The sequence below is a fragment of the Microbacterium esteraromaticum genome (assembly GCF_900163815.1).
GTDB classification, from domain to species: domain Bacteria; phylum Actinomycetota; class Actinomycetes; order Actinomycetales; family Microbacteriaceae; genus Microbacterium; species Microbacterium esteraromaticum_B.
Genome location: NZ_FUKO01000019.1, coordinates 1 through 57,671 on the forward strand (window position 1 = coordinate 1; position 57,671 = coordinate 57,671).

The 57,671-nt window shown below is 67.2% G+C and carries 46 protein-coding genes (1 of these 46 running past the window's edge); 26 read left to right on the top strand and 20 right to left on the bottom strand.

Translation table 11 applies throughout. The annotated features are described in order from the left end of the window. The first annotated feature begins 121 nt into the window (after window positions 1–121). The 4 genes from FM104_RS05495 to FM104_RS05510 all read left to right on the top strand — a co-directional run bounded on the left by FM104_RS05495 (window position 122) and on the right by FM104_RS05510 (window position 5,222). Window positions 122–1,357, top strand: coding sequence for a hypothetical protein (locus FM104_RS05495; protein WP_087130460.1), 1,236 nt, complete (start codon window positions 122–124; stop codon window positions 1,355–1,357). 92 nt (window positions 1,358–1,449) lie between these two features. Continuing rightward, window positions 1,450–1,674 carry a hypothetical protein gene (locus tag FM104_RS05500; RefSeq protein ID WP_087130461.1) on the top strand — a complete coding sequence of 75 codons (225 nt, stop codon included), beginning with the start codon at window positions 1,450–1,452 and terminating at the stop codon, window positions 1,672–1,674. A gap of 39 nt (window positions 1,675–1,713) precedes the next feature. Continuing rightward, complete coding sequence (locus FM104_RS05505) at window positions 1,714–3,591, top strand: dynamin family protein (RefSeq protein WP_087130462.1); 1,878 nt, start codon at window positions 1,714–1,716, stop codon at window positions 3,589–3,591. Beyond that, complete coding sequence (locus FM104_RS05510; protein ID WP_087131095.1) at window positions 3,591–5,222, top strand: dynamin family protein; 1,632 nt, start codon at window positions 3,591–3,593, stop codon at window positions 5,220–5,222. Before FM104_RS05505 ends, FM104_RS05510 begins: the two co-directional genes overlap by 1 nt. A gap of 457 nt (window positions 5,223–5,679) precedes the next feature. Here the strand turns inward: FM104_RS05510 and FM104_RS05520 are convergent, their stop codons facing one another. The 3 genes from FM104_RS05520 to FM104_RS05530 form a co-directional block, all read right to left on the bottom strand. Continuing rightward, window positions 5,680–6,501: an IniB N-terminal domain-containing protein gene (locus tag FM104_RS05520; RefSeq protein ID WP_087130464.1), complete on the bottom strand. Its 822-nt coding sequence runs from the start codon at window positions 6,499–6,501 to the stop codon at window positions 5,680–5,682. A 132-nt stretch (window positions 6,502–6,633) separates the two neighbouring features. After that, window positions 6,634–9,162 carry a LuxR C-terminal-related transcriptional regulator gene (locus FM104_RS05525; RefSeq protein ID WP_087130465.1) on the bottom strand — a complete coding sequence of 843 codons (2,529 nt, stop codon included), beginning with the start codon at window positions 9,160–9,162 and terminating at the stop codon, window positions 6,634–6,636. A 22-nt stretch (window positions 9,163–9,184) separates the two neighbouring features. Continuing rightward, complete coding sequence (locus FM104_RS05530) at window positions 9,185–11,089, bottom strand: Hsp70 family protein (RefSeq protein ID WP_087130466.1); 1,905 nt, start codon at window positions 11,087–11,089, stop codon at window positions 9,185–9,187. Between the two features lie 104 nt (window positions 11,090–11,193). On the opposite strand from FM104_RS05530, the gene rarD reads away from it, so the two are divergent. Continuing rightward, entirely contained in the window at window positions 11,194–12,141 is a 948-nt protein-coding gene (gene rarD, locus FM104_RS05535; protein ID WP_087130467.1) for an EamA family transporter RarD, read from the top strand. A gap of 119 nt (window positions 12,142–12,260) precedes the next feature. Beyond that, complete coding sequence (locus FM104_RS05540; RefSeq protein WP_087130468.1) at window positions 12,261–13,526, top strand: ABC transporter substrate-binding protein; 1,266 nt, start codon at window positions 12,261–12,263, stop codon at window positions 13,524–13,526. Between the two features lie 96 nt (window positions 13,527–13,622). Here the strand turns inward: FM104_RS05540 and FM104_RS05545 are convergent, their stop codons facing one another. From FM104_RS05545 to FM104_RS05560, 4 genes are read right to left on the bottom strand one after another with little or no spacing between them, the layout of a single operon-like run. Further along, window positions 13,623–14,393, bottom strand: coding sequence for an ABC transporter ATP-binding protein (locus FM104_RS05545; protein ID WP_087130469.1), 771 nt, complete (start codon window positions 14,391–14,393; stop codon window positions 13,623–13,625). After that, complete coding sequence (locus FM104_RS05550) at window positions 14,390–15,364, bottom strand: ABC transporter ATP-binding protein (protein WP_373407839.1); 975 nt, start codon at window positions 15,362–15,364, stop codon at window positions 14,390–14,392. Before FM104_RS05550 ends, FM104_RS05545 begins: the two co-directional genes overlap by 4 nt. After that, window positions 15,354–16,331 carry a branched-chain amino acid ABC transporter permease gene (locus FM104_RS05555; RefSeq protein ID WP_087130470.1) on the bottom strand — a complete coding sequence of 326 codons (978 nt, stop codon included), beginning with the start codon at window positions 16,329–16,331 and terminating at the stop codon, window positions 15,354–15,356. Before FM104_RS05555 ends, FM104_RS05550 begins: the two co-directional genes overlap by 11 nt. Before the next feature lie 3 nt (window positions 16,332–16,334). Next, window positions 16,335–17,642, bottom strand: coding sequence for a branched-chain amino acid ABC transporter permease (locus FM104_RS05560; protein WP_256971534.1), 1,308 nt, complete (start codon window positions 17,640–17,642; stop codon window positions 16,335–16,337). A 254-nt stretch (window positions 17,643–17,896) separates the two neighbouring features. Here FM104_RS05560 and guaB point away from each other — a divergent pair, with 254 nt between their 5' ends. Continuing rightward, complete coding sequence (guaB, locus tag FM104_RS05565) at window positions 17,897–19,399, top strand: IMP dehydrogenase (RefSeq protein WP_087130472.1); 1,503 nt, start codon at window positions 17,897–17,899, stop codon at window positions 19,397–19,399. Between the two features lie 77 nt (window positions 19,400–19,476). On the opposite strand, the gene FM104_RS05570 is transcribed toward guaB, so the two are convergent. Then, window positions 19,477–19,872, bottom strand: coding sequence for a DUF4190 domain-containing protein (locus FM104_RS05570; protein ID WP_087130473.1), 396 nt, complete (start codon window positions 19,870–19,872; stop codon window positions 19,477–19,479). Window positions 19,873–20,146: 274 nt separating this feature from the next. Here FM104_RS05570 and FM104_RS05575 point away from each other — a divergent pair, with 274 nt between their 5' ends. The 3 genes from FM104_RS05575 to FM104_RS05585 are packed head-to-tail and all read left to right on the top strand — an operon-like array spanning window position 20,147 to window position 23,536. Further along, entirely contained in the window at window positions 20,147–20,713 is a 567-nt protein-coding gene (locus FM104_RS05575) for an OsmC family protein (RefSeq protein WP_087131100.1), read from the top strand. Between the two features lie 22 nt (window positions 20,714–20,735). Next, window positions 20,736–22,088, top strand: coding sequence for an MFS transporter (locus FM104_RS05580; RefSeq protein WP_087130474.1), 1,353 nt, complete (start codon window positions 20,736–20,738; stop codon window positions 22,086–22,088). Beyond that, window positions 22,085–23,536, top strand: a complete 1,452-nt coding sequence (locus tag FM104_RS05585) for a pyridoxal phosphate-dependent decarboxylase family protein (RefSeq protein ID WP_087130475.1) — start codon at window positions 22,085–22,087, stop codon at window positions 23,534–23,536. Before FM104_RS05580 ends, FM104_RS05585 begins: the two co-directional genes overlap by 4 nt. Before the next feature lie 133 nt (window positions 23,537–23,669). Here the strand turns inward: FM104_RS05585 and FM104_RS05590 are convergent, their stop codons facing one another. Beyond that, the gene (locus tag FM104_RS05590; RefSeq protein WP_087130476.1) at window positions 23,670–24,509 is read right to left on the bottom strand and encodes an endonuclease domain-containing protein; all 840 of its coding nucleotides are present in this window, start codon (window positions 24,507–24,509) and stop codon (window positions 23,670–23,672) included. A gap of 252 nt (window positions 24,510–24,761) precedes the next feature. Between FM104_RS05590 and FM104_RS05595 the strand changes: the two genes are divergently transcribed. From FM104_RS05595 to guaA, 5 genes are all read left to right on the top strand, one after another. Further along, the gene (locus FM104_RS05595) at window positions 24,762–25,880 is read left to right on the top strand and encodes a GuaB3 family IMP dehydrogenase-related protein (RefSeq protein ID WP_087130477.1); all 1,119 of its coding nucleotides are present in this window, start codon (window positions 24,762–24,764) and stop codon (window positions 25,878–25,880) included. Continuing rightward, complete coding sequence (locus tag FM104_RS05600) at window positions 25,877–26,692, top strand: SURF1 family cytochrome oxidase biogenesis protein (RefSeq protein ID WP_087130478.1); 816 nt, start codon at window positions 25,877–25,879, stop codon at window positions 26,690–26,692. Before FM104_RS05595 ends, FM104_RS05600 begins: the two co-directional genes overlap by 4 nt. 240 nt (window positions 26,693–26,932) lie before the next feature. Further along, window positions 26,933–31,555, top strand: a complete 4,623-nt coding sequence (locus tag FM104_RS05605; RefSeq protein ID WP_256971535.1) for an ExeM/NucH family extracellular endonuclease — start codon at window positions 26,933–26,935, stop codon at window positions 31,553–31,555. Between the two features lie 122 nt (window positions 31,556–31,677). Next, the gene (locus FM104_RS05610) at window positions 31,678–32,187 is read left to right on the top strand and encodes a DUF3817 domain-containing protein (protein ID WP_087130479.1); all 510 of its coding nucleotides are present in this window, start codon (window positions 31,678–31,680) and stop codon (window positions 32,185–32,187) included. Then, window positions 32,184–33,770, top strand: a complete 1,587-nt coding sequence (gene guaA, locus FM104_RS05615) for a glutamine-hydrolyzing GMP synthase (protein ID WP_087130480.1) — start codon at window positions 32,184–32,186, stop codon at window positions 33,768–33,770. The genes FM104_RS05610 and guaA overlap by 4 nt, the downstream gene beginning before the upstream one ends. Window positions 33,771–33,830: 60 nt before the next feature. Here guaA and FM104_RS05620 read toward each other — a convergent pair whose 3' ends face one another. The 3 genes from FM104_RS05620 to FM104_RS05630 all read right to left on the bottom strand — a co-directional run bounded on the left by FM104_RS05620 (window position 33,831) and on the right by FM104_RS05630 (window position 37,316). Next, window positions 33,831–35,783, bottom strand: coding sequence for a TPM domain-containing protein (locus FM104_RS05620; RefSeq protein WP_179206686.1), 1,953 nt, complete (start codon window positions 35,781–35,783; stop codon window positions 33,831–33,833). Between the two features lie 168 nt (window positions 35,784–35,951). After that, window positions 35,952–36,224 carry a GlsB/YeaQ/YmgE family stress response membrane protein gene (locus FM104_RS05625; RefSeq protein ID WP_087130482.1) on the bottom strand — a complete coding sequence of 91 codons (273 nt, stop codon included), beginning with the start codon at window positions 36,222–36,224 and terminating at the stop codon, window positions 35,952–35,954. Window positions 36,225–36,410: 186 nt separating this feature from the next. Beyond that, window positions 36,411–37,316, bottom strand: a complete 906-nt coding sequence (locus FM104_RS05630) for a Bax inhibitor-1/YccA family protein (RefSeq protein WP_087130483.1) — start codon at window positions 37,314–37,316, stop codon at window positions 36,411–36,413. An 87-nt stretch (window positions 37,317–37,403) separates the two neighbouring features. Here FM104_RS05630 and FM104_RS05635 point away from each other — a divergent pair, with 87 nt between their 5' ends. Next, window positions 37,404–38,390, top strand: coding sequence for a glycerophosphodiester phosphodiesterase family protein (locus tag FM104_RS05635; protein ID WP_087131105.1), 987 nt, complete (start codon window positions 37,404–37,406; stop codon window positions 38,388–38,390). Between the two features lie 7 nt (window positions 38,391–38,397). Here FM104_RS05635 and FM104_RS05640 read toward each other — a convergent pair whose 3' ends face one another. Further along, entirely contained in the window at window positions 38,398–38,790 is a 393-nt protein-coding gene (locus FM104_RS05640) for a YccF domain-containing protein (RefSeq protein WP_087130484.1), read from the bottom strand. A 28-nt stretch (window positions 38,791–38,818) separates the two neighbouring features. Beyond that, window positions 38,819–39,220 carry a pyridoxamine 5'-phosphate oxidase family protein gene (locus tag FM104_RS05645; RefSeq protein ID WP_087130485.1) on the bottom strand — a complete coding sequence of 134 codons (402 nt, stop codon included), beginning with the start codon at window positions 39,218–39,220 and terminating at the stop codon, window positions 38,819–38,821. A gap of 107 nt (window positions 39,221–39,327) precedes the next feature. Here FM104_RS05645 and FM104_RS05650 point away from each other — a divergent pair, with 107 nt between their 5' ends. Continuing rightward, entirely contained in the window at window positions 39,328–41,799 is a 2,472-nt protein-coding gene (locus FM104_RS05650) for an ATP-dependent helicase (protein ID WP_087130486.1), read from the top strand. A 12-nt stretch (window positions 41,800–41,811) separates the two neighbouring features. On the opposite strand, the gene glsA is transcribed toward FM104_RS05650, so the two are convergent. After that, entirely contained in the window at window positions 41,812–43,206 is a 1,395-nt protein-coding gene (gene glsA / locus FM104_RS05655; RefSeq protein WP_179206688.1) for a glutaminase A, read from the bottom strand. A 40-nt stretch (window positions 43,207–43,246) separates the two neighbouring features. Between glsA and FM104_RS05660 the strand changes: the two genes are divergently transcribed. The 3 genes from FM104_RS05660 to ligD all read left to right on the top strand — a co-directional run bounded on the left by FM104_RS05660 (window position 43,247) and on the right by ligD (window position 46,568). Then, window positions 43,247–44,377: an SseB family protein gene (locus FM104_RS05660; protein WP_179206689.1), complete on the top strand. Its 1,131-nt coding sequence runs from the start codon at window positions 43,247–43,249 to the stop codon at window positions 44,375–44,377. Between the two features lie 95 nt (window positions 44,378–44,472). Then, window positions 44,473–45,486, top strand: coding sequence for a biliverdin-producing heme oxygenase (locus FM104_RS05670; protein ID WP_087130488.1), 1,014 nt, complete (start codon window positions 44,473–44,475; stop codon window positions 45,484–45,486). A 44-nt stretch (window positions 45,487–45,530) separates the two neighbouring features. Continuing rightward, window positions 45,531–46,568 (top strand): non-homologous end-joining DNA ligase, encoded by a 1,038-nt coding sequence (gene ligD, locus FM104_RS05675; RefSeq protein ID WP_087130489.1) that lies wholly within the window; start codon window positions 45,531–45,533, stop codon window positions 46,566–46,568. A gap of 49 nt (window positions 46,569–46,617) precedes the next feature. Here ligD and FM104_RS05680 read toward each other — a convergent pair whose 3' ends face one another. Together FM104_RS05680 and FM104_RS05685 are read right to left on the bottom strand one after the other, a co-directional pair. Further along, entirely contained in the window at window positions 46,618–47,652 is a 1,035-nt protein-coding gene (locus FM104_RS05680; RefSeq protein WP_087130490.1) for an ATP-dependent DNA ligase, read from the bottom strand. A 198-nt stretch (window positions 47,653–47,850) separates the two neighbouring features. Then, window positions 47,851–49,299: a phytoene desaturase family protein gene (locus FM104_RS05685; RefSeq protein WP_087130491.1), complete on the bottom strand. Its 1,449-nt coding sequence runs from the start codon at window positions 49,297–49,299 to the stop codon at window positions 47,851–47,853. A 106-nt stretch (window positions 49,300–49,405) separates the two neighbouring features. On the opposite strand from FM104_RS05685, the gene FM104_RS05690 reads away from it, so the two are divergent. Continuing rightward, window positions 49,406–49,903 carry a hypothetical protein gene (locus FM104_RS05690; protein WP_143738261.1) on the top strand — a complete coding sequence of 166 codons (498 nt, stop codon included), beginning with the start codon at window positions 49,406–49,408 and terminating at the stop codon, window positions 49,901–49,903. A 98-nt stretch (window positions 49,904–50,001) separates the two neighbouring features. On the opposite strand, the gene FM104_RS05695 is transcribed toward FM104_RS05690, so the two are convergent. Beyond that, window positions 50,002–50,661: a TetR/AcrR family transcriptional regulator gene (locus FM104_RS05695; RefSeq protein WP_087130493.1), complete on the bottom strand. Its 660-nt coding sequence runs from the start codon at window positions 50,659–50,661 to the stop codon at window positions 50,002–50,004. A gap of 129 nt (window positions 50,662–50,790) precedes the next feature. Between FM104_RS05695 and sucC the strand changes: the two genes are divergently transcribed. Together sucC and sucD are read left to right on the top strand one after the other, a co-directional pair. Next, window positions 50,791–51,957, top strand: a complete 1,167-nt coding sequence (sucC, locus tag FM104_RS05700) for an ADP-forming succinate--CoA ligase subunit beta (protein ID WP_087130494.1) — start codon at window positions 50,791–50,793, stop codon at window positions 51,955–51,957. 23 nt (window positions 51,958–51,980) lie between these two features. Continuing rightward, window positions 51,981–52,883, top strand: a complete 903-nt coding sequence (gene sucD, locus FM104_RS05705; RefSeq protein ID WP_087130495.1) for a succinate--CoA ligase subunit alpha — start codon at window positions 51,981–51,983, stop codon at window positions 52,881–52,883. 72 nt (window positions 52,884–52,955) lie between these two features. Here the strand turns inward: sucD and FM104_RS05710 are convergent, their stop codons facing one another. Both FM104_RS05710 and FM104_RS05715 read right to left on the bottom strand, forming a co-directional pair. Next, on the bottom strand, window positions 52,956–53,702 hold the full coding sequence (locus tag FM104_RS05710) for an SDR family NAD(P)-dependent oxidoreductase (RefSeq protein ID WP_087130496.1): 747 nt from the start codon (window positions 53,700–53,702) through the stop codon (window positions 52,956–52,958). Between the two features lie 164 nt (window positions 53,703–53,866). After that, window positions 53,867–55,345 carry an NCS2 family permease gene (locus tag FM104_RS05715; RefSeq protein ID WP_087130497.1) on the bottom strand — a complete coding sequence of 493 codons (1,479 nt, stop codon included), beginning with the start codon at window positions 55,343–55,345 and terminating at the stop codon, window positions 53,867–53,869. 92 nt (window positions 55,346–55,437) lie between these two features. Here FM104_RS05715 and FM104_RS05720 point away from each other — a divergent pair, with 92 nt between their 5' ends. The 3 genes in view from FM104_RS05720 to purH are tightly spaced (at most 41 nt apart) and all read left to right on the top strand, a layout consistent with a single transcriptional unit that may run on beyond the window. Further along, on the top strand, window positions 55,438–56,706 hold the full coding sequence (locus FM104_RS05720; RefSeq protein WP_179206690.1) for a cell division protein PerM: 1,269 nt from the start codon (window positions 55,438–55,440) through the stop codon (window positions 56,704–56,706). A 4-nt stretch (window positions 56,707–56,710) separates the two neighbouring features. Continuing rightward, window positions 56,711–57,292: a phosphoribosylglycinamide formyltransferase gene (gene purN, locus FM104_RS05725; protein ID WP_087130498.1), complete on the top strand. Its 582-nt coding sequence runs from the start codon at window positions 56,711–56,713 to the stop codon at window positions 57,290–57,292. A 41-nt stretch (window positions 57,293–57,333) separates the two neighbouring features. Then, on the top strand, window positions 57,334–57,671 hold the start of the coding sequence (purH, locus tag FM104_RS05730) for a bifunctional phosphoribosylaminoimidazolecarboxamide formyltransferase/IMP cyclohydrolase (RefSeq protein WP_087130499.1). 1,270 nt of this gene lie beyond the right edge of the window; 338 of the gene's 1,608 nt are visible here — the first part of the coding sequence; its start codon is at window positions 57,334–57,336; its stop codon lies beyond the right edge, outside the window.

Sequence of the window (57,671 nt, forward strand, 5' to 3'; positions counted from 1 at the left end):
CCCCTGGATCCCCCGACGAGCCCCGACAACCCTCGGGATCACCCCCGATGCCGCACGGGCACCCGCCCTTCACACTCGTAACAAGCGCCAAATGGCACTCTCACGATGAAGGGGATCGATCATGGCTTTGGACGACAACGTCAACGTTCTCGGCGCTCAGTGGAATCTGGGCTTGGCGAACGTTGGCAATACGGATAACAGCGCACACCTCGACGACAACACCGTCGTTGCTGACAACACGGTCGTGGCAGACAACAACCTCGCCAACGACTCGTTCAACGACGAGTCGGACAACTCCGACAACTCGGACAACTCGGACAACTCCGACAATTCGGACAACTCCGATAACTCGGACAACTCGGACAACTCCGACAACTGGTCCAACAACGACACCGACACCGACGACTCGTTCAACCACGACGACTCGATCAATGACTCGTTCCAGGTGAACGACTCGTTCCAGGACAACTCCGTGCACGACTCGGGCAACCAGACGCTGTACGACCACTCCATCAACACCGGCATCCGCCAGTACGACTCGGGCATCAATGAGCTCAACATCGGCCTCGGCGGCGGCGGCGGTGGCGGCGGCAGCATGTCGAGCCTGCACGGCATGGGCGGCAGCGGCAGCTTCGACCTCGACATCGACGCCCGCACGACGGTCAACGACCAGTCCGTTCAGCAGAACATCTCGACCTCGTCGGGCAGCGGCGGCGCAGCCATCGCAGTCGGCGGCGACTCGGATGGCGGCTGGGGCGGTCCTGCGTTCTCGGGTGCCGGCGGCGGAGACTCCGGTAACGGCGGCGCCGGCGGCAGCGGCAGCGGCGGGGACGGCGGCAACGGCAGCGGGACACTCGGCTCCGGCAACGGAGGGGACGCTGGGGATGGCACCGGAGGTGCCGGTGGCGGCACTGGCGCCGGCGGCGGCGCGGGCTCGCTCGCTGGCTCTGGCGGCGCTGACGGTGGCATGGGCGGGAACGCAGGTGCCATGGGCGGCGGCGCGAGCGGCGGCAACGTCGGCCAGTACTTCGGTCAGAGCAGCGTCATCAGCTCCGGCGACCACTCGGTCGCAGGCGGCGGCGACGTCGACATTCGCAACATCGACACCCACGTGTCGATGGGCGACATCTCGATCGGAAACACCTGGAACACCGATTCCTTCAACGAGGACTTCTCCGACAACTGGTCGGTCAACGACTCGTTCCAGGACAACTCGATGACGGATAACTCCGACACCTGGTCGGTCAACGATTCCTTCCAGGATCACTCGGCCACCACGGACGTCGACGTCGACGTCGATGTCGACAATTCCAACGTCGGCAGCCCGTTCGGCGACGCCAACGAGTTCGACTTCTGAGTCCACTGAGAAGTCGCACGACCTGCCCGGTCGTCCACTCTGGTGGACGGCCGGGCACACCACCTGACACACCCGAAATCGGAGCGTGAGCGATGTCTGCAGAGCACGGGGCCGCACCCTTCCACGACGGCGCATCCGATGCCGCCTGGGGCGATGCCGGGCTCTTCGATCCCTTTTCGGCCGACTCCTTCGGCCAGGAGATCGCGAACGTCGACGCATCCGATTGGAATGTGGATGCTGATCTGCTGTGGGGCGATGACGCCCCAGGTGATTTCGATGCCGGCGATGTTCCACCGGCGCCGGACTTCTTCGGCTGATCAGGGCCCACCCCGCGCAAGAGACAGAAGAGAGCAATCGTGCCGGAGAGTCGTACGAGCGCAGATAAGCAGATCGTCGAGGTCATTCATGACGTCGGCGATCTCGCCGCGTCCGCGGGCCGAGCGGATCTGGCCAAGCGCCTCACCCAGACCCGGGAGCGCCTGGCCGATCCATCCGTCCGAGTCATCGTCGTCGGCGAGTTCAAGCAGGGCAAGAGCAAGCTGATCAACGCACTCGTGAACGCACCAGCCTGCCCGGTCGATGACGATGTCGCCACCAGTGTGCCCACCACCGTGGGGTTCGCCGAGCAGCCGATCGCGTGGGTCATCGAACAGCCGACGGCAGCAGCGCCCGATCCGCAGCGGCGTGAGGTTCCGCTGGATGCGCTGGCCGAGTACGTCTCCGAACGCGGCAACCCGGGCAATGAGCGCGGCATCATGTCGGCCGAGGTGCTGCTGCCCCGCGAAATCCTTCGTGGGGGACTGAAGCTGGTCGACTCGCCGGGGGTCGGCGGACTGGAGTCCTCGAACTCGCTGGCAACCCTTGCTGCGCTCTCTTCCGCGCACGCGGTGCTGCTGGTCTCGGATGCCTCGCAGGAGTACACCGAGCCCGAGGTGCAGTTCCTCCGCCACGCAATGCGCATCTCGCCGAACGTCGCGGCCGTGCTGGCGAAGACCGATCTGTATCCGCAGTGGCGCCGGATCGAAGAGATCGATCGCGACCACCTCGGGCATCTCGGTGCCTCCGCCGATGTGCCCATCTTCTCCGTGTCGAGTGATCTGCGACTGCTGGCCGCCGAGCTGCAGGACCGCACACTCAACGACGAGTCCGGATTCCCCGCACTCGTCGCGCATCTGCGTCGGGAAGTGCTCGGCCGTGCCGAGACGATCCACGAGCGCAGCGCCGTGCACGAGCTCGTCTCCGTCGTCGACCAGCTCGAGGTCTCGCTGCGAGCAGAGCTGAATGCGCTGCTGAACCCCGAAGACACTCCGCGCATGATCGCCGAACTCGAAGACGCGAAGACGAGGGCAGACGAATTCCGCGGCCGCTCCGCACGCTGGCAGGTCACGCTCACCGACGGCATCGCCGACCTCGTAGCCGACATGGAGCACGATGTGCGCGACCGACTGCGCAAAGTGCAGCGTGAGGCAGAGCGCGCCATCGACGAGGGCGACCCCGGACCGATCTGGGATCAGATCCGTGAATGGCTCGACCAGCGGGTCACCGCCGCAGTGTCGGAGACCTTCGTGTGGACCGATGAGCGCTCGCGCTGGCTGTCCGAAGAAGTGGCTGAGCTGTTCAGCAAGGATGAAGCCGAGATCCCGATCAGCAACATCGCCGACATCCGCGGTGTGCTCGACCCGGTAGAGGGGATCGCCGGGCTGGATGCCGGGCAGCTCGGCGCCGGTGAGAAGATCTACATCGGCGTGCGCGGCTCCTACGGCGGCGTGCTGATGGTGGGCCTGGCCACCGGACTGATCGGGATGGCGCTGATCAACCCGCTGTCGCTGCTGGCCGGTGTTCTCGTCGGACGCCGCGCATACCGCGAAGACATGGGCAATCGCCTCACCCGCCGCCAAGCCGAGGCGAAAGGCATCGTTCGACGTCACATCGACGAGGTGACCTTTCAAGTCGGCAAACAGCTGCGTGATCGGCTGCGGTTCGTGCAGCGCACCGCCCGAGACCACTTCGGCTCGCTGGCCGAGGAGCTGCACAGTTCGCTCTCCGAGGCGCTCCTGCGCGCCAAGCAGGCGGCCACGGGATTCACCTCGAGCCGGGAGCAGCACATCGGGATGCTGCAGAGCAGAGTGCTGGAGCTGGAGCGGGTGCGCAGGATGATCCCGGCGATGCCGGCCCTCCCCGCGCCCAGCACGATCCCGACCCTGGCGAACACCAGCGAATCCGCGGGGCGATGATGTCGGCATCCGTTCTCTCCGAGACCGAAGACCTGCTGCGCACCGCGCGGGCCGCGTACGCCGGCGATCGCGAGTCGCTGGCGCTCATCGATCAGCTCGAGACCCGCCTGCACGAGCCGCTGCGGCTTGCCGTCGCGGGAATGGTGAAGGCCGGCAAGTCCACGCTGCTCAATGCACTGCTCGGAGAACGGATCGCCGCGACCGACACCGGCGAGTGCACCCGCGTGGTCACCTGGTACCGCTACTCGGCGACCCCGATGATCACGATGCATCTGCGTAACGGTCATGTCGAGCGGATGCCGATCCGCCGCGAGCACGGTCGGCTGCTCTTCGATCTCGGCGGACGCACCGCGGAGGAGATCGAGTGGATCGATGTCGGCTGGCCACTCGATGGACTGGCCTCGCTCATTCTCATCGACACCCCGGGAATCGCGTCGCTCTCGGCAGACGCATCGGCTCGCACGATGCGGTTCCTCACCCCTGAGGATGCTCCGTCTTCGGCGGATGCCGTGGTCTATCTGATGCGCCATCTGCATGGCTCAGACGTGAAGTTCCTCGAGGCGTTCCGCGACACGGCCGCGGGCGCGGCCCAGAGCGTATGCGCGGTGGCGGTGCTGTCGCGCTCGGATGAGGTCGGCTCCGGCCGCATCGACTCGCTGCTCTCGGCTCGTCGGGTCGCACAGCGCTACGAGCGCGACGGTGATCTCGCCGCGCTCGCGCTCGGCGTCGTGCCGGTTGCCGGGCTGCTGGCCGAAGGTGCACGCACGCTGCGCGAGAGCGAGTACATCGCATTCCGCGAGCTGGCAGGCCTCGCACGAGACGACCGCGAACGCCTGCTCGTCTCAGCCGACCGGTTCACCCGTTCCAGCGAGGCGACCGGACTCAGCATCGCTGTGCGCGAAGAACTGCTCGAGCGATTCGGGATCTTCGGCGTCAGACTCGCGACGGCGATCATCCGCGGGGGTGTGGCGAGCTCTTCGGACCTGTCGGATGCGATGGTGCAGCAGAGCGGCCTCATCGAGCTGCAGGATCTCGTGCACACCCAGTTCCACCCCCGCGCGCAGACGCTCAAGGCTCGGGGCGTGGTGCTGCAGCTCGAGATGCTGCTGCGCCGGGCGCCTCGCACCGGCACAGACGGCATCCGCGCGGGCATCGAGCGCTTCACGGCGTCTGCGCACATGCTCACAGAGCTGTCGCTGCTCGCCGAGGCGCGCTCCAGCGGACTGCCGCTCGCCACCGAGGCCGCCGCCGACGCCGAGCGGATTCTCGGCGGCCAGGGGGTCGCCGCCTGCGCGCGGCTGGGGATCGACGACGACGCTCCCGCGGCCGCCGTCTGCGACAGCGTGCTGACACAGATCGATCGCTGGCGCGTTCTCAGCGCCGACCCGGTGGCAGAGCGCGCCGCGCTCGCCGTCTGCGCCGCGGTGCTGCGCAGCCTCTCCGAGATCGCGTCAGATGTCGGCGCGACTCGACCCCTCCTGCCCGCGCCGGATATCGACGCGCCGGCTGGACCAGGCGACGCCACCGGGAAGGATGCTGCTGAGCAGAGCCAGGAGCACCAGCGCGGCCTGCGCCGCAAGAAGTGGCTGAAGCGGGCGGCCCTGGGTGCCGAGCGCCACCCACTCGGGTGAGAGCAGCACCAGCATCGACTGCAGCCCGAGGGTGACCAGCTGCCACCAGCGGATGCGAGGACGCCTGCCCATGAACGACACCAGCAGTGTGATCTGCAGGAGCAGCGAGCCGATCATGATGGCGAAGACGATCCAGAAGATGATCTCGGCGGCCGAGGCGTAGCTCGCATCGCTGCGGCCCGGCGTGACGCGTTCAGCCACCTCGGCGATGAGGGGAAGCAGTTCAGCGCGGATGACGAAGAAGTACACGACGGTGAAGGCACCGACGGCGAAGCTGATGATCCACAGGAACTGGCTCATCCGGATCGCGAACGGCGGAGTGTTCTTGACAAGGACAGGTGCGACGTTGGGATTGGCCAGCGGGGGTCGAGCGGGCAGCTCGCGTGCGGTGTAATGCGCGAACACCCCGGTGTCTCGCTCGGAGGGGAGGGACACCGGGGAGGTGGCGCGCGGCGTGTCAGTCATCCTCGATCGGCGCGTCCACGGGCTGATCGTTCAGCGCCGTGCTGGCCGCGTCCGTGTCGTAGGAATCGGTGACGCCGGTATCGGTCATATCGCTCTCCAGCAGGTCGGCGGGTTCCGGAACGTCGGCGGGCGGCGGAGGCGGAGTTGCCGCAGACTGCGCGACGTCGGAAGCGACGTCGACTGCGGTGCCGACGGCCTGTGCGGCCGCAGCGGCGGCGGCATCTGCATCGGCGGGGGCGTCGTCGACCACGGCAGCGGGCACACCGTCTTCCGCAAGCCCGTCAGCGGCATCCTCGCCGGTGACGTTGAAGCTGTCGGTGTTGGTGTCGTTGCCGATCGACACGTCTCCCATCGAGACGTCCACATCGGAGTCGACCACCGAGACGTCGTCGCCGGCTGCGATGGCGTGATCGCCCGATGCGACTACGGCATCCTGGTCGAAGATCTGCGTGACGTCGCCGCCCTCGGTCCAGATGTTCTGATTCACGGACTGGTCGACGACGGTAGAGCGAGCGTCGATGGTCGTGAACTGCTGGATCATCCGCACGATCTCATGCACGGCGCCGTTATCGCCGGGGGGAGGCGGCGGGTTGTCGTGCGGTGGCCGTGGGTGCTCGTGATGCACGACGCGCGGATGATCGACCACGACCGGTCTTACCGCCGCGACGTCGGCCATGCACACGCCCTGCAGGCCGTTTCCGGCGAGCATGGCCTGCGGTGCGGCGACGAACTCCTCGGCAGCATCCGGATCCCTGAGCAGACTCATGATGAACGCGACGAGCGCGTCAGCGATGGTCTCGATCGGTGAAATCATCTGTAGCCCCCTTCAACTTCCTCGGCGTCCTGGCCCGTATCCCCTCGGTCACCAGAATCAAGCCCTGTGATGGATCGTATGCGGGTGCCCCACCCTGGGCATCGGGGGTTTTCCCGATGCCTGATAGGGGTTTCATGGGGATCCCTCCGGGTACCCACCCGATCCGCCGTTTTCGCCCAGCATCAGCCGCAGCCGGGCGAGCATCTCCGATCGGGTGGTCGCCCCCAGGCGCCGGCGAATATGAGCGATGTGGTGCTCTGCGGTGCGCGGTGAGATGAAGATCGACTCGCCGATCTCGGCGTAAGTCTTGCCCTGCACCACCAGGCGCGCGACCTCGACCTCGCGCTCGCTAAGCATCTCTTGGGCGGAGGTCTGCGTCGCGTCATCGCTGTCGCCGCCGGCCTGGGTGGAAGCCCGGCGGGTGCCGTCGTTGGGATGCAGTTCCCGCGCGCAGGCCAGCAGCTGCGCCGCCACCTTTCGATCGGTGGCGCGGGCGGCGCCATGACCGGCCAGCCGCGCGGCATCCCACATCAATCCGACCTCGGCCAGTCCCTCTGCGGCGCTGATGATGGCGTCTGGGTCGGCCGCGCCAGCCAGCACGTCGGTCCACACCCGCCCCGCCCTGGCCATCCCCGCCGCGACCCGGTTGTGCGCGGCTGCCGAGACGAGCGCTTTGGCGTGCGGTGCGAGTCGGTCTGGACGGCTGAGCAGAATGCCCTGCTGGATGCCGGCCCAGCGCACGTGCGCCGCCCAGATCGGCGGTGTGCCCAGGCTCTCGACGATCTCGAGCGCGCGCACGAGAGGTGCTTCGATGCGCGTGGCGTCGCCGGAGCGGGAAGCGGCGCTGACGAGCTCGGTGAGCGGATGCAGCAGGTACAGGTCGATGTCGGCGCGCAGCACGCTGCTGCGCGCGCTGTGCCAGGCGGCCTCGAGGCCGGAGGCGTCGTCGTAGCGTCGTGCGAGGGCTACTCGCACGGCGTGCATGAGCAGCGCATCACGGGTCGGCAGCGGTGCTGCGGATGCGGAAGCAGCGCGCTCCAGCAGCTCTTTCGCGTCGGCCGGGTGCGCGCGCTGCACGGCGACCCAGGCGCTCCACAGCAGCAGTCTCCGGCGCGCCCAGGGACCCCCATGGTCTCTGGCGACGGCGTCTTCGAGGATCGATTCGGCCGTGGCCAGGCGCCCCAGATTCAACGCGACGACGGCCGCCACCACTGCGGGCAGCTCGCAGAGCGCGCCGCTGTCGTGCGCCGTCGAGTACATATCCGCCGCCCGCACCAGAACCGCCAGCACCGACTCGCTGCAGTCCGGTGCGATCGTGGCCTCGAGCCCGGTGCGCAGCAGCGTCATCGCGACCCCGAGCGGGGAGGGCAGGGTCTGCTCCGCGGCGGGGCGAGCGGGAGGCGCGCTTGCACCGACACCGAGGGCGGCGATCGTCGCGTTGGTGAGCGATCGGTCATCCTGCGCGGGTGCGAGCTGATAGACCTGGTGGGCTTGTCCCATCATGGCGCGCGATGACCACATCGCGGCGGACACGGCGGTGAGCGTTGTGCGGGCGTCGCCGGATGCCGTCGTGAGCGCTTCATCGACGAGGGCCGCGGCACGATCGAGGTGACCGGCAGCCCAGGAGGCCCGCACACGCGGGATTGTGATCGTCTCTGCATCCGCCCCGCACTCCACCGCGACATCGTAGAGGTCACTGGCACGCGCGGGCATGCTGTCCAGCAGCTGGTCTGCGTTGGCGATGAGGGCGTCGGCGATGTGGGAATCGCGAAGCGGGCGCTCGCTCTCCTGCACACCCAGAGCCTCCGGAAAGCGCGTGTACAGGTCGATGATCCGGCGGGTCGGCATGGCTTCGCGCACAGCTTTGCGCACCAGGGGCGCGGTCTCGCCATTGCGCAGCAGCAGACCCTGCGCGTAGCCCTGCATCACCCATTCATCGGTGCGGGCATCACCGGTTGCCGGCGGCTGGCCGGGTGGCAGAATGCACACTTCTTCGACGACGCGGCGCAGATCTTCTTCGACAGTGTCGAGGCGGTGGATGATGAGTTCGGCGAGAGTCTCGTCCAACTCGGCGTGCGTGCCGTCGTGGGTGCAGTCGCGCGAGTCGTGGTTCTGCACCGCGGCGGCGGCGAGCCAGGCGATGCCGAGACTGGCGTTGACGATGTGGTCGACGCAGCTGTCCGGCATCCGCATCTCACGGTCGAGGAGGTGATCGAGCAGATCAGAGCGCGAGACGTGCCCGAGAACGATCGTGGGGACCTGCTGTTCCAGACGGTGCGCGATCGTGCGCACCTCATCGCCGATGGGCCACGGACGACGCGCGATGATCAGCGACGCTGACGGGTCGTCGGTGCGCCGGATGAGGGCCGCCAGCTGCGCTTGCGCGAACAGGTGCAGGTCATCGACGAGGAGCACGTCGGCGGCGGCGACATCGTCGAGGTCCCCGGAGACCTCGTCTGCGAAGCAGACGGTCCGTGACTGCTGGGTGAGCAGCTCGTAAAGGTGCCGAAGACCCGCCGACTTGCCTGACCCGGCGGTGCCGACCAGTGCGAATCGAGGAGTGCGGCGGCCGACCGCGTCCAACGCCGGGCGCATCTGACGGCCCCACGCGAGCGGCGAGCGTGGAGTCGAGGGCGCAGCGAATGCAACGGTGGGGGACATCGGCGTCGGGGGCCGCCTTCGGTCAGGGAGTCGGTTCGGCGGCGGGTGGATCCGTCGCAGAAGGTGATGGTTCGGGGTCCGACGGCGCCACGGTCGGTCCGGCGGACGGCGCTGGTGAGGGTTCGGGCGCGGGATCCGGGACAGGCGCTGGGTCTGGGGCGGGCGCGGGCGCCGGATCGGGTGTGGGGTCCGGGGTCGGCTCCGTCGTGGGGTCCGGCGTGGGGGAAGGCGCCGGGTCGGGAGGAGCCGTCGTGCCCGAGGGGCTAGGCGTGGGCGTCGATGCTGGCGGTGATGTGGTCGCCGAGCCGGATGCCGGGGCCGGGGTGCTCGCGGGCCGCGGCGCCGGCGCCGGATCACCGGTGCTGTCCGCGGGTGCGATGGACCGGCCGGCGCCGATGCCGGATCTGCGAGGCTTCGGCGCCGTGCTGCGGCTGGGGGGCTGCGGCGTGCGAGGACGCATCTCGGCTTTCATATCGGCCTCAAAAACACGATCTGCGGCTGCTTCTGTGCTCTTCACCGCCGCCGGTGTCAGCGCGGCGGTCGCGACGGAATAGCCCGAAGCCGATCGAAGCAGCCTCATCGACTCGGAATTCGAAGAATCGCCTTCGGATGAGGCGCCCTCGTCGGCGCCAGCGCCGGTTCCTAACGGGGTGGAGGAGGCGAACACGAGTCCGGCGGCGACGATCACCGCTCCGGCTGCCAGTACTGCTGCCGCTCCGTACGGAATGCGGGAGCGCGCGGATGACTTCGCCTCGGCACGGATCGGCACCAGCTTGGCGTGCCGCTGCCGGGCGAGCGCCTCGGTCGGCTCCAGCGCGGGCACGAGTGATGTCGGATGCCGCTTCTGCAGCTGAGCCCAGGCGATCTCGGCTGCGCCGAGAGCAACCGCGAACTGCGGATCGGTCGGCACCGTGATCGGCCGATCCAAACGGTCGGAGAGGCTCTGCACGACAAGGGGAATACGCGCGGCACCGCCGACGAGAATGATCTCGTCCAGGTCGATCGCGTCGACCTGCGCGGCGTCCAGAGCGCGCTCCATCGTGTCGACGGAGGCGGTGACCACCGCAGACGCCAACATGTCGAGTTCGGAGCGTGTCAGCCGGACGCTGGACGCGCGACCACCCAGACTGAACTGAACCGACGTATCGGCGCTGACGGAGAGTGCCTCTTTCGCAGCGACCACCGCTCGTCGCGCATCAACGAGCTCGGCACGGTCGATCGTGGGGCTCCCGGCCGCAGCGCCGGATTCGAGCGCCGCGAGTGGGGGAGCACTGAGTGCGAGAACATGCCTCATCAGTGCTGCATCGACATCACTGCCACCCAACTCTGCGCGTACCGGAGTGCCCAGTGGAGCCGCTCCGCGCAGCACGCTGGCCTCGAACGAACGCCCGCCCAGATCGTAGACGCCGACCGTGTGGCTGCGAGAGGAACTGGAGGCATGGTGCTGCGCGACGACGACCGCCGAGGGCACCAGCAGCACATCGTGCAGGCCCATTCGGTGCAGGTGTGCGCGCACAGCATCCGCCCGGTACCCGCACCAGCCGGTCGGGTGCGCGATGGCGACGATTCCAGGTCGGCTGCCCCTCTCTATCGCCGCCGCCGACACGATCCACAGCACCATGCGCGCAAAGAGCTCTTCTGCGCTGATGGCGAAGCCGCCCACGACGATCGGCACATGGTCGCCGATGGTGGGCATGAAGTCGCGCACGAGATGCTCGGGGTGCTCGCGGCCCAGCCGTTCTGCTTCCTCACCGAAGCATGCGTCGCCATTCTCAGTGATGAAAGCAAGCGCAGTGATCGCGGCGCGTTCGCCTTCGAGCGCGAAGCGCGCCACGTTCACGTTGTTCCCCGCTGCCGAGCAGGCGATGACCGATGCCACACTGGTCGTGCCTGCATCGAGCGCGAGTACGAACTCTGACTCGCCCATCGATTTCCGCCGATGATCCCCAGGATCCAGACTTTGGATGCGGCCAACTATAGGCCGTTCTCGTCGCGTATGGTAGGGGGTCCTGGACGCAATAGTGTGAGCGGGTGACTTCCTCTCCTCCCGGCGGCTCGGCGCCACAGGCCCGCGCGGCGCGCAGTGGCGTCGCGTACACAGTCGGCGCCTACCTGCTGTGGGGCGTGCTGCCGCTCTACTTCCTCGCGCTCACGCCCACCGGACCGTGGGAGGTGGTCGCCTGGCGGGTGCTGTTGTCCTTCGTGTTCTGCCTGATTCTGCTCACCGTCATGCGCGGCTGGTCGGCGCTGCGGGCGATCATCCGCCAACCGCGGCTCCTGGGGTGGACGGCACTGGCCGGCGTGCTCATCTACGTCAACTGGCAGGTCTTCGTGATCGGCACGCTCAGCGGGCACGTCATCGAGACGAGCCTCGGCTATTTCATCAACCCGATCTTCACCGTCGTGCTCGGCGTCTTCGTGCTCCGCGAGCGCATCACGAGGCTGCAGTGGGCGGCCATCGGCATCGCGGCGCTCGCCGTGGTCGTGATCATCGTGGCCTACGGCCGCTTCCCATGGATCGCGCTGACCCTGACAGCATCCTTCGGCCTCTACGGACTCGTCAAGAAGCAGATCGGTGCGGCGGTGGATGCCATCAGCGGCCTCACCCTGGAATCGTTCTGGCTGATCCCGATCGCCGCCGTCACCCTGATCATCGTCGCGCAGACCGACGGGATCACCTTCGGCACCGTCTCGCCCCTGCACACCGCGCTGGTCGCCTTCGCCGGCATCGCCACCGCGGTGCCGCTGCTGCTGTTCGCGGCGGGCACCAGACGGATCGATCTGAGCTTGGTCGGGATGCTGCAGTTCATCACCCCGGTGATGCAGTTCCTGGTCGGCTGGGCACTGCTGGGGGAGCCGATGCCCGCTGAGCGCTGGGCCGGGTTCCTGCTCGTCTGGATCGCGATCATCGTGTTCGTCACCGACCTCCTGCTGAAGAAGCGCCGCGGCGCGCGTGCGGCAGCCGTTCCGCTGGTCTGAGGACCGCGCGGATCGTTAAGGGACCGAGATCGAACAAGGGGTTCTGCGAGCCGGTGACCACATAGGGTAAGAGGCACCCGAAAGTGGTAATTCCACGTTCAGTTACGCAAGGGAGCAACATGAACGCAATGAAGGGCTCGCGTCCCGCGAGGATCTTCGCAGCCGCCGCAATGATCAGCGCGTCCGCACTGGTCATCTCAGGCTGCAGCAGCACACCCGACAGCACGCCCAGCGACAAGCCCGGTGGCGACAAGCCAGCCGCCGTGGACCTGACGCTCAAGCTCGGCTCACTGCTGCCGGTCACCGGCCAGCTCGCCTTCCTCGGTGCGCCGATGGAAGCCGGCGTGCAGCTCGCCGTCTCGCAGATCAACGAAGCCGATGCCGGAATCACGATCGACCTCAGCCAGGCCGACGAGGGCGACCTCGACAACAAGGCCTACGAGACCTCGATCGCGAAGCTGCAGAGCTCTGGCATCACCGCCATGGTCGGCGCGGCGTCGTCCGGTGTGTCGAAGCTCATCCTCGACGGCAACGTCGGCGCGGGCATCGTCACCGTCTCGCCGTCCAACACCTCGGCAGACTTCACCGGCCTGAGCCCGATGTACTTCCGCACGGCACCGAGCGACAACCTGCAGGGTGAAGTGCTCGGCAACCAGATCGCTGAAGACGGCAACACGACGCTGGGCATCATCTACCAGAACGACCCGTACGGCACGGGCCTGGCAGAGGCCATCAAGAACACGTTCGAGAGCGCCGGTGGCGAGGTCGTCGCAGAGGCGTCCTACAACCAGGGCGATGGCCAGTTCAACGCTCAGGTGCAGACCGTCGCGGCCGCCAAGCCCGACGCTGTCGCCATCGTCTCGTACGAGCAGTTCAAGACGATCGCTCCGCTGCTCGGCAACGCGGGCATCGACACCGGCAAGCTGTACCTGGTCGACGGCAACCTGTCGAACTACGCCAAGGACGACCTGGCGATCAAGCTCGAGGGCTCGAAGGGCACCCGCGCGGGCGCCGAACTGCCCACGGACTTCCTCGACCAGCTGAACGCAGCGTGGACGGCGGAAGGCAACGACCCCATCAACGACGTCACCTACTCGGCTGAAGCCTATGACGCCGTGATGCTGATCGCCCTGTCTGCCCTGAAGGCGCAGTCGGTCGAAGGCAAGGACATCGCGAGCAAGATGCGCGAGGTCTCCGGTGGCGAAGGCGACGGCGAGAAGTGCAGCACGTTCGCTGACTGCGCGAAGATCATCAACGACGGCGGAACCGCCGACTACGAGGGTCTGTCCGGATCGGTCACGTTCGACGAGAACAACGACCCGAAGGGCGCAGCCATCGGCGTCTACGAGTACGGCGCTGACAACAACAACTCCCGCATCGGCTGATAGCCGGGCAACAGAAAGAGGGCCTCGGATGCTTCGGCATCCGAGGCCCTCTTCGCGTTCTGTCTGCGGCGCGAGCCGAGGTTCGACCCGCGTCGGTCAGGCGGCGTCCTGGCCCAGCGTGCCCAGGTACAGGCCGATCACCTTCGGGTCTTCCAGCAGCGCGCGTCCGGCGCCCTCGTACGCGTCCTTGCCCTGATCGAGCACGTAGCCGCGGTCGCAGATCTGCAGGCAGCGGCGGGCATTCTGCTCGACCATGATGGTCGTGACGCCGGCCTTGTTGATGTCGGAGACGCGGATGAACGCGTCATCCTGACGCACCGGCGACAGCCCGGCAGAGGGCTCGTCGAGGAGCAGCACCGAGGGGTCCATCATCAGCGCGCGTGACATCGCCACCATCTGGCGCTCTCCGCCCGAGAGCGACCCTGCGCGCTGCTTGAGCCGTGCCCCCAGCTCGGCGAAGATCTCAGTCACGAACTCCAGCCGCGAGGCGTAGATTTTGGGGTTCTGGTAAAGGCCCATCTGCAGGTTCTCCTCGATGGTGAGCGAGGGGAAGACGTTGTTCGTCTGCGGCACGAAGCCCACGCCACGGCGCACCAGCTTGTCGGCCTTCAGACCGAGGATGCTCTCGCCGTTGACGGTGATATCGCCGCCGCGCACCTGCACCATGCCGAAGATGGCCTTGAGGAGCGTCGATTTGCCGGCGCCGTTCGGCCCGATGATGCCGATCAGCTCACCCTGGCGTGCGACGAGGTTGGCGCCGTTGAGAATGTTCACCCCGGGCAGGTACCCGGCGTGCACATCCTTCAACTCGACGACGACGTCGCGATCGTCGACGGGCTGAGCCGGTGCTGCTGACGAATCGGTCATGACGGATTCTCCTCTTCGAGCTCGGCCTCGGCCTCAGCGTCGATCTTCTTGCGGATGCTGATCGCGTCGGTGTCAGTCATCACCTTGATGCGGCCGGTGACGGCGCCCAGGTCGACGTCCTGGTGAGCGCCGAGGTAGGCGTCGACGACAGCGGGATCTTCCATCACTTCTTCCGGCGGTCCCTCGGCGACGACTCGGCCTTCCGCCATCACGACGACCCAGTCGGCGATGTGGCGCACCATGTGCATGTCGTGTTCGACGAAGAGCACGGTCATGCCTCGGTCCTTCAGACCGAGGATGTGCTCCAGCAAGGACTGCGTCAGTGCGGGGTTCACCCCAGCCATCGGTTCGTCGAGCATGACGAGGTTCGGATCGCTCATCAGCGCGCGTGCCATCTCGAGCAGCTTGCGCTGACCGCCGGAAAGTGCGGCAGCGAAGTCTTTCTCCTTCGCATCGAGCTTGAACAGCTTGAGCAGGCCTCGTGCCTTTTCTTCGATAGCGACTTCTTGCTTGCGCCAGAAAGCAGGGATCAGGCTCGTCCAGAACCGTTCGCCCGGCTGATCGGGTGAGCCTAGCTTCATGTTCTCGAGCACCGTCAGCAGCGACAGTGCCTTCGTGAGCTGGAACGTGCGCACCTGGCCCATCCGAGCGACCTTGAAGGACGGAACACCGGCAAGACTCTTGCCGTCGTACTCCCAGGTGCCGCTGTTGGGCTTGTCGAAGCCGCAGAGCAGGTTGAACAGAGTCGTCTTGCCGGCTCCGTTCGGACCGATCAGGGCGGTGATCGCCCCGCGGGGGATCTCGAGGTGGTCGACGTTCACGGCGGTGAGCCCGCCGAAGTGCCGCTCCACACCATCGACGATGAGAATCGGATCGACTTTGGCGACGCCAGGAGCGGCGGGGCCCTTCGCGAGTCCGGTCGTCTTCTGACGTTTCACGTTGCCGGTCGTCGGCACGCTGTCATTTGACAAAGGTCATCTCCCTCTTGTCTCCGAGGATGCCCTGCGGGCGGTAGATCACGATAAGCATCAGTGCCACGCCGGCGAGGATCCACCGCACGATCTCGGCCTGAGACGCCGACATCGGCAGGAAGCCCGCCGAGGCCATCTGCGGCAGCAGATTGCCGAGGAAGGCGAAGAGCACCCAGAACAGCACGGCACCGAGCGTCGGCCCGAGAACGGTCGCCGCACCTCCGAGGAGAAGCACCGTCCACAGGAAGAACGTCAGCGATGTCGAGTAGCTGCCGGGCACGACCGCCGAGGGGAGCACGAAGATGATTCCACCGGCTGCGCCGATGACGCCGCCGATGACCAGCGACTGCATCTTGTAGGCGAAGACGTTCTTGCCGAGCGAGCGCACAGCATCCTCGTCTTCGCGAATGCCCTTGAGTACCCGGCCCCATGGGCTGCGCATCAGCGCCCAGACGAGCAGGATGGCGATCACCAGCAGGATCAGGCCGAACACGCGGTTCCACAGCTCGGTCGCGTTGTACGTCCACGGGCCGAACCCGTACATCCCTTCCGGGAACGGGTTGGCGTCGCGGAAGCTCGCGTGATAGCCCGTGCGACCGCCGGCAGCGCCCGTCACGTCTTCGAAGAGGCGGGTGAGGAACAGCAACCGCACGACTTCAGCCGCCGCGATGGTCGCGATGGCGAGATAGTCGGCTCGGAGCCGAAGAGTCGGGATGCCGAGCAGCAGTGCCAGTACCGCGCCGCCGATGAGACCGACGAGCATGCCAATCCACCAGGGGGCGCCGAAGGTGAGCACCGTGATCGAGTAGCCGTACGCGCCGACGGCCATGAATGCCGCCATACCGAAGTTCAGCAGACCCGCGTAGCCGAAGTGCACGGCGAGACCGGTGGCCGCCAGGGCGTAGGCGATGGTGACCGGGCTGAAGATATAGGCGGCGGTGTTGCCGAAGATCGATCCGAAGTCCATGCGTCAGCCCAGCCTTTCTTTTCGCCCGAGCAGTCCTTGCGGCCTGACCAGCAGGATGAGGATCAGCGCGACGAGCGCGGTCGCGTACTTGAGGTCGGAGGGGACTCCGAGCAGCGTCGACACCTCGACAGCTACGCCGACGATGATCGATCCGATCAGAGCGCCGATCGCCGAGCCGAGCCCGCCGAGAGTGATCGCGGTGAAGATGAGCAGCAGCATCTGCATGCCCATGTCCCACTTCACACCGGGGCGGAAGTAGGCCCACAGGATGCCGGACAGCGCCGCGAGAACACCGGCGATGATCCAGACGATGCGCACGACCTTGTCGACGTCAATGCCCGACGCCGCCGCGAGCTGCGGGTTGTCGGAGATGGCCCGGGTGGCCTTGCCGATGCGCGTGCGGGTGAGGAAGAAGGCCATGCCGAGGATCGCGACGAGGCTGATGGCCATGCCGATCAGGTCGATGTACGACAGGGTGATCGGGCCGAACTGCATCGGCGTCGGGCTGGCCCCGGGGAGCTGGTGCGTGTCACCGCCGACCATGTACTGCAGTGCATACCTCAGCGCGAGCGAGAGGCCGATGCTCACGATCAAGAGCTGAACGATGCCCAGCCCGCGTCGGCGCAGGGGGCGCCAGATGCCGGCATCCATCGCCCAGCCCAGCACTCCGCCGCCGATGACGGCGGCGATGATGCCGAGCCACAGTGGCAGCTGCCAGAACGAGGTGAAGAGCACGACGACGATGCCGCCCCATGTCACCATCTCGCCGTGCGCGAAGTTCGACAGCCTGGTCGTGCCGTAGATGAGGGCCGCGCCCATGGCGGCGAGGCCGAGCAGCAGGCCGAAGTTGATGCCGCCGATCGTTCGGGAGATCAGTTGGTCGACGAACGACGTGGTCACGCGCTCGCCCTGGCCGAGGAACAGGTTGACGATCTTCTTGCCCGTCAACCCGAATTCTGCCTCGAACGATCCGCTGGTCCCCTCGACGGGTGTGACGCCTTCGGGCAGCTTGGAGGCATCGACGATCACGCCGTCAGGCAGCGAGTCCTCGTCGATCGCGATCGTGTACTTTTCCTTCTCCGGAACGTAGAGGCGCCATTTGCCGTCGGCGCTCGTCTCGGTCTTGGCATCGAAGCCATGGCCCTCGACCGAGAGGCCGACGCCGTCGATCGGCTTCCCCTCGAAGGTGATGTTGCCACCGAAGTAGTAGTCGGTGATCTCTTGGCCGTCATCTGTCGTGTCGGCAATCGCGGCCCCGGCGGGTATGCCGAGCACCATGAAGATGGCTGCGAGCGCTGCGAACAGCGCCATCAGCCCATTCCGAGGACGCCGAAGCGTCATTGATCTAAGTCCCACGCATCCTCCACATTGAGTGCCCTCGAACGACCTCGGGGAGTCGTTCGGTCATGGACGTCGGATTGAGCGTATCCCGGAGAGGGCCCGAAAGGCATCATCCGTGGCCGGATTGAAATGCCGGGTGTGTCTCGCTGTCAGCGTTCCCGGAATACATAGAGGGTCTGCACGCTTAGAATCAATACATCACGACGACCAGAGGAGCACGTTCCATGCCGCAGCACGACCCGTTCGGTTTCGTCGGACTCACCTACGATGACGTGCTGCTGCTGCCGGGGCACACCGATGTGATCCCCAGTGATGCCGACACCTCCTCGCGCATCACGCGGCGCATCTCTGTCGCCACTCCGCTGCTCTCCAGCGCCATGGACACCGTCACCGAGGCGCGCATGGCCATCGCGATGGCACGCGAGGGCGGCATCGGCATCCTGCATCGCAATCTCTCCATCGCCGACCAGGCCGCTGACGTCGACCGCGTCAAGCGCAGCGAGTCGGGCATGATCACCGACCCGATCACGACGACGCCCGAGGCAACGGTCGAAGAGGTCGACAGCATGTGCGCGAAGTACCGCATCTCCGGTCTTCCGGTCGTCGATGCCGACGGCCACCTGGTCGGCATCATCACCAACCGCGACATGCGCTTCGTGTCGGGCCTGGAGCGCAAGACGACGCTGGTGAAAGATGTGATGACCCGCGAGAACCTCGTCACCGCACGCGTAGGCGTGCCGGCGGGAGAGGTTATCGCGCTGTTCGCGAAGCACCGCGTTGAGAAGCTGCCGCTCATCGATGACGATGGCAAGCTCGCCGGTCTCATCACCATCAAAGACTTCGACAAGAGCGAGAAGTACCCGCTCGCCACCAAGGACGACCAGGGCCGACTGCGCGTCGGCGCCGCGATCGGGTTCTTCGGCGACGCGTGGGAGCGCGCCGAGGCGCTGCGCGACGCGGGCGTGGACGTCCTCGTCGTCGACACCGCCAACGGACAGTCGCAGGGAGTCATCGAACTGGTCAAGCGGCTCAAAGCCGACCCGACCTTCGAGCACATCGACGTCATCGGCGGCAACGTCGCAACACGTGAGGGCGCGCAGGCCCTGGTGGATGCCGGTGTGGATGCCGTCAAGGTGGGCGTCGGACCCGGATCGATCTGCACGACCCGCGTCGTCGCCGGTGTCGGCGTGCCGCAGGTGACCGCCGTGTACGAGGCCACACTGGCGGCCGCGCCCGCGGGCGTGCCAGTGATCGCCGATGGTGGTCTGCAGTACTCCGGTGACATCGCCAAGGCGCTGGTCGCCGGAGCGGATGCGGTGATGCTCGGCTCGCTTCTCGCCGGCACTGACGAGTCGCCGGGGGAGATCGTCTTCCAGTCGGGCAAGCAGTTCAAGCAGTACCGCGGCATGGGCTCGCTCGGAGCGATGCAGACCCGCGGCAAGCAGACCTCGTACTCGAAGGACCGCTACTTCCAGGCCGACGTGCCCAACGACGACAAGCTCATCCCCGAGGGGATCGAGGGGCAGGTTCCTTATCGCGGCCCGGTCGGTGCGGTCGCCTACCAGCTCATCGGCGGCCTGCGTCAGTCGATGTTCTACGTGGGTGCGCGCACCATCGAAGAGCTCAAGGCGCGAGGCAAGTTCGTGCGCATCACGGCGGCCGGCCTCAAGGAATCGCACCCGCACGATGTGCAGATCGTCGTCGAGGCGCCAAACTACAAGCGCTGACCGCGCTGAATCGACAGTTCGGCCCGGCATCCGCACAAACGGAATGCCGGGCCGACTTGTATTCGTGCTGCAGTGGATCAGCCGCCGCAGGTGTAGGTGACCCCGCCCTGCTGCCAGACCCCGGGCCCGAGGTCGGCGCAGACTCCCAACAGCGTGGAGAACGTGATGATCGCCCCCACGACGAGCGCGATGATCACAATCGTGATCAGGGCGCCAACGATGATGCCAGCCAGGGCGATGCCGGTCTTGCCGCCGTTCTTGCGCAGCTTCACGAAGGCCACGATGCTGAGGATCAGCCCGATCGGTGCCGCCAGGAAGGCGAGCACGAGCCCGACGATGCCGAGCGTGGCGCCCGGCGTGGGCGGTGCCGACGCGGGGTAGGCCGCGGGGCCGGGATAGGGTGCTGGGCCGCCGGTCGGCTGACCCGCAGAGTGCGGCGAGGGGGCGCCCGGCCCGGATTCTGGGTGTGACATGGTTGCTCCTTTGCGTCAGAGACCGACAATAGCGCGACAGCGCGCCGAGCCTCGCGCACCCGCCGACAATTCACCAGACCGTTGCGATTCGCCCTCTGCGGCTTCACCTGCCCCGGTTCACGTGGCGCACATTGTCGCTTCAGCGGGTGGGATGCGGCCATTCGGGGCACCTGAGCGGCGCGGGGAGGGGGCCTTGCGTCGGCATGTGACGGGCTGTTGCCTCGCGTGACGGTGGTGGGTGCGCAGCATCCGTCCGCGCGGCTACGTTCGCCGCATGACACTTCTCAACGATCAGCTCATCACCATCGCCGATGTCACCGCCAGCGAGCGCGCGCAGCGCCTTGATGACGCGGGAACCGTGTGGAACGAGCGCATCGCTCGCGACGCCGGCAACGCCCAGTTGACGTACAAGGTCACCGGCCGCGGCGTCGGATCGGTGGGCACCGAGATCCGGTCGGGCCGACACCGCTTCCTCGTCGACGAGCCGGCAGCCCTCGCCGGAGACGACGCGGCCGCGAGCCCCGTCGAATACGCCCTCGGTGCCCTCATCTCCTGTCAGGTGGTCGTATTCCGTCTGTATGCCCAGGCGCTCGGCCTCACGATCGACGACATCGAAGTGAGTGCAGAGGGCGACCTCGACGTGCGCAAGCTCTTCGGCATCGATGAGACCGGCCGGGCAGGATTCCACGACGTGCGCGTGCGAGTCGACATCGCGGGGCCCAACACCGCAGCGGAATACGATCGTCTGCGCGCGGTCGTCGAGGAGCACTGCCCGGTGCTCGACTTGTTCGCCAACACGGTGCCCGTCACCGGCTCTCTGGTACCCGCGCCAGATCTGTGAGCACGCCACTAGAGTGAGCCGCATGGATGCAGCGTCGAAGCTCTCTCGCGGTCAGGTCACCCGGTACGCCATCGGGTCTCTGGGCACGGGCGGATTCTCGACACTGCCCGGTCTCGTGCTCGTCTACTACCTGACCGACTCGCTGGGAGTGACCGCGCTCGCCGCCGGCATCATCGTCACCGCCGCCAAGATCTGGGATGTGCTGATCGACCCCGTCATCGGCGGGATCAGCGACCGAGCCTTCGGCAGAACGGGCACGCGGCGCGGGCTGATGGTCATCGGTGCGCTCGGCCTGCCGATCGCGTTCGTGCTGACCTTCGCGGTGCCGGGTGGAATCGGCGATCTCGCCTCCGCCCTCTGGGTGCTCGTCGCGTTCATGCTCGCAGCGACATGCTTCAGCCTGTTCCAGGTGCCGTACATCGCACTGCCCGCCGAATTGACCAGCGATTACCGCGAGCGCACGCGCCTGCTCACGTGGCGGGTCGTCCTGCTCACGATCGCCATCCTGCTGTTCGGCGCCGGCGGCCCAGAGATCCGCGCGCTCTTCCCCGATGACCCACGGCTCGGCTACCTCGTGATGGCGATCGCCGCCGCCGTGGTGCTCGGAGTCGGTCTGTACGTCGCATCCACAGTGGCGCCGCAGCGCCCCCTGCTGCCCGTGCGGCCCGGCGCGTCGATCGCCACGCACTATCGCGACGGCATCGCGGTGCTGCGAAAGAACCAGCCGTTCCGTGCGCTGCTGGGCACTTTCATGCTGCAGGGGCTCGCCACGGGGCTCATGCTCGCCGCCGCACAGTACGTCGCCCGCTGGATCCTGCACGACGAGACAGCGGTGACGCAGCTGTTCGTCGCGCTGATCGCCCCCGCCGTGCTCATGGCGCCGGTGTGGAAGCGCATCGCCGACCGCATCGGCAAAGAGCGCGCGTTCCGCCTGGCATCCGCCGCATTCCTCGTGGCGACGGTCGCGCTGGCAGTCATGGTGTGGGCACCCGGCTGGTGGATCGTCGCGCCGGTCGCGCTCGCCGGTTCCGCCTACGCCGGCATGCAGACCCTGCCGATGGCAATGCTGCCCGACCTCATCGCCCACGATCACACGAAGGTCGGCGGCGACAACCGCTCGGGTGTATTCAGTGGAGTGTGGACCGCGGGGGAGACAACCGGAATGGCACTGGGATCGACCGTGCTCGCGATCGTGCTGGCATCAACCGGTTACATCGAGACGACAGCGGGGGTCGAGGTCATCCAGCCGAATCTCGCCGTGAGCGGCATCGCGGTGTCGTTCAGCATCCTCCCTGCCGCGCTCATGCTGCTGAGCCTGGTCACGCTCTCGCGCTATCGCCTGCGCGAGCACGACATCATCGGGACGTCGACGTGACCGATGTTCTCGAGCGGCTGCGCCGATTGCGCGCCGACGACGCACCCACCCACGGCGGCCATGTGCTGTCGTATGTCTACGACTCCGGGCGCCCGGAACTCGACGAGCTGGCGGACGCTGCGGCACAGCTCGCCCGCCCGCTCAACGGCCTCGACCCGACCGTCTTCCCATCGATCGCCGCGATGGAACGCGATCTCATCGGCTTCGCGAAGCGGATGCTGCACGGCGGCCGCGCTATCATCGGCTCCATCACCAGCGGCGGCACCGAGAGCTGCCTGCTGGCGGTGAAAGTGGCGCGCGATCTCTGGCGCGAAGCGCACCCGGAGGCGGCAGGCCTGCGGCCGCGCCTGGTCGGCCCGTCGACCGTCCATGCGGCGTTCCAGAAGGCTGCGCTGCTGTTCGACCTCGAGTGGGACCCGGTGCCGTGCGCGCCGGATGGCACCGTCGACCCGGCTGACGTGGTCGCGCGGATGGATGCCGACGTCGCGATGATCGTCGTCTCGGCACCCGCGTATCCGACCGGCGTGCTCGATCCCGTGCGGCAGGTCGCTGCGGCGGCGTTCGAGCGAGGCATCCCGTGCCACGTCGATGCCTGTTTCGGTGGTTTCGTGCTGCCGTGGTGGCCGGGGCTGCCGCGCTGGGACTTCCGTGTCCGCGGCGTCACCAGCATCTCGGCAGATCTGCATAAATTCGGGTACGCGCCCAAGGGCGTCTCGGTGCTGCTGCACCGCGGTCGACGACGTCGGCGTGCACAGTTCTTCGCGACCACGCGCTGGGCCGGCTACCCGGTGGTGAACCCGACACTGCTCGGCTCGAGGTCTGCATCCCCCCTCGCAGCAGCCTGGGCCATCACTCAGCATCTCGGCGACAGCGGCTACGCCGAGCTCACCGCCTCGATTCATCGCACCGCGACGGCCGTTCGTGCGACCATCGCCGAGATCACCGGGCTGACGGTGCTGGGCGACCCGGTCGGGCCCGCGATCGCGGTCATCGCCGACGAGTCAGTGCCGGAAGCAGACCGCGTCGACCCGCACCGGCTGGCAGATGCTCTGGTCGCGTACGGCTGGAAGATCCAGCATCAGCCAGGATTCGTGCAGACCGATGGGGTGCGTCTGCCGCACAGCGCGCACCTCACGCTCACCCCCGCGCTCGAGCAGGGGATCGAGCAGTTCACCGGCGCGCTGGCGGCAGCATCCGATTCTGTGCGGGGAGTGCCCCGTGCCGATGCCCGCGCGCTCGCCGCCTCGATGCGCGCGCTGGGGTACGGCGAGAACGGTCGTGTGCCCGGGCCGAAGGCCGCTTGGACCCTGCTGAAGCTGGCGGGAGCGGCCAAGGTCTCGGCCGATCAGCCGCTGGCGACCCTGATGGCGCTCATCGAGCAGCTGCCTGCACCGGTCGCCGAGGCGCTGCTGTCTGAGCTGCTTGCCCGGCTGTCCGACCCGCGCTGAGCGGCACCCTCGCACCTCATCGAGGGCAGGATGGTTGTCCACGACAGGGTGATTCCCCAGCATCCATCCTGTTCTCGGCAAATGTCCTGTTCTCGGTGACGGCCTCGACGTCCGCGATCGAGGTGCAGGCGGGTCACCTCGCGAGGTGCAGTCCCTGCGCGACGGCATTGATGATGGTCTCCTGCACGTACACAGCGTCAAACATGACCTGCTGATAGTCGAAGCGCAGCACCGTGTATCCGAGCAGAGTCAGGCGGGCGTCCTGGCGCAGGTCGCGGCGGCGATCCTTCGCATCTCCATGGAACTTGAATCCATCCAGCTGCACCACCAGCCGGTTGCCGATCAGTGCGTCCACCTCGTGCCCGTCGATGCGAACTTGCTGGCGTACCTCGATACCGCAGCTGCGCGCGATGGCGAGGAAGCGGGTCTCGATGCCAGAGTCCGACAGGGTGCCGACCATCTCGAGCACGCTCCGCACTGCGGTGCTGTGCCAAGCCGTCCGGTGCAGCTGCGCCAGGGTCACCAGGCCCGTGCGCAGCGCGGATTCCCAGATCGCCGTCGCATCCGGCGGCTCCAGGCAGCGCCCGACATGGAACAGCACGTTCAGAATCGGATCCTCCACAGTGAAGCGGGCGACCGGTGCCGGGCCGGGTGCCCAGTGCAGCACCCGGTCGGCCCCGCGGATCCGGGAGGATGTCGACGGCACGGCGAGGTGTGTGCGGGGGTCGTCGTTCGTCCAGAGTCCGAGCTGTTTGGCAGCCGACACACACGTCACCCGCCCACTCACGTCGGCGGCCGAGCGGTGCGCGGGTGAGCACTGCGGGGTGACCAGCCAGGATCTTCTGACCCGCTCGACGACGCCCGCATCGACCGCCTGGATCATTTCATGCTGCGTGTAGCCGGCGGCACGAAGGACGCGGCTGTGTGCGACGCCGCTGTGCCGCTGCATCCATGTGGTGAGGGGGACTTTCATGCCATACGACGATGCCCGCTCCCGGCATCCGCCGGACGTCACTTCGGCATGTTCTGGGGACAACTCATGACGATCTTCATCTGTGCAGGACGAGTGGGCGTGATCGAGAACAGGATGATTGCCGCACACAGGACGGATGCCGCGAAGTTGACCTGTTCTCGTGAACGCGCCTGTTCTCGGGAGCGCGCTCGCCCAGGCGCCGCCCCAGCGCCGGACCTCATGACCCTCGGCGGGTAGGGTAGAAGGGTGAGCATGGACATCGAGATCGGCCGAGGCAAGCGCGCGCGTCGTGCCTACACTTTCGACGACATCGCGGTCGTTCCGTCGCGGCGCACCCGCAACCCTGAAGACGTCTCGACGGGGTGGACGATCGACGCGTTCTCGTTCGATATCCCCGTGCTCGGCGCGCCGATGGACTCGGTGGTCAGCCCGAAGACGGCGATCATGCTGGGCCAGCTCGGCGGCCTCGGCGTGCTCGATCTCGAGGGACTGTGGACCCGTTACGAAGACCCGCAGCCGCTGCTCGACGAGATCGCTGCGCTTCCCATGCAGAGCGCGACCGTGCGCATGCAGCAGCTGTACTCCGAACCGATCAAGCCCGAGCTCATCAAGCAGCGCCTCGCCGAGATCCGCGAGGCGGGCGTCACCGTCGCAGGTTCCCTCACCCCGCAGCGCACGCAGGAGCTCTACGAGACCGTTGTCGCCGCCGGTGTCGACCTCTTCGTCATCCGCGGCACCACGGTCTCGGCCGAGCACGTCTCCAGTGTGACCGAGCCACTGAACCTCAAGAAGTTCATCTACGACCTCGATGTGCCGGTCATCGTCGGCGGTGCCTCCACGTACACCGCCGCCCTGCACCTCATGCGCACCGGCGCCGCCGGCGTGCTCGTCGGCTTCGGCGGGGGAGCGGCTTCCACCACGCGCGTCACCCTCGGCATCCACGCGCCGATGGCCACCGCTGTCTCAGACGTCGCCGCTGCGCGCCGCGACTACCTCGACGAGTCCGGCGGCCGCTACGTGCATGTGATCGCCGATGGCGGCGTCGGCACGTCCGGAGACATGGTCAAGGCGCTCGCCATGGGGGCGGATGCCGTGATGCTCGGCGTCGCGCTCGCCCGCGCCACCGATGCGCCGGGCCAGGGCTTCCACTGGGGCGCCGAGGCGCACCACCCGCAGCTTCCGCGCGGACGCCGCGTATCGGTGCACGGCGTCGGCAACCTCGAGGAGATCCTCTACGGACCGGCCCCGGTCGCCGACGGCACGGCGAACCTGATCGGTGCACTGCGCAAATCGATGGCCACAACCGGATACTCCGACCTCAAGGAGTTCCAGCGGGTCGAGGTCGTGCTCGCCCCGTACGAGCTGGGATGACGTCGACCGAGCCCGCGTTGCCGCAGGAGTTTCCGCCGACACTGCGCGAGGTGCTGCTGCGCCGCCGGTGGCTGGGCGTGCTCGTTCTCTGCCTGGTCGTCGCGGGCGTGTTCGCCTGGCTCGGGCAATGGCAGCTGGGGCGCGCGATCGACACCGACCCGCCGCCGCCTGGAGCCACCGAACAGGTGCGTCCGCTGACCGACGTCATCGAGCCCGGCAAGTACCTGGCCGAGTCTGCCGGTGGTCAGCGCGTCGAGACCAGCGGCACGTGGTTGCCGGAAGATTTCATCGTCATCTCATCGCGGTTCAATGACGGCGCGGAGGGCTACTGGGTCACCGGGCAGCTGCGCGTCGCCGAGCGCACCTCGATCGCGGTGGCACTCGGGTGGGCTCAGACCCGGGAAGAAGCGGATGCTGCGGCATCCGCTCTCGCAGACGCCGGACCCGTCGAGACGACGATCACCGGCCGAGTGATCGATGATGAGGGCGTGGAGGTGCCGCCGCGCACCGACCCCCTGCAGTTGACCCGCATGTCTCCTGCCGCGCTGCTCAGCCGCTGGCACGATGTCGAGCAGCTGAACGTGTATCGGCCGTACCTGGCATCCGTCGAGGCACCCGCCGGGCTCGTCGACATCAGCTCGCCGGCGCCGACGCAGAAATCGCCGGTCAACTGGCTGAACGTCTTCTACGCCGCCGAATGGGCGGTATTCGCGGGCTTCGCGTTCTACCTCTGGTATCGGCTCGCGAAAGACGCGTGGGAGCGCGAGGTCGAGGAGTTCGAAGACGCGGCGGGCCCCGAACCGACCGCCTGAGCGCGTCTCGCTCGGCAACTGATCCGTGACCTTTCGGTGACCGGATCAAGAATTCCCTTGCCGGATGTCGTCGGCTCGCTCTAGGGTCACAGTCATGCGTGTGCGTCCTGGACGCTCACGTAGGCCGCGGTTTCACGAGAGCCGTGGCTCATCCTGAGCGAGGAGACTGCAACGATGATGTCGGCCGCCCCCGATGGGAATCGCATGATTCCCATCCCACTTCGCAGGAGCAGGGGGCGCATGGGCGCTCTCGCCCTGACCACCGCCGCCGCGATGAGCTTCGGAACGCTCATCGCCACGCCCGCTTTCGCGAATGCCGAAGGAACGGGGGTCGTCATCAATGAGGCGTACCTTTCCGGCGGCAGCGCGGGCGCGGCCTTCAAGAACAAGTTCGTCGAGCTGTACAACCCGACAGACGCCGACATCGTGCTGGACGGGATGTCGCTGCAGTACCGGGCATCCGGAACCGCCACGGCGTTCACCGGTGTCATCCCGCTGAGCGGAAGCATTCCGGCTGGCGGCTACTATCTGGTCGAGGCCAACAGCAACGGTGCCACCGGCGCCGACCTGCCCGAGGCCGATGCGAGCAGCGCGATTGCTTTCAGCGGCGGCAAGGGCACGCTCGCTCTGGTGAACGGCACCGACAAGCTCGATCCCGGTATCGGATCTCTCGTCAGCGTCGACGGCATCATCGACCTGCTCGGCTACGGCGACTCCAATACCTACGAGACGGCTGCAGCCACCGCCCCGTCCAATAACACTGACGTCAGATCGCTTAACCGCACCAACGGCGCTGACACCGACGACAACAGCGCCGACTTCTCGCTCTCGGCGACGATCTCTCCGACGAACGCCGCCGGCGAGACCGAGGCCGATCCCGGCACCGACCCGGGCACCGATCCGGGCGATGCCGTTGCGGCGACCATCGCCGAGGTGCAGGGCACCGGTGACGTCTCGCCGATGAAGGGCCAACTGGTCACAGCCGAGGGCATCATCACCGCCGATTACCGCACCGGTAACTACAACGGCATCGTCATCCAGGCGCAGGGTTCCGGTGGCGATGCGCACGCGGTGGGCGATGCGTCCGACGGTGTCTTCGTCTTCGTAGACGGCAAGGCCGTTCCCGGTGAGATCGGCGACCTCGTCTCGGTCACCGGGACGGTCGACGAATACTTCGGGCAGACGCAGATCAAGGTCGCCGCCGCCTCCGCTGTCGCCGTCGTCACGGCCGGTGTCGGCGTTCCCGCGCTCACGCCGCTGCCGACGTCTGTCGTCGGAGCCGACCGCGAAGCGTACGAGAACATGCTCGTGCAGCCGGTCGGCGACTATGCCGTGGCCTCCAGTCACCAGCTGTTCAACTTCGGCACGCTCTGGCTGAACCCCGACGAGCTGAACGTGAAGAGCACCGAGGTCAAGCGCCCGGGGCCGGATGCTGCTGCGATCGCCGGGACGAACCGCGCGGACCGCATCTTCCTCGACGACGGCTACAACATCCAGGTCACCAATAACGCATACCCGGGTGACCAGCCCTACTTCACCAAGGGAGAGGTCGTCCGCAACGGCGACCTCGTCGACTTCGGCGACAAGGGCTTCGTGCTGCAGTACGGCTTCGATGACTGGCGCCTGCAGCCGACCACGCCGCTGAGCAGCGAGTCGCCCGATGACCAGAAGGTCTCTTTCACCACGAACAACCCGCGCCCCGCGGTCCCGTCGGTCGGCGGAGACGTGCAGATCGCCTCGTTCAACGTCTACAACTACTTCACGACGCTGAGCTCCGAGAACGCGGATGCTCGTGGTGCCAAGACAGCGGCGCAGTTCGCGATCCAGAAGTCGAAGATCGTCGCGGCGATTAACGGCCTCGACGCAGAGGTCGTCTCGCTGATGGAGATCGAGAACTCGGTCAAACTCGGCGAACCGGTCGATACCGCGCTCGCCGACCTCGTCAGCGGGCTGAACGCCGCGACGGGTTCCGAGACGTGGGCCTACGTGCCGACCCCGGAGTCGCTGCGCAATGCCGCCACGACCGACTTCATCACCAACGCCATCATCTACAAGAAGGGCGAAGTCACTCCGGTCGGCGCCAGCTCGACGATCGACGATGAGACCGTATGGGGCAACGTGCGTGAGCCGATCGCCCAGGCCTTCGACATCGACGGCCGCACCGTGACCGTCGTCGCGAACCACTTCAAGTCGAAGTCCGGCAGCGGCACCGAGCCCGCCGATGGACAGGGCCACTTCAACGGCGACCGCGTCAAGCAGGCCGAGTCGCTGCTGGCGTTCACCGACGAGCTCGCGCAGGACAACGGCAGCGCCGACATGCTGCTGATCGGCGACTTCAACGCCTACGGGCAGGAAGACCCGATCAACGTGTTCACCTCCAAGGGGTGGCTCGACACCGTGCCGGCCAAGGACAGCGGAACCTACACGTACACGTTCGACGGCGAGCTGGGCTCACTCGACCACGTGATCGCATCGCCCTCGCTGGCTGATTCGGTTACCGGCGCAGCCGTCTGGACGATCAACTCGCCCGAGTGGAGCGACCGCGGCTACGCCTTCGGCGCAACCGAAAGCAGCACCCCGTTCCGCTCGAGCGACCACGACCCGATTCTCGTCGGAGTCTCGGCGACCGCACCGCCGATCAGCATCGACATCGCGACGATCAACGACTTCCACGGTCGGATCGAGGCGGATGGCGCCAGTGCCGGGGCTGCCGTGCTGGCGGGTGCGGTGCAGTCCGTGCGCGACGCGAACCCGAACACGATCTTCGCCGCCGCCGGTGACCTGATCGGCGCATCGACGTTCACATCGTTCATCCAGGACGACAATCCCACCATCGACGCACTCAACCTCGCCGGACTTGACGTCAGCGCCGCTGGCAACCACGAGTTCGACCAGGGCTGGGAAGACCTGCGCGACCGCGTGCAGGACCGCGCGGACTGGGAGTACATCTCGTCGAACGTGTTCATCACCGAGACCGGTGAGACCGCTCTGGCACCTGCATGGGTCAAGGAGCTGGACGGCGTGCGGGTCGGATTCATCGGTGCTGTCACCGAAGACCTCGACTCGCTTGTCACGCCAGAGGGCATCAAGGACCTCGAGGTGCGCAGCATCGTCGACTCGGTGAACGCCGTGGCGGACGACCTGCGTGACGGCGACCCGACCAACGGCGAGGCGGATGTCATCATCCTGCTCGTGCACGAAGGCGCGGCCACCATCGGCCTCGACAGCATCACTCCGACGTCGCCGCTGGGCGAGATCGTCTACGGCGTCGATGACGACGTGGATGCGATCGTGTCGGCGCACACCCACCTGGCCTACAACCACGTCATCGACGGCCGCCCGGTCGTCTCGGCGGGGCAGTACGGCCAGAACCTCGGTGTGATGAACCTGCAGGTCGACGCGCAGACCCACGAGCTGATCTCGATCGTCAATGAGATCCGCCCGCTGGCCAAGCAGGTCGACGGCAAGTGGGTGCCCAACTATCCGCCCGTCGCCGCCGTGCAGGACATCGTCGACGACGCGAAGGCCGAGGCCGACGTGCTGGGTGCCATCAAGGTCGGCGAGATCACGGGAGACTTCAACCGTGCGCTTCAGAGCGACGGCGCGGAGAACCGCGGTGGCGAGTCCACGATCGGCAACTTCGTCGCCGATGTGCAGAAGTGGTCCACCGGCGCGGATATCGCGCTGATGAACCCGGGCGGGCTGCGTGCCAACCTGACCTACGCATCGACCGGATCCACCGATCCGGATGGCAACGTGACCTATCGCGAGGCGGCGACGGTGCAGCCGTTCGCCAACACGCTCATCACGCTCGAGCTCACCGGTGCACAGCTGAAGAGCGTCCTCGAAGAGCAGTGGCAGCCTGACGGTGCGTCACGTCCTTTCCTGAAGCTCGGCGTCTCGGAGGGCCTGACGTACACGTACGACCCGACGGCCGCGCGCGGTGAGCGGATCACCTCGATCATGCTCAACGGCACCGCGGTCGATCCGGACGCGTCCTACCTGGTCGCGGCGAACTCGTTCCTCGCCGGCGGTGGAGACAGCTTCTTCACCCTCGCCAAGGGCGCGAACGCGAAGGACACCGGCAAGATCGACCTGCAGTCGATGGTCGACTGGTTCTCTGAGAACCAGACCGCCACACCCGACATGGCGCAGCGTGCCGTCGGTGCAGTGGTCAGCTCGGCTGGCGACACAGTGACTGTCGACCTGTCATCGCTGGCCTTCAGCGGGGGAGAGCCGGCGCCGACCTCGGTGTCGATCTCGCTCGATGGCACCGAACTCGCAACCGGCGCGATCGACGCGAGCGTGGTGGACACGACCGACGAGGCAGGACGGGCGAGCCTGTCCTTCACTGCCCCGGAAGGCGTCTACGGAGCGCAGCTGCTGCTGGTGACGGTGGCTGACACCGGCACTGCGGTCATGGTCCCGGTCACCTTCGGCGCGGCACCGCCGGCCGAAGGCACGATCACGCTGAGCAAGACCAAGGTCGCCGCAGGCGGCACGGTCACCGTCTCCGGCGAGGGCTTCGCGGCAGGTGACGAACTCACCATCGAGTTGCGGTCCACGCCGGTGCAGCTCGGCACGGCCACCGTTGCCGCCGACGGCACGTTCTCGGCCACCGTGACGGTGCCGAAGAACACCGCCGCGGGTGCGCACACGATCGCCGTCATCCAGAGTGATGGGGCAGAGGCCACTGCGCCGCTCACCGTCACTGCGGCAGACGGCGGCCCGGGCTCAAACCCGGGCGATGACCTGGCCACAACCGGTGCCGACTCGGTGCCGTACCTGGTGCTCGCAGCTCTGCTGCTGACACTCGGACTGGCCCTGGTCGTCGCACGTCGCCGCAAGGCAGAGCGCCTCTGATCCGTCAGGATAATCGCGCATGAGAAAGTGCCCGCCAGCTCTCCGGAGGTGGCGGGCACTTCTCCGTGTTCCGTTGGTCTGCGGCGTGCCTGGCGGTGCGGTCGGCTGAGTAGACTGGAGGCATGTCCGAGCCCAAAGTCGCCAGCTTCCCGGCGATCCGCGGAGCGCTGAAGTTCTATCAGATCGCCTCGATCATCACCGGCGTCATGCTGCTGCTGCTCGTGACGGAGATGGTGCTGAAGTACACGCCGATCCGCCTTGAACTCTTCCTCGGCGGATCCGGAGGGTTCCTCTGGCTCGCCGACGTCGTGGAAGGGCCGAAGGGGCTGGAATCCACCGGCGACGGAGTGAACCTGTCGCTGAGCATCCTGATCGTGCACGGCTGGTTCTACGTCGTGTACCTCTTCGCCTGCTTCCGGATGTGGAGCCTGATGCGCTGGCCGTTCCTGCGCTTCATCCTTCTCGCTCTCGGTGGCGTCATCCCGCTGCTCTCCTTCTTCATGGAGGTGCGCGTTGCGCGTGACGTGAAGGCATATCTTGCAACGCGCGAGGAGAACGGCCCTTCGACAGGTTCAGGGACCCAGGCCGGCTCAGAGGCACAAGCAATCTCAACCACGGAAGGCACCCGTTGACCGAACAGACCGAGACCCAGCAGCGTCCTGCGCTCGTCGTCGATTTCGGTGCGCAGTACGCGCAGCTGATCGCCCGCCGCGTGCGCGAGGCCGGCGTCTACAGCGAGATCGTGCCGCACACCGCAACCGCAGAGGAGATCGCCGCGAAGAATCCGGTCGCGCTCATCCTCTCCGGCGGTCCGTCGTCGGTCTACGACGAGGGTGCCCCGCAGCTCGACCCGAAGGTGTTCGACCTCGGCGTGCCGACACTGGGCATCTGCTACGGCTTCCAGTACATGGCTCAGACTCTCGGCGGCGAGGTCGCGAACACGGGGCTCCGTGAATACGGTGCCACCGATGCGACGATCTCAGCCAGCGACAGCCCGCTGATGACGGGTCAGCCGGCCGAGCAGAACGTGTGGATGAGTCACGGCGACCAGGTCGCACGTGCGCCAGAGGGCTTCGAGGTGCTCGCCACCACGAACGCGACCAAGGTCGCCGCCTTCGCCGACGAGGACCGACGCTTCTACGGTGTGCAGTGGCACCCCGAGGTCAAGCACTCCGACCACGGACAGGCGATCATCGAGAACTTCCTGCACAAGGGTGCGGGACTGCCCACCGACTGGAACAGCGACAACGTCATCGCCGAGCAGATCGCCCGCATCCGCGAGCAGGTCGGCGATGCCCGGGTCATCTCGGCGCTCTCCGGCGGCGTCGACTCGGCGGTATCGACTGCTCTCGTGCACAAGGCCATCGGCGATCAGCTCACCGCGGTCTTCGTCGACCACGGCCTGCTGCGCCAGGGCGAGCGCGAACAAGTCGAGAAGGACTACGTCGAATCGACCGGCGTGCGCCTGATCACCGTCGATGCGGTTGACACGTTTCTCGGTCACCTCGCCGGTGTCACCGACCCCGAGACGAAGCGCAAGATCATCGGCCGCGAGTTCATCCGCGCCTTCGAACAGGTGCAGCTCGACCTGGTCGAAGAGGCCAAGGCCACGGGTGGCGCACCGGTGAAGTTTCTCGTGCAGGGCACGCTCTACCCCGACGTCGTCGAGTCGGGCGGGGGAGCGGGCACCGCGAACATCAAGTCGCACCACAACGTGGGCGGGCTTCCGGAAGACCTCGACTTCGAGCTCGTCGAGCCGCTGCGCGCGCTGTTCAAGGACGAGGTCCGTGCGATCGGCCGTGAACTCGGCATCCCCGAAGCCATCGTCGGGCGCCAGCCGTTCCCCGGGCCCGGCCTCGGCATCCGCATCATCGGCGAAGTGACGCGCGAGCGTCTCGAGGTGCTGCGCGAGGCCGACGCGATCGCCCGCGAAGAGCTCACCAAGGCCGGGCTGGATCAGACGATCTGGCAGTGCCCCGTCGTGCTGTTGGCCGACGTGCGCTCGGTGGGCGTGCAGGGCGACGGCCGCACGTACGGTCACCCGATCGTGCTGCGCCCGGTGTCGAGCGAAGACGCGATGACTGCCGACTGGACTCGACTGCCGTACGACGTGCTGTCGAAGATCTCCAACCGCATCACCAACGAGGTGCGCGAGGTCAACCGGGTCGTGCTCGACGTCACGTCGAAGCCGCCGGCGACGATCGAATGGGAGTGACCGCGGCCTGACGGCCGGCGCGTCCGCGTCCCTTTCGCACATGCGCCGGGGGAGCGGATGCTAGAAGCGGCGGCCGCCCGACCGACCGGAGGAACGGCTGCCGCCCGACCGACTGCGTGAACTGCTGCGCGACGAGCTGCGGTGCGACGAGCGCGATGAGCTCCGGCGCGACGAGCCGCCCCAACCGGACGACGAGCCGCCTCCGCCCTCGCCCTTCGCGAACGCGCCGAACAAGGCGCCGAGTGCGGCCCCTCCGAGCGCGAACATCACGACCGCGCCGACTTCGCCATCGGCCAGTGAGCCGCCGCCGACCAGGCCCATGATCCCGCCGCTGACCGCACCCCACGCTGCCTTTCCGCCCGTGGATGGATCATCGTGGCTGGAGGTGCGGCGAGCCGTCGAACTCCGGCTCGAGCCGGTCGACGACGGCGGGTCGAACATGGCCGGGCCGTCGGCGTCGCGCGCTGATGCGAACCGCGATCCGGAGGACCCGGCGCCCGCCAGGGAAGATGCCGCGGTCGGAGCGGACACGGTCGACTTCTCCAGCGCTTCCTGAGCCAGATCGCGCGAGGCTCGGGCGAGGCGCTGCGCCTCGGTCGGATCAGTGGCCGATCTCCCGTCGGCGAGACGACGCTGGGCCAGGTACAGCCGGCTCAGCGCTGCGGATCCGATCCCGCCGCTGCGGCCCTGCACCGAGGCCTGCGCAGCGCGCACGGCCGCGGCAGCCTGATCCAGAGTCACCGGCGTCTCTGCGCCGCTGGTGCGGACTGCGGATGCTGGCGCGTGCGCCGCGAGCACCTCGGCGTACGCGGCGATGGCCTCGCCCAGGTCATCGGCCTCGGCGAGAAGGCGTTCGATCTCGTGCACGGACTCGGCGATCGCCCGCGGCTTGCGCGCCTGGATAGCTGTCTCCAGCGCGACGAACTCCTCGTCGGCATCGCTCAGGCGCTCAGCAATCTCGCGCGGGTTTCCTGCGATCGTGACCAGGTCGGCCGGTGGGAAGGCATCTGACAGCGTGGCGAGACGCGCCACGGCATCCGTCTGCGTCCTGGTCGCCTCGGCCCGAGCGGTCTTCAGCCGTGCGAGCGTCTCGGTGGAGTTCTTCGCGAGCGCGCGCAGCGCCGCCAGCTTCTCGGTGCGCTCCTCGAGTGCCCGATCGACCCTCGCGCAGAGGCCGAAGATTCCCTTCGTCCACGCCCGGGTGTCATCCGGGGTGTCTTCGACAGCATCCTGCAGCTTCTCCAGCAGCTCGAACGCGACCTGCAGCTTCGAGCGGCAGTCCTCGAGCACGGCGGTGAACTCGGCGGTGGTCTGCTCTCCGAACTCCGCGGTGACGAAGCCGAGTTCCTGCTCGCTGGTGCGCACGGCCTCGTCAGTCTGCACGAGCCGCTGTGCGGCGCGCTTCTTCCGCCCCTCCAGTGTGCGCAGCTCAGCGGCGAGAGCGGCGCGTCGGCGCAGGAACAGCACGACGCGCGTGACGATGAAGACGATCAGCGCGAGCCCGGCCAGCCCCACCACCCACACCCACCACGGCCAAGGCACTTTGGTGAGCTCGTCGGCGACGTACTCGATCCCACCGGCCCAGTCATCGGTGCGAAGGTAGCCGCTTCCGAGTTGGTCCTCGATCTTCAGCACACGTGACTCCGAGAGCGGGCCCGCCTTGACGCCGTCGCCGCCGTATTCGGCCGAGATCGCCAGGCTGCGTCCCTCGGTGGAGATCGCGAGAAGGTACTGGTCAGATGCGAGGTTGTTGAGCTGCGCGGTCTTGTCCGCCCAAGCGAGCGCGTTGCGGGGGTCCTCGAAGTCCGGCACGAGGATCACATACAGTTCGGGTCGATCGTCGGTGGCGGCCAGCTCGCTCAGCTGCTGCTCCAGCTGCTGCTCCGCGGAGTCGCTGAGCACGCCCGACAGGTCGGTGACGTAACCGGGATCCAGATCGACGGGCGTCTCGGCGAGGGCGGCGCTGCCCGATCCGAGCAGCACTCCGAGCATCAGCGCGAGAGCGGTCGCCACTGTCGTCGTTCTCGCCCGATTTCTCCGCATCGTCCGCCCCTTCACGTGCCTCGTCGCTCTTGCAACTCGATCCTCGTCCGTGATCCATCATGGCAGGCGGCGCCATGACGAGAAAAAGCAGGAGACGGGCTGCCCGCCCGTCTCCTGCCTTGTCGTGTTCAGGCCCGCTCAGGCCTTGCGGCGGTCTCCGCGGCCGACGATGAGGCCGTAGATCAGCAGCACGATGAGCGACCCGCCGATGGCGAGCAGCCAGGATGACAGCGACCAGAACTCGTCGATCTTCGTGTTGAAGATCATGCTGCCGAGCCAGCCGCCGAGGATGGCGCCGACGACGCCGAGCAGCAGAGTGACGAACCAGCCGCCGCCCTGCTTGCCGGGCAGGATCAGTTTCGCGATCGCGCCGGCGATGAGACCGAGGAGAAGAAAAGCAAGGAAGCCCATGATGGTGGCTCCGTTCTCTATGTGCTCTGGTGTTCCCGCGCAGACGAGGGCGTCAGCGCGTGAGATAAGAATGCAGTACCTGTGCGGAGAATGGCAAGCGCGACTTCGGTGAGTCGCTGTTCTGCCTGGTGACAGCCGAAAAGGGCCGCCCTCCGAAGAGGGCGGCCCTTTCGTGCGATCAGCGGATCAGTTGCTGCGCAGAATGGCGATCATGCGCAGGATCTCGACATACAGCCACACCACGGTGACCATGATGCCGAAGGCGCCGAGCCAGCCGTATTTGCGGGGTGCGCCGTTGCGCACGCCCTGCTGGATCTGATCGAAGTCCAGCACCAGCGAGTACGCGGCCATGAAGACGACGAGGATGCCGAGGATGAGGCCCAGCGGAATGCCCGCGATCGTCGCGCTGCGCATACCGAACATCTGGTCCTGAGGTAGGACGTTGGTCCACATCAGCACGAGGTTCAGCACCGAGAACACCAGGTAGCCGATCATGGCGATCATGAAGATCTTGGTCATCTTCTTCGACGCGCGGATCTTGCCGCTGGCGAACAGTGCGAGCGTCACGCCGACGACGGCGAGCGTCGCCAGGGTCGCCTGCATGACGATGCCAGGCCAGAGCGTCTCGAAGAAGGCCGAGATCGCGCCGATGAACACACCCTCGAAGGCGGCGTACGCGAAGATCAGCCCCGGGCGCACCTTCTTGCGCGAGGTGAAGACGATGACCATCGCCAGCACGAAGCCACCCAGTGCGCCGACGATCCACGGCGTGAGGTCGACGCTGCCGGTGATGGGGTTGAACGTCGAGGCCGTCCAGATCCAACCGGCGACGGCAGTGGCCACGAGGATGGCGAACAGCCCGACGGTCTTCCAGACGGTGTCTTCGATCGACATCCGGTCGGTCTCGAGGGCTCCAGCGGGTGGAGCGGCGTACATGCCTTCCATCTGGGCGTTGGCTGCAGCGGTCACCGCGGCGTGCTGTGACGCGGCGGGCGGCGGTGCGTACTGACCCTGCGCCGCGCCAGGGTAGGTCGCGACGTTGCGCGGGTCCTGCTTCTGGAACGCGGGGTTATTGAATGCGAAATTGCTCATGGGGTGCCTCTACTCCCGAGGGATCGGTCAACGCTTTCTTCTACGATACGGCGGAAAGCTATGATTGCGGTGCTTTACGCTGAGAACGTGCCCAGGAAATCTCCGCTCGTCATCGGGCATCGCGGCGCCCCCGGTTATCGCCCCGAGCACAGCAGATCGTCGTACGAACTGGCCCTCGCGATGGGGGTGGATGCTGTCGAGCCGGATGTCGTCGCCACGAGCGACGGCGTGCTGGTGCTGCGGCATGAGAATGAGATCTCCGGCACCACGAACGTCTCCGGGCATCCCGAATTCGCTGACCGGCGCACGACGAAGAAGATCGACGGCGTCTCGCTGACGGGATGGTTCACCGAAGACTTCACCTGGGCCGAGCTCTCCACGTTGCGCTGCCGCGAGCGGCTGCCCAAGATCCGGCGCTCGAGTGCCTCTTTCGATGACACCCAGCCGATCCTGCGGCTCACCGATCTGCTTGCACTCATCCGACAGGGGTCGGTGGAGTACGGGCGAGAGATCGGCATCGTGCTGGAGATCAAGCACGCGACCTATTTCGAGCGACTCGGTCTTGACCTGGCACCGCTGATCGAGCGCGACCTGCGAGCGCACGGCTGGGCTGACGGCGAGCTGCCGCTGGTGATCGAAGCGTTCGAGTCGACGGTGCTGGCCCGGCTGCGGTCGACCGGCCTCGCGGCATCCTTCATCTATCTCATCGAGGCCGCCGGCAAGCCGTTCGACCTGGTCACCTCGATGGGCAAAACCGCACCGGCCTACGCGGATGCCGTCACCCCAGGCGGGCTCGATCGGCTCGTCGGCGAGGTCGACGGCATCAGCGTCAACAAGCGGATGCTGCTCGCGCCGGGCGCGACGATCGTGGCGGACGCGCACGCCCGCGGTCTGCGGGTATTCACCTGGACGTGCCGCCCCGAGAACGCTTTTCTCTCGGCGCGGTTCCGGTCCTCGGGTGGCAAGGCGGCTTTCGGCGACTATGAAGCCGAGTGGGCCGCGATCGCCCGCGCCGGGGTCGACGGCGTGTTCGTCGACCATCCCGACCTGGGCGTCGCGTTCTTCCGCTCCTGACTTCGCCTCAGCGCGCGAAGGCGCCCGTTCTCGTCGGAACGATCTCCTTGCCGAGCGGCATGAGCGAGATCGACACCATCTTGAAGTCAGCGATGCCCATCGGGATGCCGATGATCGTGAGACACAGGGCGATGCCGGAGATGATGTGCCCGATCGCCAGCCACCAGCCGGCCAGGATGACCCAGATGATGTTGCCCAGGAGCGAGCCGACACCGGCGGTGGGTTTGTCGATGACTTGTCTGCCGAACGGCCAGAACGCATAGCGCGCCAGGCGGAACGATGCGATCGCCCATGGAATCGTCACGATCGGGATGCAGAGCAGAAGGCCCGCGAAGACGTAGCCGAGGAACAGGGCCCAGCCGGCCAGGATGACCCAGATGATGTTGAGGATCGTGCGCATGCGCTGATTCTTGCACGACCAGCGCGTGTCAGGGGTTTCGTCGCCTGCTGACGCGGCGACCGGAGATCCGCTCGACGACCAGTCGGAGGCAGAGCGAGCGTTCGCCCCCTGCCCATGGACGCACCCGATCGACGCCGGAGAGCTGCTTCTGCTCGTTCTCCGGTACAACGATGACGCGGCCGCTCAGCAGCACACTCCACGCCGTGCCGCCCAGGTCATCGTGGTGATCGACTTCGAACGCGACGTCGGACTGCTCGGGCAGATGGCTGAGGATGCCGTCGTCGCGGGTGTGCACGATGACGTCGTGACCATCCATGAGGTAGTTGACCGGAATGATCTCTACCCGTCCGTCGCGAACGAGGCCGACCCGGCCGATGCTCGCCGCCGACAGCAGCGCGAAGCTCTCCTGCTCATCCAGAGCACTGATCATCTCACTCACCTCCGGGCGATCGGGTGTGACCGCCGATGCCCCGATGGTACTGCCTGCGACGGGGCGGTGGGTGCGGTGTCAGTGGGGCGACCTAGACTTGAACAGCCATGACCGACGCACCCCTCATCGTCCCCGCTTCCGCCTCCTCCGCCTCATCTGACGGGCAGGACGAGCTGCTGGCGGGGCTCAACCCGCAGCAGCTCGAAGCCGTCACCTATCGCGGCAGCGCACTGCTGATCGTCGCCGGCGCCGGCTCAGGAAAGACCAGCGTCCTCACTCGGCGGATCGCACTGCTGCTGCGCGAGCGCGAAGCATGGCCGAGCCAGATCCTCGCGATCACGTTCACGAACAAGGCTGCAGGCGAGATGCGCGAGCGCGTGGCCGGCCTCGTCGGCGACGTCGCTCGCGGCATGTGGATCTCGACGTTCCACTCGGCATGCGTGCGGATCCTCCGGCGCGAGGCCGAGCAGTTCGGCTTCACCAAGTCGTTCACGATCTACGACTCCGGCGATTCCCGGGCACTGATCAAGCGACTGGTCAAAGAGCACGAGGCCGACGCGTACGGCTTCACCCCTGGTGCGGTGCAGTCGCGCATATCGAAGCTGAAGAACGAGCTGACGGATGCTGAGGGCTACGCGCGCCAGGCGAATATGAGCGACCCCGCCGAGCGAAAATTCGTCGACATCTTCGGCGACTACCAGCGCGCGCTGCAGAAGGCTAACGCCTTCGACTTCGACGACCTGATCGCGCAGACGGTGTTCCTGTTCCGGGCCTTCCCGAAGGTCGCCGACACCTATCGGCGTCGGTTCCGCCATGTCCTCGTCGACGAGTATCAGGACACCAACCACGCGCAGTACTCGCTCATTCACGAACTCACTCGACCGCCGTCGACAGACAGCGCACCCGAACCGTATGCCTCCAACGGAATGATGATCTTCGAGCCCGCTCCGGAGGCCGAGCCCGATGCGCCGATGACAGGTGCGTCGTTGACGGTGGTCGGCGATTCCGATCAGTCGATCTATGCGTTCCGCGGTGCAGACATCCGCAACATCTCCGAGTTCGAACGCGACTTCCCCGGCGCGCGAGTGGTGCTGCTCGAACAGAACTACCGGTCGACGCAGAACATCCTCTCCGCAGCCAACGCGGTCATCGGCAACAACTTCGACCGCAAGGCGAAGAACCTGTGGAGCGACCGAGGAGCGGGCGACAGGATCGTCGGCTTCACCGGCTACTCGCAGCACGACGAGGCCCAGTTCGTTGCTGACGAGGTCGAATCGCTGCGCCGGTCCGGCATCCCGTACTCCGAGATGGCCGTCTTCTACCGCACGAACTCCCAATCCCGTGCGCTGGAAGAGATCTTCATCCGCTCTGCGGTTCCGTACAAGATCATGGGCGGCACGAAGTTCTACGAACGCGCCGAGATCAAAGACGCACTGGCGTACCTGGTAGCGGTCGCGAACCCCGCCGATGAGATGGCTGTCCGCCGCATCCTGAACAAGCCGCGCCGCGGAATCGGTGACGTCACCGAGACTTCCATCGCCCGCTTCGCGGTCGACGCGGGCATCAGCTTCCGTGATGCGCTGCGCAGCCCGGGCGCACTGGGCGTCGGGCCGAAGATCCAGGCGGCGATCGCCCGCCTGGACGCTGTGCTCGACGAAGCCAGTGCAATTCTGCTGCCCCCCAGCGGCGAGGTGCCTCCGGCCACGTCCGTCGCCGAGGGCCTGACCGTGCTGCTGAACAAGAGCGGCTATTTCGAGACCCTTCGCGCGAGTCGCGACCCGCAGGACGAGGCGCGGCTCGAGAACCTCGACGAGTTCATCGCGGTGGCTCGAGACTTCGCCCGCAACAACCCCGACGGCTCCATCGTCGACTTCCTCACCGAGGTGGCGCTGGTGTCAGATGCCGACGACCTCGACGATGAATCCGGCACGGTCTCGCTGATGACGATGCATACGGCGAAGGGCCTTGAGTACGACGCTGTGTTCGTCACCGGCGTCGAGGAAGACCTCATTCCGCACCGCATCTCCGCGGGCGAGCCCGGTGGTCCGCAAGAGGAGCGCCGGCTGTTCTACGTCGGCCTCACCCGCGCGCGCAAGCGACTGCACCTGTCACTGGCGATGACCAGAGCCCAGTTCGGCGAGGTGACCGTGGCGATGCCGAGCCGGTTCCTGCAGGAGATCCCCGCTGAGCTCATCGACTGGCGGCAATCACCGGGTGACGTCAACTCCCGTGGCAGGCAGTCAGCCGCAGTCAACGGGCGGCCCGGATTCCAGAAGTACGGCGGCCAGGGGGCATCGACCGGCCGCGACCGGTTCGGTGTGCAGGCGCTGCCCAAGCGCGACTCGCTGAAGCCGCTGTCGACGGCGATGGACCGCTTCCCGAACAAGGTCACCGGCAAAGTCCGCGACAACGGAGACCTCGAGCTCACGGCAGGCGACCGCATCCGTCACGACGACTTCGGCGAGGGACGCATCGAAGCGGTCACGGGCGAGGGTGCGAAACGGATCGCGCATGTGCGCTTCGATACGGCCGGGCAGAAGAAGCTGCTGATCAAGATCGCTCCGATCTCAAAGCTCTAGGTCGCTTCGTCTCTAGGGCGTTTCCTCGTCCTCCTGGCCGACGCCGGCGGTGGCGGCGGCGTCCCGCATCGCACCGTCGAAGTCGGCCGTCTGCGACAGTCCTGCGACGCCGAGGCTGCGTCCCAGCGGGTCGCTGGCGATCACACGCATGCCGCGCTCACGGCACCAGGAGGCGAGCGCTGCCAGCATCCACATCGCCACGGACTGCAGCTGCGTCACCTCGGTCAGATCGAGCACGATGACCGCTGGCGAGTCGCGGTCGGCCGGGCGCGCGTCGAGCCAGGCATCGAGATTGAGCAGCAGGCGCTCAGCGCCGTCGAAGTCGATGTACCCGCGAAGACGCCACACCGCCAGGTCGTCGGCGTTCTGCTGCAGAATCTGCGTGGCCGCGGCGTCCTGCTCCGCGCCCAGCCCTGCGGCCAGCTCGTCGTTCGCCGCCGTCACCTCCGCGGCCGACAGCGTGAGCGGGCGGTGCAGCACATGGAGGCCGAATCGGGTCGCGAGCCGCTGGGCCGCGACGACCCCGCGCACGCTCGCCCCGCTCGCGTCGAGCCGAGGGCTGAACAGGCCGAGGCCGAACTCACCGGGCGAGCTGGCGACGAGTCCGCCGGCAACGCCCGACTTGGCCGGAAGGCCGGCGCGCAGCAGCCATTCGCCGGCGTAGTCGTACATGCCGCAGGTGGCCATGATGGTCATCACGTGCTGGCAGGTCTCCGCGCTCGTCACCCGCTCGTTGGTGACCGGGTTCACGCCGCCATTCGACAGCGTCGCGCCCATCACCGCCAGGTCACGAGCGGTCACCAGCACCGAGCACTGGCGAAAATAGGTGTCGAGGGTTTCGGTCACGGGCGCGGCGAGCGAGCCCGCGCTGTGCATGAGGTAGGCGAGGGCGCGGTTGCGGTCGCCCGATTCCCGCTCGGAGTCGAAGACGGCCTCGTCGACGCTCAGGTCTCGGCCGGCGAACGCGCTGAGTCGGGCGAGAATGCGCGCGAAGCGCTCTTCAGATGATTCCCCTCTGACCAGAGAGGTCGTCACGATCGCGCCGGCGTTGACCATCGGGTTCGGCGGGCGCCCGGTTCCGGCTTCGAGCTTGACCGAGTTGAATGCCTCGCCGCTGGGCTCGGCACCGACGCGGGCGTGGACGGCATCGAGCCCGCGGTCATCCAGGGCGAGCGAGTACACGAACGGCTTCGAGGCGGATTGGACGGTGAAATCGACATCGGTGTCGCCGCTCTCGTACACGTGCCCGTTGAGCCCGCACAGCGCGATGCCGAACAGATTCGGGTCCGCTTCCGCCAACTGCGGAATGTAGTCGGCCACCGCTCCTCGAGTATCGGTGATGAGGCGATCGTGCACGACATCGAGAAACGACGTGACGATGCCGGAGAGCTTCTCGGGGGCGGCCATGGCCACCATGCTACGGGCGGCGCGGGCTAGGCTGACAGATATGGCTCTGTTCTCCCGCCGCAAGAAGACCGATGACGCTGTCCCCGAGGTGCAGACGTCCGCTGAAGCGGAAGTCGCACCAGAGCCGGAGACCCCGGACGCTCCCGCTGAGTCCGTACCCGAGATCGGCATCTCCGTGCAGGCCTTTCGTGGAGTCGGTGCGGATGCTGGCCCCGAGGTGAACCTGGAGGAACCAGAGGCGCAGGCGACTCCGGCGACGGGCGATGAGGTGCCGCAGCGGTTGCGCTCGGTCTCTACCACGGGCATGCCCGATGACCAGAAGGCCGCCCCCAGGCTTCCGCTTGCGGCCGCGCTGCCGCCCGAGCAGACCCACACGGTCGAAGGCCTCAACGACAACGTGCTGCTGCGTGAAGCCCTCGCCGAGCTCGAAGAGGGCGCGAGCAACGAGCAGCTCCTCGGCGTGATGCGCCAATCGCTGCAAGGGCACCTCTACTTGCGGGTGCACGGCGATGCTCGCGAGCAGATCAGCTCGGGCAAGCCGCTCTCGGTCGGCGTCGTCCGCGACGGCGACCGATCGTTCATGCTCGCCTACAGCTCCGGTGCGGCGCTGCGCGCGTCGGTACAGGATGCTGAAGATGCCGCGTCCACGTCCGCGATCGCCCAGCCGGTGACCTCGGTCTATCAGCAGGTCGTCTCCGGCGGTTTCACGGGCGTCATCATCGACAACTCCTCGGCACCCCACCGCGCGGTGTTCCCGACCGAGCTGCTGCAGAAGGCGCTCGATCAGGGCGACGAAGACATGTCGGTGAAGACCCTGATGGCGGCGCCACGCGACGAGCAGACGCCCGTGCGCATCGGCGAGGCGCTGGCGAAGACGCGCAGCTGGGTGGCCGTGAATGACGGCGGCAATGGGCAGCCGGTGGGGATCGCTGAGGCGCACACGACGGATGGGCGCCGCTTTCTGCAGGTGTTCTCGCATCCGCTCGAGGTTGTCGCTCTCGGCCGCCAGGACAAGCCGATGCCGTTCAAGCCCGAGCAGCTCGCGAAGGTGCTCAGTGAACACCCCGAGATCGCGGGTGTGCTCGTCGATGTCGGCGGCCCCTCGATCGCTGTGGAGCGCGACGCGCTGAGCGCCGTGCTCGTGCTGGCGATCGACCTCGGCGACGACTGACCTGCCGGAGTCGCACGTGCCCCGAGCGCGCAAACCTGCCTAGAATAGGCAAGCCTTGCCTGGTCAGCGGCCGGGCGTTAGGGGAACGCTTGCTCATGCTCTTCGACGACTCCGTCATCGCGGCCGTGACCGCGCATATGAACGACGACCACACCGACGACAGTCTGCTGATCGCGCGGGCCTACGGGCACCCCGCAGCGACGAAGTCGGTGATGACTTCGCTGGATGCGCACGGCGGCACGTGGCGTGTCACCGATGACGCTGGTGAGCACGAGCTGACTGTGGGCTGGCCCAACGGAGAGCTGTCCGATCGTCCGCAGGTTCGCCGCGCCGTGGTCATGCTCTACCGTGCAGCCTGCGAGAAGCTGGGCATCTCCCCGCGGGAAGAGCATGCTCCCGCAGCATCCGACCACGCGGAGGGCGCGGCGCACGCGCCCCACGGCGCCGCGGCTGCCCCCGAAGGCGAGGGGTTCGCACATCGCATCCGCACCGCCACCTGGGGCGACCACGGTGACAGCGAAGGCGCCACGTTCATGGCCGACATCATGCGCGGCAAGGGCACCATCGACGATTACACCGATCTCGTCGCACAGCACTATTTCATGTATGAAGCCCTCGAGGCGGCCACGCAGCAGATCGTCGACACCCCGGCGCTCGCCGGACTGCACCCCGAGTCCTTGCGACGCCTGGCGACGCTGGAGCGCGACCTGACGCATCTGCTGGGGGAGAGCTGGCGCGAGCGCATCGAGGCGGTGCCCGCCACGATCGCGTACGCGCAGCGCATCACCCAGGTTGCGGAAGACGGCTGGCTGCCCGGCATCATCGCGCACCATTACACCCGGTATCTCGGCGACCTGTCCGGCGGCCAGGTGATCTCGCGCCGCGTCGGCAAGCAGTTCGGCTTCGACGGTGACGGCGTGGCGTTCTACGACTTCACCGACCTGGGCGACCTCGGCGCTTTCAAGGACGCGTACCGTGCCGCACTGGACGTGTTCGGCGAGACGCTGACCGAGGAAGAGAAGCTGCGGATGCTCGACGAGGTGCGGGCCGCATACGGCTTCAACACAGCGGTCTTCGTCGACCTCGCGCGCACGCGCGTCGCTGCCTGACGTCTGCCCTTGTCGGGAACGCGACGACGACCTAGCCTCAAGCCATGGCCTCTGAGCGCGTGACCCTCACCGTGACCGACGCCGACGGCGATCGCGATGTCGCGCTGTCGAGCCCGAACCGCATCGTCTGGCCCGTTGACGACGGTGATGGCATCACCAAAGCCGAATACGCCGACTATGCGCAGCAGGTGGCAGAGCCGTTCCTGGCGGCCAATGGCCACCGGCCGGTCTCGCTGGAGCGGTTCCGCGATGGCATCGAGGGCGAGGGCTTCTTCTCGAAGAACCCGCCGAAGGGCACCCCCGACTTCGTCGAGGCGGTGACCGTGACCTACAACAGCGGTAGGCGGCATCCGCAGATCGTGCTCACTCGGCCGAGCGCCATCGTGTGGGCCGTGCAGATGAACACCGTCGTGTTCCATCCGTGGGCATCATTGGCATCCGACACCGACAACCCTGTCGAGCTGCGCATCGATCTCGACCCGCAGCCGGGCACCGGCATCGTCGAAGCGGTCGTCGCCGCCCATGAACTGCGCGCCGTGCTGCATGAGGCGGGGCTGGAGGCGTTCATCAAGACCAGCGGCAACCGGGGGCTGCACGTGTTCTGCCCGATCGTGCCCGAGTGGGAGTTCCTCGTCGTGAGGCATGCGGTGATCGCCGCGGGGCGCGAGCTGGAGCGACGGATGCCGGATCGCGTGACCATGAACTGGTGGAAGGAAGAGCGCGGCGAGCGGATCTTCGTCGACTTCAACCAGGCCAACCGCGACCGCACGATGGCCGGCGCCTACAGCCCGCGTGCGAAGCGCGGAGCGCCGGTGTCGACACCGATCCACTGGGACGAACTCGACGAGGTGGACCCGCAGCGGTTCACCGTGCGCACGATCCCCGCACGCCTGGCAGAGCTCGGCGACCCGTGGGCAGAGATGCAACGTGCGCCCGGACGGATCGACACGCTGCTGAAGTGGTGGGATCGCGATGTCGAGAACGGACTCGGCGAGCTGTCTTTCCCGCCGGAGTTCCCGAAGATGCCCGGCGAGCCGCCGCGCGTGCAGCCGAGCAAGAAGGTCGCCGAGAACTGGGACTGACGGCGCTGCTCAGTCCAGCACGGCGCTACTCAGTTCAGTGCATCGCTGCTCAGTCCAGCACGTCGGCGAGGTCGTAGCCGGCGACCGTCTCGAGCTGGTCGTACGTGCACGACGCCGCATCGCGGTCGGGGCGCCAGCGCTCGAACTGCACGGTGTGGCGGAAGCGCGTGCCCTCCAGCTGGTCGTAGCGCACCTCCAGCACCCGCTCCGGACGCAGCCGCACGAACGACACATCCTTCGAGCCGGTGAACCGCGAGCGCTCGCCCTCTCCGGTGACGGCCTGTCCTTCGGCATTGCGTTCCACCAGAGGTGCGAGATCTTTGACGAGCTGCTGGCGCATGGCATCCGTCCACGCGGCCACCCCTCCGACCTGGCGCAGCACACCATCGTCGCCGTATAGCCCGACCAGCAGCGAGCCGACGCCAGAGCCGCTCTTGTGCACCCGATAGCCGAGCGCCACGACGTCGGCGCTGCGCGCATGCTTGATCTTGATCAGCGTGCGCTTGCCCGGCGCGTACGGATCATCCAGCGGCTTCGCCACGACCCCGTCGAGCCCGGCACCCTCGAACTCGGCTAGCCACCGGCGGGCGAGGTCCGCATCATCGGTGGTGCGGGTCAGATGCAGCGGTGGCGGGGCGGCGGCCAGCATCCGCTCCAGCCGTGCGCGCCGCTCGCGAAACGGCAGCGGTTGCAGGTCTTCGCTGCCCTCGGCGAGCAGATCGAAGGCGATGAACATCGCCGGCGTCTCGTCGGCGAGCTTCGCGACGCGGGAGGCTGCCGGGTGGATGCGCTGACTGAGGGCCTCCCAGTCCAGTCGCTGCGCGCCAGCGGGACCGGTGGCGACGACGATCTCACCATCGAGCAGACAGGGCCCAGGCAGGATCGCCGACAGCCGCTCGACGAGCTCGGGAAAGTAGCGGGTCAGCGGCTTCGCACCACGGGAGCCGATCTCGAGCGTCTCGCCGTCCCACGCGATGAGCCCGCGGAACCCGTCCCACTTCGGCTCGTACAGCATCGGCCGCTTCGCCGGGTCGGGGATGGACGCTGCGGCCTTCGCGAGCATCGGCGCGGGGATCTCGTACATGCGTCTATTAGCTCTCGCACAGCCCGCCACCGCAACCCGCTTCCCCTGATTTCCACACCCGCGCGCCCTGGGCCCTCCACCCGCGCCGTCGACAGCACGAGATCTCGCCGACTGCACGGGACATTCGCGCGAAGAGTCCGTGCACTTGGCGACGTCCCGTGCACTCGGCGAGAGCGACGCGGTCAGAAGAGGGTGCGGTCAGAACAAGTCGGGCAGGTCGTGGGGGAGACCGGCATCGCGCAGCGCAGTGCGCGCGGCGTGCCAGCCCGGCATCCCGGTCACGCCCGGGCCCGGGGGAGTGGAGGCGGATGCAAGGTACACGCCGCGCATCGGGGTGCGCCACGGCGCGCGTGCGAGCACCGGTCGCCGAACAGCCTGGCGCATCGTGAACGCGCCGCCGAAGACGTCACCGCCGATCTCGCTCGGATTCAGCATCTCGCGACCGGATGCTGGCACGGCGCGACTGGCGAGCACTCGGTCTCGGAAACCAGGGGCGAAGCGCTCCAATTGGCGGGTGATCAGCTCGGTGGCATCCAACTCCGACCCCGCGGGCGCATGGATGTACGTCCACAGTGCGCTCTGGCCCGCGGGCGCACGGCTGTCGTCGAGCACCGACGGCTGCACGGCGAGCACATACGGCCGGTCGCTGACCGTTCCTCTCGCGACAGCGTTCTCACTCGCCCAGATCTCGGCTCGGGTGCCGCCGACGTGCACGGTCGGCGACTGTGCGACGAGCGGGTTCGCCCATGGAACGGGCCCGTCGAGCGCGAAGTCGACCTTCGCCGCAGCTGCACCGTACCGGTAGGCGCGCAACGCGACCGCGTAGCGGGAGGGAATGTCGGGGTGCGTGAGAGCGAGTCTCGGTGAGCTGTTCAGCACCAGCAGGTCGCCGCGGCGTGGATCGCCCCAGTCGAGGTCGGCGAGATCGCGCACGTGCTCGCCGGTGCGGATGCTGCCGCCATGCGCGGTCAGATCAGCAAGCAGAGCATCCGCGATGCGCTGCGCTCCGCCGCGAGGATAGGCCCACCCGGCAGCGTGCCCGTGGGAAGCCAGCAGAAGCCCGGCGGCGGCGGCGCCGAGCGAGGGGAGCGGAGCGTTCGCATGAGCGAGGACGCCGGCCAGCAGCGCTGCGCCCGCTTCGGTGCGCAGAGTGGGGCGCGTGAGCGGTGTGCCCTGTTCCAGCATCCGCAGCCCGAAGCGCACCGCCGCGATCGGGTCGCGCGGTATCCGAAGCAGAGCATCGCCGGTGAAATCGACCACCCCGTCGAGCCGACGCACAAGGGGGCGGAACAGCGCGCGCCACGCCGCGCCATCTGCACCGAGACCATCGGCGGTGCGCTCGAGATCACGCCACGCGACCGCGGCACGGCCGCCATCGAGCGGATGCGCGTAGGAGATCTCCGGGGTGATCCACTCGATCTTCTCTGCGAGGCGGAAAGCCTGGAAGAGGGGCGATGTGACGGCGGCCGGATGCACGGCCGAGCAGACATCCGCGACGAAGCCGGGAAGGGGGCCCAGCTGTGTGCGCACTCCGCCGCCGACGGTGTCGGATGCCTCGAGAACCTCGACCGCGTAGCCGGCGCGCGCCAGCGAAACTGCCGCGACGAGTCCGTTCGGGCCGCTGCCGATCACCGTCGCCCGTGCCATGCACTCAGTGTGCCACGCGGCATCCGCCCGTCTGGTCGTCGATCCCTGCGAAGTTCGCACCGAAACTGGCAACCAACGTCCATCTGCGCGTGAGATCCTTGAGGTGATGAATGAAGTCCAGGGGCCTACCCCCGCAGGAACCTCCCGCCCGTATCGAACTCTCGCCGAAGCACTCCGAGCGCACCGAATTCCCGTCGAGAACCACGAGTTCATCGGCGCGCTCACCGAATCAGTCGGCATCTCCAGCTTCATCGACCGGGGGCGCTACATCGAAGCTCTCCGGCGTGAAGAGGGCGCACCGCTGCACATCGGCAAGACCTACATCAACGGCTTCACCGCCGAAGAGGCACCGACAGTGGGCGGTCGTGCACTGCCGCTGCTGCCCAGCGAGGGCCGTGAGCCGTTCTACTTCGTGACGTATCCCGCCGCACAGGTGGCCACGAAAGCCTCAGCGAAGCGTGCAGCGGGTCCTCGCAGCGCCGCGGCGCCGAAGGCTGCGCCCCGTGCCGCACGCGCCACCAAGCTCAACGAGCGCGAGTACGGCCAGTGCGATGTGTGCTTCATGGTGCGCAACGCCTCGGGCAAGTGCGCCTGCGACGACTGACAGCATCCGCGGCAGCATCCGCCATCCGCAGAGAACAGGTGATCCGGCCGGATCGCCTGATCTCGGATGCTGAAAAGCGCGCAGCTTCGCCAGCAATCTCAGGACAGTTCGGCCTGCACGCGCCGTGAGATCTCGGCAATCGGCATCGAGCGCGGGAACACCGCCACGACGACATCGTCTGAGGCGGGGTCGGCGTCTTCCGCGAGCACCCCGTATCGGCGACGGACGTCGTTGAGGGCAGTGTGCAGCGTCTCCACGGGCACCGCGTTTCCGCGCAGCAGCTGCCGCAGCACGTGATTGTGCACCGCCGTCACCAGCGCCGAGAACCCGACCGCGTCGATCGGCGCGATGCCGGGCAGCGCCGCGCGCAGGTACTCGTCGAACAGCCGCTCGTAGCGGAAGACCGTGACGATCTCGCGTTCACGCAGAACCGGCACCTCGCGCACGACTTCGTAGCGGCGACGGGCGAGTTCGGGGTCGCGGACGAAGTAGCCGAACACGCGCTCGGATGCTTCGCAGACCGCCAGCCACGGGTCGTCATGCGGCTCATCGAGGAACGCCCGCAGCTCCTGCAGCATCTCCTCGTGGTCGGTGAAGACGACGTCCTCCTTGCCGCCGAACTGCCGGAAGAAGGTGGAGCGCGAGACACCGGCGGCCTTCGCGATCTGCTCGACGGAGGTCGCCTCGAATCCCTGCTTGGCGAACAGCTCGAGCGCTGCCGCGACGACGCCGGTGCGGAGCTGAGTCGGATGCTGCATAGGGGAGAGCCTAGACCGGGCGTGCGGGTGATGTCGCCAGCAGTAGTAGGCTGGGGGATCGGGTCGACTCAACTCGACACCCGACAAGACTGTCGGTCCCATCCGCCGCAACCAGCGAAGGACTGCACTGTGGATCTCTTTGAGTACCAGGCACGTGACCTTTTCGAATCCTACGGAGTGCCGGTTCTTCCCGGCATTGTCGCTGACACCCCCGAGGAGGTGAAAGCAGCGGCAGAGAAGCTCGGTGGCGTCGTCGTCGTCAAGGCGCAGGTCAAGATCGGCGGACGAGGCAAAGCCGGCGGCGTCAAGGTCGCCAAGAACCCCGAAGAGGCGTACGAGGCGGCCAAGGCCATCCTCGGTCTCGACATCAAGGGCCACATCGTCAAGCGCGTCATGGTCGCCGGAGGCGCTCGCATCGCCAAGGAGTTCTACTTCTCGGTGCTGCTCGACCGCGCGAACCGCTCGTACCTGAGCCTGTGCTCGGTCGAGGGCGGCGTGGAGATCGAAGTGCTCGCCGTCGAGAAGCCCGAGGCGCTCGCGCGCGTCGAGGTCAACCCGCTCACCGGCATCGACAAGGCGAAGGCTCTCGAGATCGCCAAGGCCGCGAACTTCCCCGAAGAGCTGCTCGAGTCCGTCTCCGACGTGTTCGTCAAGCTGTACGACGTGTACAAGGGTGAAGACGCGACGCTCGTCGAGGTCAACCCGCTCGTGCTCACCGAGGAGGGCGACGTGATCGCCCTCGACGGCAAGGTCACGCTCGACGAGAACGCCTCCGAGATCCGCCACCCCGAGCACGCTGCGCTCGAGGACAAGGATGCTGCCGACCCCCTCGAGGCCAAGGCCAAGGAGAGCGGGCTCAACTACGTCAAGCTCGACGGCGCAGTCGGAATCATCGGAAACGGCGCCGGCCTGGTCATGTCGACTCTCGACGTGGTCGCCTACGCCGGTGAGAAGCACGGCGGCGTCAAGCCCGCGAACTTCCTCGACATCGGTGGCGGCGCTTCGGCATCCGTCATGGCCGCAGGTCTCGATGTCATCCTCGGCGACCCGCAGGTCAAGAGCGTGTTCGTCAACGTCTTCGGCGGCATCACCGCCTGTGACGCCGTCGCCAATGGCATCAAGGGTGCGCTCGAAACCCTCGGCGACGCGGCATCCAAGCCGCTCGTCGTGCGCCTCGACGGCAACCGCGTCGACGAAGGCCGCGCGATCCTCGCTGAATACGCCCACCCGCTCGTGACTCTCGCCGCCACCATGGACGAGGGCGCCGACAAGGCCGCCGAGCTGGCGAACGCCTGACCTGACTGAGAAGGACTAGAAAAATGTCGATCTTCCTCAACAAGGATTCCAAGGTCATCGTCCAGGGCATCACCGGCGGCGAAGGCACCAAGCACACTGCCCTCATGCTGAAGGCAGGCACCCAGGTCGTCGGCGGCGTCAACGCCCGCAAGGCGGGCACGACGGTCGCGCACACCGACAAGGACGGCAACGCCGTCGAGCTGCCGGTGTTCGCATCGGTCGCCGAAGCGATGAAGGAGACCGGCGCCGACGTGTCGATCGCCTTCGTGCCGGGCGCCTTCACGAAGGACGCCATGATCGAGGCCATCGACGCCGAGATCCCGCTGCTGGTCGTCATCACCGAGGGCGTGCCCGTCGGTGACAGCGCCGAGGCGTGGGCCTACGCGATCGAGAAGGGCAACAAGACCCGCATCATCGGGCCGAACTGCCCGGGCATCATCACCCCCGACGAGGCGCTTGTCGGCATCACGCCGGCGAACATCACCGGCAAGGGGCCGATCGGTCTCGTGTCGAAGTCGGGCACGCTGACCTACCAGATGATGTTCGAGCTGCGCGATCTGGGCTTCTCGACCGCCATCGGCATCGGCGGCGACCCGATCATCGGCACCACGCACATCGACGCGCTGGCCGCCTTCGAGGCTGACCCCGAGACCAAGGCGATCGTCATGATCGGCGAGATCGGCGGCGACGCAGAAGAGCGCGCAGCCGACTACATCAAGGCCAACGTCACCAAGCCGGTCGTCGGCTACGTGGCGGGCTTCACCGCTCCCGAGGGCAAGACCATGGGCCACGCCGGCGCCATCGTCTCCGGCTCTGCGGGGACCGCACAGGCCAAGAAGGAGGCTCTCGAGGCCGCCGGGGTCAAGGTCGGCAAGACGCCGAGCGAAGCTGCTGACCTGATGCGCGCGATCATCGAGACGCTCTGATCTGAGCTAAGCTGAAGAAGAAGGCCCCGGGCTCCACCCCGGGGCCTTCTTCTATGCCTGACGTCTGGCGGCTCAGCGCACGAGCGAGCCGCCGTCGACGGGCAGGGTGACGCCGGTGATGAACGATGCGGCATCCGAGAGCAGGAAGGATGCCGCCTCGGCGATGTCCTCCGGGTCGCCCAGACGCTTCATCGGCACCTCGTCGGCGTAGCGGCGGCGTGATTCCTCAGGCAGCGACGCCAGCGCTGCGGTGATGATCGGCCCCGGTGCGACGGCGTTGATGCGGATGCCGGATGCCGCGTTCTCCGCCGCAGCTGACTGCGTCAGCGACACCACTCCGTGCTTGCTCGCACCATAGGGGGACAGCTGCGAAGTCGACTGCAGACCGGCGATGGATGCGATGTTGACGATGGCGCCGTGCCCCTGCGCGGTCATGTGCGCGAGTTCGGCCCGCATCGACTGGAACGTGCCGGTGAGCGTGACGTCGATGGTGCGCTGCCATTCCGCGTCGCTGATGTCCTGCAGAGGCTTGGGCGCGGCTCCGAGGCCGGCGTTGTTCACGGCGAGATCCAGCCCGCCGTATTCGTCGACGGCGCGCGCGACCAGTGCTCGCACCTGGGCATCGTCGGCGACGTTGGCGCTCTGATAGACCGCCGAGCCTCCGGCATCCACGATCAGTGCGACCGTCTCTGCACCAGCGGTGTCATCGACGTCGGAGACGACGACGCGTGCGCCTTCCGCTGCCAGTTTGACGGCGATGCTGCGGCCGATTCCCGCTCCGGCCGCAGTGACGAGAGCGACCTTGTCTTCGAACAGCATTGTGATCCCTTCACGGCGAGCACGGGGTCTGGCCGACCGGCGGTGAACTCGCCTCCTTCAGGCGAGGCTACTCCCGAGGAGGCGAGCACAGGCGCACATGCGCAATCGGCGAAATGTCGCTCGTGATGCCCGGCGATGCGCTACATCATCACCGGATGGCGGGTTCAGATGCTGGCGCCGAAGAGCATCTCGATGGGCCCGCGGGCGAAGAAGATGAGGAAGCCGACTCCCACGATCCACAGCAGCGGGCTGATCTTCTTCGCGCGGCCCGAGAGTGCGTGGATGACGACCCAGCTCACGAAGCCCGCGCCGATGCCATTGGCGATCGAATAGGTCAGCGGCATCACACTGACGGTGAGGAACACCGGCAGCAGCACGCGGAAGTCGCCGAAGTCGATGAAGCGGATCTGGGCCATCATCATGGCACCGACGATGATCAGCGCTGCGGCTGCGATCTCGGTTGGAACGATCGAGGTCAGGGGAGTGAGGAACATCGCGAGCAGGAACACCACTCCGGTGACGACATTCGCCAAGCCGGTGCGCGCCCCCTCGCCGATGCCGGCGCCGGACTCGATGAACACGGTGCTCGACGACGACGAGGTGGCGCCACCGGCGATCGCGCCGACGCCCTCGACGATCAGTGCCGACTTGATGCGGGGGAAGTCGCCGTGCTCGTCGGCGAGGTTCGCTTCCTTCGCCAGCCCGGTCATGGTGCCCATGGCGTCGAAGAAGTTCGTGAACAGCAGGGTGAAGACGATCATCACCAGCGCGACGGAGCTGACCTTGCCGAGATCGAATGCGAAGTCGACCTGGCCGATGATGCTGAGGTCGGGCAGGCTCACCGGCGAACCGTTCAGCGCGGGGACGGTGAGGCCCCAGCCGCCGGGGTTGACGACGTTGCCCTCGGCATCGAAGGTGCGCGGGCCGATCTTCCAGATGGCCTCGACGATCACGGCGAGCACGGTTCCGGTCACCAGACCGATGAGCATCCCGCCCTTGACTCGCAGCGCGACGAGGATGCCGGTGACGAGCAGAGTGATCACGAACAGCACGGTCGGGACCGTCGCGACGGAGCCGTTCACCCCGAGGCCGACCGGCGGTGAAGCGGAGCCGGTCGCGGTGACGAAGCCCGAGTTGACGAACCCGATGAAGGCGATGAACAGACCGATGCCGACCGTGATCGCGATCTTCAGCTGGAACGGCACGGCATCGAAGATCGCCTTCCGCAGCCCGGTGGCAGCCAGCAGCACGATGAGCGCGCCATTGATCATGACCAGCGCCATCGCCTCGGGCCAGGTGACCTGGCCGACGACGCTGAACGCGACGAACGCATTGATGCCGAGCCCGGCGGCGAAGCCGAATGGCAGCCGGCTGATGAGACCGAACAGGATCGTCATCACCCCGGCAGTGAGCGCGGTCGCCGCCCCCACCGCGCCGAAGTCGAGCATGTTGCCCGCGACGTCGGGCTTTCCAGACAAGATGATCGGGTTGAGGATGACGATGTACGCCATCGTCACGAACGTGACGAGTCCACCGCGGATCTCGGCGCCGAAGCTCGATCCTCGCTTCGTGATCTCGAAGTAGCGATCGAGGGCGCCTGTGGGCTTGCTCTCGGTGTCTGGGTGCGCAGGGGCAGTTGTCATCGGGGAGACCTCCGCAGAAAAACCTATCGTGTCCGCGCTCTCGCGCGTGGCCGAACTGAGCACGGCAGGACGCGTCGTAGGCTCGATTCGTCATGCAACGTGTCATCGTCGTGCTCCTCGCTGCTCTCGACGCCGCCATCGCGGCCGTCGTGGGCATCGTCGTCGTGCTTGCTCCGCTGACGTTGCTCTGGGTGCTGGCCTTCGGTCTCTCCGCCGACTGGGGCGCCCTGTGGCCCGTCAGCGGCACGCTCTGGCAGTTCGCCCACGGTGCGCCGCTCGATGTCGTGCTCCCGGATGAGCTGCTGTCGACTCTGGCGATCTCGAAGGATGCTGCGCACTTCGCGCTCTCCGTGCCGCCGCTGGCGATCATGGTGTTCACTCTGCTGTTCGCGGTGCGCTCCGGCCGACGCACCGCTGTTGCCGGCGCGTGGCCGACAGGCGTGGCTTCAGGCGCGATCGCCTTCGCGGCCATCAGTGCGCTGATCGGCCTCACCGCGCACTCCGCCGTGCTGCGGGTCGAGCAGTGGGTCGCGATCGTCGTCCCGGCATCCGTCTATCTGGTGGGCCTGCTGCTGGGGGCGGTGAAGCACGCCTGGTCCGAGGGCGACGACGGCATCATCGATCGCATCCACGATCTTGTGGACGGCTGGGGCGACTGGGCGCCGGTGCCTGCTGAAGCGATGCGCGGTGCTGCTGCCGTCGTTATGGCGCTGACCGGTGCCGCCGCGATCGGATTCGCCGCGATGACGGTGCTGCGCGGGGGACAGGTGATCGCGCTGTTCGAGGCGGCGCACGTCGACATCCTCGGTGCGACCATGCTCACCATGGCCCACCTCGCCTATCTGCCGACGCTGCTGGTCTGGTCGGCGAGCTGGATCTCCGGCTCGGGCTTCGCGCTCGGGGCCGGCACGTCAGTGTCGCCGGTCGGAACCGAGCTGGGCGTCGTCCCCGGCATCCCGGTGCTGGGGCTTCTTCCCGAGCATTCGTCGATGTGGATGCTGGTGATCGTGCTCGTGCCCATCGCCTGCGGCGCATTCGCCGGCTGGATCGTGCGCTCTCGCCTCGTCTGGGAGGGAACTGGCGCCGGCTACGGGCCGCGCGCTGCGATCGCTGCGGGGATCGCCGTGATCTCCGCCGGTGTGGTCGCCATCGCCGCCGTGCTGGCATCGGGGTCGCTCGGACCAGGTCGACTTGCCGAAGCTGGCCCTTCCGTCGGGCCGTTCGCTCTGGCCATCGGCATCGAGGTGCTCATCGGCTGCGGCATCCTGCTGCTGACCCCACGCCACCACGACGAGCTCGCCGAAGAGCGCACCGACCGGTGGCGGGCGGAAATGGACCAGCTCACCACCCCGGTAGACTGACCGGGTGCTGACGCTCGCCGTTCTGATCTCTGGGGCCGGTTCGAATCTTCGAGCCCTGCTCGAGGCTGCCAGCCACCCGGATTATCCCGCGCGCGTCGTCGTCGTCGGCGCTGACCGCGAGGCAGAAGGTCTGGCGCACGCGGAAGAGTTCGGCATACCGACTTTCACCGTGCCATGGGCCGCGCACACCAGTCGTGAAGCCTGGGGCGAGGAGGTCGCCGCTCAGCTGGACGTCTGGAACCCCGATCTCATCGTGCTGAGCGGTCTCATGCGGCTATTGCCGGCCGCCGTCGTCGCCCGCTACGCGCCGCGCATCATCAACACTCACCCCGCGTACCTGCCGGAGTTCCCCGGCGCGCACGGCGTGCGTGACGCGCTTGCAGCGGGTGCTGAGCAGACGGGCGCGAGCATCATCGTGATCGACGACGGCGTCGACAGCGGCCCGATCCTCGCCCAGGAGCGCGTCGCCGTGCTGCCGGGCGACACCGAGGCAGCGCTGCACGACCGCATCAAGCCGGTTGAGCGGCGTCTGCTCATCGACGTCGTGCGACGCATCGCCACCGGCGAGCTCGCCCTCACCCGTTGATCATCCGGAACGACCGAACGACCAAACGAAGGAGCATCATCATGGCCGGCCCTCGCTTAGACCCCTCGCTGTACCGTCACCGCGACACCGTGCCCGTGCGGCGCGCGCTCGTATCGGTGAGTGACAAGACCGGGCTTCTGGAGCTTGCCGAGGCTCTGGCCGGTGCTGGTGTCGAGATGGTATCGACCGGTTCGACCGCGCAGACCATCCGCGATGCCGGCCACGAGGTCACCGACGTCGCCTCGGTCACCGGCGTGGCCGAGATGCTCGATGGTCGGGTCAAGACCCTGCATCCGAACGTGCACGGCGGCCTGCTGGCAGACCTGCGCCTCGAAGAGCACGAGCACCAGCTCGCCGACCTCGGCATCGAGCCCTTCGA

Coding starts and splice junctions, on each gene's coding strand:
- sucD (WP_087130495.1), top strand. CDS start 51,981: ATGTCGATCTTCCTCAACAAGGATTCCAAGGTCATCGTCCAGGGCATC.
- FM104_RS05530 (WP_087130466.1), bottom strand. CDS start 11,089: ATGGGCGAGTCAGAGTTCGTACTCGCGCTCGATGCAGGCACGACCAGT.
- guaB (WP_087130472.1), top strand. CDS start 17,897: ATGCCGCAGCACGACCCGTTCGGTTTCGTCGGACTCACCTACGATGAC.
- FM104_RS05605 (WP_256971535.1), top strand. CDS start 26,933: ATGGGCGCTCTCGCCCTGACCACCGCCGCCGCGATGAGCTTCGGAACG.
- glsA (WP_179206688.1), bottom strand. CDS start 43,206: ATGGCCGCCCCCGAGAAGCTCTCCGGCATCGTCACGTCGTTTCTCGAT.
- ligD (WP_087130489.1), top strand. CDS start 45,531: ATGGCCTCTGAGCGCGTGACCCTCACCGTGACCGACGCCGACGGCGAT.
- FM104_RS05695 (WP_087130493.1), bottom strand. CDS start 50,661: ATGCAGCATCCGACTCAGCTCCGCACCGGCGTCGTCGCGGCAGCGCTC.
- FM104_RS05595 (WP_087130477.1), top strand. CDS start 24,762: ATGGACATCGAGATCGGCCGAGGCAAGCGCGCGCGTCGTGCCTACACT.
- FM104_RS05640 (WP_087130484.1), bottom strand. CDS start 38,790: ATGCGCACGATCCTCAACATCATCTGGGTCATCCTGGCCGGCTGGGCC.
- FM104_RS05660 (WP_179206689.1), top strand. CDS start 43,247: ATGGCTCTGTTCTCCCGCCGCAAGAAGACCGATGACGCTGTCCCCGAG.
- FM104_RS05600 (WP_087130478.1), top strand. CDS start 25,877: ATGACGTCGACCGAGCCCGCGTTGCCGCAGGAGTTTCCGCCGACACTG.
- FM104_RS05715 (WP_087130497.1), bottom strand. CDS start 55,345: ATGACAACTGCCCCTGCGCACCCAGACACCGAGAGCAAGCCCACAGGC.
- FM104_RS05690 (WP_143738261.1), top strand. CDS start 49,406: ATGAATGAAGTCCAGGGGCCTACCCCCGCAGGAACCTCCCGCCCGTAT.
- FM104_RS05495 (WP_087130460.1), top strand. CDS start 122: ATGGCTTTGGACGACAACGTCAACGTTCTCGGCGCTCAGTGGAATCTG.
- FM104_RS05580 (WP_087130474.1), top strand. CDS start 20,736: ATGGATGCAGCGTCGAAGCTCTCTCGCGGTCAGGTCACCCGGTACGCC.
- FM104_RS05630 (WP_087130483.1), bottom strand. CDS start 37,316: ATGAGCAATTTCGCATTCAATAACCCCGCGTTCCAGAAGCAGGACCCG.
- FM104_RS05525 (WP_087130465.1), bottom strand. CDS start 9,162: ATGTCCCCCACCGTTGCATTCGCTGCGCCCTCGACTCCACGCTCGCCG.
- FM104_RS05680 (WP_087130490.1), bottom strand. CDS start 47,652: ATGTACGAGATCCCCGCGCCGATGCTCGCGAAGGCCGCAGCGTCCATC.
- FM104_RS05685 (WP_087130491.1), bottom strand. CDS start 49,299: ATGGCACGGGCGACGGTGATCGGCAGCGGCCCGAACGGACTCGTCGCG.
- FM104_RS05710 (WP_087130496.1), bottom strand. CDS start 53,702: ATGCTGTTCGAAGACAAGGTCGCTCTCGTCACTGCGGCCGGAGCGGGA.
- FM104_RS05510 (WP_087131095.1), top strand. CDS start 3,591: ATGTCGGCATCCGTTCTCTCCGAGACCGAAGACCTGCTGCGCACCGCG.
- FM104_RS05575 (WP_087131100.1), top strand. CDS start 20,147: ATGACACTTCTCAACGATCAGCTCATCACCATCGCCGATGTCACCGCC.
- FM104_RS05645 (WP_087130485.1), bottom strand. CDS start 39,220: ATGATCAGTGCTCTGGATGAGCAGGAGAGCTTCGCGCTGCTGTCGGCG.
- FM104_RS05520 (WP_087130464.1), bottom strand. CDS start 6,501: ATGATTTCACCGATCGAGACCATCGCTGACGCGCTCGTCGCGTTCATC.
- FM104_RS05555 (WP_087130470.1), bottom strand. CDS start 16,331: ATGGACTTCGGATCGATCTTCGGCAACACCGCCGCCTATATCTTCAGC.
- FM104_RS05545 (WP_087130469.1), bottom strand. CDS start 14,393: ATGACCGATTCGTCAGCAGCACCGGCTCAGCCCGTCGACGATCGCGAC.
- FM104_RS05590 (WP_087130476.1), bottom strand. CDS start 24,509: ATGAAAGTCCCCCTCACCACATGGATGCAGCGGCACAGCGGCGTCGCA.
- FM104_RS05570 (WP_087130473.1), bottom strand. CDS start 19,872: ATGTCACACCCAGAATCCGGGCCGGGCGCCCCCTCGCCGCACTCTGCG.
- FM104_RS05560 (WP_256971534.1), bottom strand. CDS start 17,642: ATGGCGCTGTTCGCAGCGCTCGCAGCCATCTTCATGGTGCTCGGCATA.
- FM104_RS05625 (WP_087130482.1), bottom strand. CDS start 36,224: ATGGGCTTCCTTGCTTTTCTTCTCCTCGGTCTCATCGCCGGCGCGATC.
- FM104_RS05720 (WP_179206690.1), top strand. CDS start 55,438: ATGCAACGTGTCATCGTCGTGCTCCTCGCTGCTCTCGACGCCGCCATC.
- FM104_RS05650 (WP_087130486.1), top strand. CDS start 39,328: ATGACCGACGCACCCCTCATCGTCCCCGCTTCCGCCTCCTCCGCCTCA.
- FM104_RS05500 (WP_087130461.1), top strand. CDS start 1,450: ATGTCTGCAGAGCACGGGGCCGCACCCTTCCACGACGGCGCATCCGAT.
- FM104_RS05670 (WP_087130488.1), top strand. CDS start 44,473: ATGCTCTTCGACGACTCCGTCATCGCGGCCGTGACCGCGCATATGAAC.
- FM104_RS05540 (WP_087130468.1), top strand. CDS start 12,261: ATGAACGCAATGAAGGGCTCGCGTCCCGCGAGGATCTTCGCAGCCGCC.
- FM104_RS05610 (WP_087130479.1), top strand. CDS start 31,678: ATGTCCGAGCCCAAAGTCGCCAGCTTCCCGGCGATCCGCGGAGCGCTG.